Below are 56,335 nucleotides of genomic sequence, written 5' to 3'. Positions count from 1 at the left end.
ACCGACAGCGGCTGAGCAATTCCGATAGCGTAAGCGATCTGTATCGTGCAGCGGTCGGCAAGATTTGCGGCAACGACGTTTTTTGCCAGATAACGGGCAGCATAAGCTGCCGACCGGTCGACCTTGGTCGTGTCCTTGCCGGAGAAAGCGCCGCCGCCGTGTGGAGCTGCACCGCCGTAGGTATCGACGATGATCTTGCGGCCGGTGAGGCCCGCGTCACCATCAGGGCCACCGATGACGAACTTGCCGGTCGGATTGATGTACCAGTTGCAATCGTCAGCGATCTTGAGCTCACCAAGCGCTTCGCGGATGTAGGGTTCGACGACAGAACGAACCATTGCGCTATCCCAGCCTTCGTCGAGATGCTGGGTCGAAAGTACGATCGACGTTACCTCCGCCGGCTTGCCGTCGATGTAGCGGACAGTCACCTGGCTCTTTGCGTCAGGGCCGAGCTTGGCGACATCGCCCTCGCCCTTCTTTCGGGCGATTGCCAGCAGGTGAAGGATGCGGTGCGAATAATAGATCGGGGCTGGCATGAGATCAGGCGTTTCACGGCAAGCGTAACCAAACATGATGCCCTGGTCGCCGGCGCCCTCGTCACCCTGCTGGTCGGAGGCGCTGTCAACGCCCTGGGCAATATCGGCAGACTGCGAATGCAACAGCACGTCGATGCGCGCCTTCTTCCAATGAAAACCATCCTGCTCGTAGCCGATGTCACGAATGGCACGGCGGGCGGCGGCCTTGAACTTCGAGGGATTGATGACGTCCTTGCCGTCCTTGTCCTTTTTCATCAAGCTCGGCGGCAGGCGAACTTCACCGGCGATAACCACGCGGTTGGTCGTTGCAAGGGTCTCGCAGGCAATGCGCACGCCCCAAGGATTGACGCCGGTCTTTGCGGCTTCGCGGTAGACCAGGTCTACGATTTCGTCGGAGATGCGATCACAAACCTTGTCCGGGTGGCCTTCGGCAACAGACTCGCTTGTGAACAGATAATTCGCGCGCATGTGGGATTCCCCTCAAAGAATAAAACTTCCTATGTGTTATTCAGTTCAGGGGCGGAAAACAAGCCACACAAGGACATAAATATATCTTTATATCCCGCTGAAGGCAGTAAAATTTTGCAAAAACCATTCGAAAGGCGGCCGAATCGGCCGCCTTTCGTATTCTTATCTTCAAGAGGGTTATTCGGCGTCGGCTTCGGCAGCCAGTGCCTTGACCAGTTCGACGACCTTGCGACGAACCTTCGAATCCGAGATTTTCACGAAGGCGCGGTTGAGCTGCAAACCTTCGGAAGAAGACAAAAAGTCTACCACATAATTCGAGCTCGACGCTTCGGCCATGCCGTTGGGAGACGTCGCGTGCTCACCCGGAGCATCCTCGAAAAAGAAAGAGACCGGAACGTTCAGAATGGTGGAAATGTTCTGAAGACGGCTGGCGCCAACGCGGTTGGTGCCCTTTTCATATTTCTGAATCTGCTGGAAGGTGATGCCAAGGCTTTCCCCCAGCTTTTCCTGGCTCATCCCCAGCATCGTACGTCGCAGTCTGATTCGGCTGCCGACGTGTATGTCAATCGGGTTCGGTTTTTTCTTATTTTCAATCATCATATAGCCCTAACAAAAGGTTGAATTCTGGTCCTGTTGCCCGGTGCCGCGAACCATCCCCGTTTATAACGCCACGTTGCAGTAACGTTCAGCCAAGCCTCTATCTTACGTTAACGAGGTCGACTTGAACCACTATGCATTTTTAGGGGTTTTTGGTCAATTCATCCTCGAAATAAAACCCATGCGTGAAATCAGAGCGATCAATGCTACCCCCCCTATGATCAACCAGAAGTACATGTTTCGTGTTCTATCGTCGACCAAGGAACCGGTTGCACTACCCAACGTAGCATCGATGAATCCACGCACGTTTAGGTCGACACCTGAAATTACCCGTCCATGAGCGTCAGCAACTACAGATATGCCGGTATTGGCACTTCGAATCAGCGGAAGTCCGTATTCGACAGCCCTCACCCGGGCCTGCTGCAGGTGCTGGTAAGGGCCAGGCGTGTCGCCAAACCAGGCATCGTTCGTAACGTTCAGAATGGCGTCAGCTTTGTAGATGTCCGGCGTCATCTCGCTTGGAAAAATGATCTCGTAGCAGATCATCGGATAGAGTTTGATGCCGCTCGGCAGCGTCAGGAGCGCGCGAGTGGCTGATGCGGAGAAGCCTCCCGGCATCTCCACGACGTTCTGGATTCCGAGATTTTTGAGGATGCCTTCAAACGGAACATACTCGCCAAAGGGGACGAGATGCACCTTGTCGGACGCGCCGATGATCTGGCCGCGACCATCGATGACGTAGACAGAGTTGTAGTAGCGCGCCGGCGAGCCCGGGCCCATGTCTTCGGAGCGCACCGCGCCGGCGATCAGGATCTGGTCGTCGTCCAGCACATCGGCGATACGGGTCAGCGCGTCCTGGTTGTCGGTGAGGATGAAGGGGATCGAAGTTTCCGGCCAGACGATGATATCGGGCCGCTTGCCGCCGTCCGTCGGCGGCGCCGTCGAAAGCGCCAAGTGCTTTTCGAAAATCGCGGTGCGATCGGCGTCGGTGTCCATCTTCACGTCCTGGTCGATCGCGGGTTGGACGACGCGGACGACGGGAGCCTTTTTATCGGATGCATAGGCAGGTTCCGGCTGGCTCAGCGCGTAGTAGCCGTAACCGAGATGGGCGGCGAACAAAATGACTGCAAGCCCGATACCCGGGATCATTCCCTGGCGCGTGCCGAGCAGGGCAGGTGCCGAGAAGACGAAGACGGCAAGTACGGTTACGCCGAGCATGCCGATCAGATGCGCGGACTGCATCATCAGCGGAATGGGCATCATTGCGTAGCCGATCGCATTCCAGGGAAAGCCGGTAAAGATGAACGTCCGAAGCCACTCCAAAATGCCGAAACCGAGCGCCAATGCGGCGATGCGTCCCATTCCGTCAGACCAGACCAGGCGGGCGAGCACGGCGGCCAGGCCATAAAAGATCGCAAGGGCTGCCGGCAGACCGAAGATCGCCAGCGGCAAAGCCCAGGCAAACTGATCGGCATCGATCAGCAGCGCGTGGCCGAGCCACCAGAGCCCCGCAACGAAATAGCCGAAGCCGAAGAGCCAGCCGGTTGCAAAGGCCGGCCACAACCGCCCGAGCCACCCGCTTTCGGGCGCCGCGGAAGCTCCGTCGATCAGCCAGACGAGCAGGGTGAAGGAAATGAACATTGCGGCGAAGAAGCCGAAGGGAGGGAGGGCCAGAACGCCTATCGCCCCTGCAAGAATGGCCAGTATTGCGCGCTTGAAACCCCAGACCAGGATTACCCTGCCCGCAAGCCATTCCATCGGCATTCTCTCCCTCAAAAGACTTGCGAATCAACTGAGCGCAGTCTTTCAAAAAAGCGATGACTTGTCGTGCACCAGAGAGACCAAAGACGCGGCAATCAGCCGGCTGCGCTGAGATCGGCGCCGGGATCCCTCGGCGCGTTGTCGGGCGCCGGCAGATCACGATCCGGCGCGTTGCCTTCACCGTCAGCTTTCGTTGCGCGCCTGCGGACAGGGTGGCGCTTGCGAGTAATGCGAACGCGCTTTATGCGGCGCGGATCGGCGTCGAGAATGTGAAATTCGAAACCTGGAAGCGCTTGCACCAACTCGCCGCGCACCGGAATCCGACCGAGTGCCGCAAAGATCAAGCCGCCGAGCGTATCGACTTCATCAACCTGCTCGGCAATATCGAAATCGGGGCCGATCGCCTCGGCAATTTCCTCGAGTTCGACGCGCGCGTCGGCAACGAACATATCCTCGGAGACGCGCTTGAACATGACCTCCTCGTCGTCATGCTCGTCATCGATGTCGCCGACCACCATCTCGACGATGTCCTCGTGCGAGGCAAGGCCGTCGGTGCCGCCATATTCGTCGATAACCAGTGCCATCTGCGTGCGGTTGACCTGCATGCGGCGCAACAGGTCAGATGCAAGCATCGACGGCGGGACGAAGAGTATCTTGCGAATGATGCCGGCCTCGGCCACCGATTTTTGCAGATCGACGCGGCTGAGATCGAAATTGGGTTTTGCCGATCGCGGCGCCTTTTCCGCTTTCTCGAGAGCCGCTTCAGCTTGAGCGGAGGCTGGTGCCGCCTTCGCAGGGCCCCGGCGCTTGTTGCGCGCCTGCTTGGCGACATAGGACAGCAGGTCGCGAATGTGGACCATGCCGCGCGGGTCATCCAGCGTATCGCAATAAACCGGCATACGTGAACGGCCGGATTCCTCGAAGAGGATCATCAGCTCGCCGATGGTCAGGTTCTGATCGACTGCCTCGATATCGGCCCGCGGCACCATGACGTCGGCGACACGGACCTCGCGGAAGCGCAGAATATTGTGCAGCATTGCCCGCTCATCAGGCGAGAAGGCATCATCATCGGCTGAATTGGTCATTAGCGCATCGGCGAGATCCTCGCGAATGCGCGAGCCCTGGGCGGGGCGCAAGATGCGTGCGGCACGCGACCAGAAGGAAGACTGCGATCGTCCACCCTGCCTGCCGTTACTACTGCCCGCGTCGTCGGACGAGGAAGCGTCTGCTCCGTCTTTGGCCTCTGCGGCCGGCTTCGCTGTAAAGTCGCTCATGGTTCCTAATCAGACCGGGTCTTGACCCGCATAGGGATCAGATAGGCCAAAGCCCGCCAAAATGCGAGTCTCGAGCCCCTCCATAACTTCGGCTTCTGCAATATTCATATGGTCGTAGCCGAACAGATGCAAGAAACCATGGATCATAAGATGGGTGAGATGGTCGTCGAAGCTCTTGCCGAGATCGACGGCTTCGCGCTCGACCGTCTCCCGGGCGATGACGATATCGCCGAGCATCGGCCCCGGCATGCCGCCCGGCTTCAGCGGAAATGCAGGGAAAGACAGGACGTTTGTCGGCTTGTCCTGGTCCCGCCATTCCGCGTTGATCTCGCGGATCGAGGCATCGTCGGTGAAAACCAGCGACAGTTCCGTCGCAAGCTTTGGAAACGGCTGGCCCACCTCTGTGCACAGATATGCCGCAGCCTCGCCGAGAACGCGCTCGACCAGCGCCTGCAACGCCTCCTCTGAAGGCCAGTCACCCTCTTCGATGCCGATCTGAATGTCGAGTTCGGCGATATGATCCGGGTCGGGCATCAGTTCTGACGTTCAGCCTCTTCGCCATCGATCGGCGTCGCATAGGTCGCGTCATAAGCCCTGACGATACGGGCAACCAGCGGGTGGCGCACGATGTCGCTATCCTTGAAGCGAATGACCGAGATGCCCTCGACGCTGTTCAAAAGCTGCAGCGCCTCGACCAGTCCGGATTTGACGCCGCGCGGCAGGTCGATCTGGCTCGGGTCGCCGGTGATGATCATTCGCGAATTTTCGCCAAGACGCGTCAGGAACATCTTCATCTGCATCGACGTGGTGTTCTGCGCCTCGTCGAGAATGATGGCAGCATTGGCAAGCGTCCGACCGCGCATGAAGGCCAGAGGCGCGATTTCGATGACACCGGCGGTCATGGCCCGCTCGACCTTGTCACCCGGCATCATGTCGTAGAGTGCGTCATAAAGCGGCCGCAGGTACGGATCGACCTTTTCCTTCAGGTCGCCCGGCAGGAAGCCGAGGCGCTCGCCGGCTTCGACGGCCGGACGGGTGAGGATGATCTTGTCGACGGCGCCGCGCTCCAGCAACTGGGCTGCCTGGGCGACGGCTAGATAGGTTTTGCCGGTGCCGGCGGGGCCTACGCCGAAGACGAGCTCAGAACGCTCGAGCGCCCGGAGATAGGCGTCCTGCGTCGGCGTGCGGGCAACAATGGTCTTCTTGCGGGTGGAAACCTGCGCCATCGTCAATTTGGCTTTTTTCTCCATAGTCGGAAGTGTGAGCTGGTCGTCGGCGGCAACCGCCATGCGGATCGCGCCTTCCACGTCGGATTGTTCCACGCTACCGCCCTTCTGGAGCTTGTCATAGAGATAGTCGAGGGTGCGGCGAGCCTGATTGGTTGCCAAAACGTCGCCGGTAATCACCACGGAATTGCCCCTGGCGCGAGCGTCGATATGCAACCGCTCTTCGAGAAGCTTCAGGTTCTGATCGAACTGACCAAAAAGTTCGCTGGCGAACCTATTGTTCTCGAACGTCAGGACAAAGTGATTGGCGTCGCTTGCGATGCGGGGCTGGCGCGGTGAAGAGGAAACCAATTCTTGTCCGTTCAAGCGGTCGAGCTCCTTTGCAGATCTGAAACCTACACCACTTCGCCAAAAAGGCTGTTCGTGCTGGTTCCGATGATTCGTACGTTTATAATGTCACCGATTTGCGATGCTTTTGCATCAACATTCACAGACTGGAGCCAGGGAGAGCGTCCGATGATCTGTCCGGGCATGCGGCCGGGCTTTTCAAGCAACACATCGACGACTTTGCCGACGCATGTTTCGGCGAAGTCATGCTGCTGCTTCAGGAGCAGAGCCTGCAATCGTTCCAGCCGTTCCGCCTTGATTTCTTCCGGCACCTGGTCTTTCAGCTCCGCGCCGGGTGTTCCCGGACGCGTTGAATATTTAAACGAGAAGGCCTGTGCATAGCGCACATCTTCCACAAGCCCGAGTGTATCCTCAAAATCCTCGTCTGTCTCCCCCGGGAAGCCGACAATGAAGTCGCCCGAAAGAGCGATATCGGGACGGGCCGCGCGGATTCTCGCGATCAAAGCCAGATATTCGGCGGTCGTATGACGTCGGTTCATGGCCTTCAAAATGCGGTTTGAACCCGACTGGACCGGGAGATGCAGATAGGGCATCAGGGCTCTCAGGTCCGCGTGGGCGCCGATCAGCCTGTCGTCCATGTCGCGCGGATGGCTGGTGGTATAGCGCAACCTTGCAAGACCCGGGATTTCGGCCAATCGATAAAGAAGATCGCCAAGGCTCCATTCCTCGCCGCTCGGCCCCTTGCCGTGCCAGGCATTGACGTTTTGGCCAAGAAGCGTGATTTCGCGTACGCCGCCGTCCACCAGTCTCAGCGCTTCGTCGACAATCTGCCCGACGGACCGCGAGACCTCGGAGCCGCGAGTGTAGGGAACCACGCAAAAGGTGCAGAATTTATCGCACCCTTCCTGCACGGTCAGAAAGGCGGTGACCCCACGCGCCCTGGTTTTCGACTTTTCGGCGGCCGGCAAATGCTCGAACTTGTCCTCGATCGCATATTCCGTATCGACCACGCGCTCGCCTTGCTGGGCGCGGCGCAGCGCCTCGGGCAACCGATGATAGGTTTGCGGCCCTATGACGACGTCGACCGCGGGCGCTCTGCGAAGGATTTCCTCGCCTTCGGCCTGGGCAACGCATCCGGTGACGCCGATCATCATTTCGCGGCCGTCGGCAGCCTTGCGCTTCTTCATGTCGCGCAGGCGTCCGAGCGCCGAATAGACCTTTTCGGCCGCTTTCTCGCGGATGTGGCAGGTATTCAAGAGAACAAGGTCGGCCTGTTCCATATCTTCGGTCTGCTCATAGCCGTCGCTTGCTAACGCATCGCTCATGCGGATCGAGTCATAGACGTTCATCTGACAGCCATAGGTCTTGATGAAGACCTTGCGGCTGTTGGAGCCATCGAGGAGGTTTTCCTCCGGGGCATTGAGAATTGCGCTGTCCTGGGTCATGGCCGCTATTTAGTGTCTTTTCGCAGCGGAGAAAATCGAAATCTTCGGGCTAGGATAGAGGCCGGCCAAGGAGCCTGTCCGAAAGCATGGCTCGGATGCGGTCGGCAACATCGACGCTGACCTGTTTCCTGTTGGTATCGGCGCTGTATTCGACGGCCTCGCCAAAGCACACCTCGACCTCGATCGCGCCAACAGCCAGGATATCCTTCAGGTGCGGCAGCAGCTCGATGTCTCCCGGCCATGCAGCGAGCGGGCGATAATAGCGCCCCATCGGGACACCATAGACCCCGGTGTAGGCCACGGCGACCGGCTGAACATAGACGATGCCGTCAGGTGCTTGCGGCAGGGCGGCGGCAGCCGCGCCAAACAGCGACGACTTGACCTCTAAGAGCCGATTGCCGTCCGAGGTCGTTCCCTCCGGAAAAAGCACCATGATTTCGCCGCCGGCCATTCGGTCCGCGATTTCGTTCACCTGATGACCGGTCTTGCGCTTTTGCTGGCGCTCAATGAAGACGCTCTTCTGCAGTCGGGCGAACTGGCCGAAGACCGGCCAATCGCGGACTTCGGATTTGGCGATGAAGGCGACGTCCGCGACGGTCGACAGCACCAATATATCCATCCAGGAGGAATGGTTCGAGGCCAGCATCAACGGCCGCCGCTTCTCCAGGCCGCCGTGGACGCGGATGCGGATCCCCAGCCAGTAGCAGACGATGCGATGCCACAGCCGCGGGAGGTAGCGCCGCAGTCGCCAATCGAAATAAAGGCAAAGGCACTGGAGGGGCAGGAGAATGAGGCTGGCAAGAGCGATGACGACGGCGGCACAGCCGAGGCGCAGCCGGGTCATCAAGTCGATTGCTCCTGAAGCGCCGCCATGATCTCAGCGCTCGTCTTTCTTCAGCGGAACGCCATAAAGTTCAAGGCGATGATCCACCAGTCGGAAGCCGTGTTCGCGAGCGATGCGCTCCTGGAGCGCCTCGATTTCCGCGGAGCGGAACTCGATCACCGTGCCGGTTTTCAGATCGATCAGATGGTCGTGATGCTCTTCAGGCACGGTCTCGTAGCGCGAGCGGCCATCACGGAAATCATGGCGGGCAATGATGCCGGCATCCTCGAACAGCTTTACCGTCCGATAGACCGTCGAGATGGAAATCTTTGCATCGACGTGCACGGAGCGCCGGTGAAGTTCCTCGACATCGGGGTGATCCTCGGACTCCTCGATGATCTTGGCGATCACGCGACGCTGGTCTGTCATGCGCATGCCGCGTTGGGCACAAAGTTCCTCAAGCGATTTGGCGATATCTGTCATGGAATGCAGTCTTCAAGCTTCGTTCGCAATAGGGACTAACGAAGAACGCGGCGCATGACAAGCGCCGAAGACTGCTGGCCCTTTTCGTCGACATAATAGGCTTGGCGTTCGCCAACCTTCTCGAAACCGAGTTTGCGGTAAAGGCCGAGTGCGGCAAGGTTGCCACTGTCGACCTCAAGAAACATCGTCTCGCCACCAAGCGCGCGAGCTTCGCGCATCGCGGCCTGCATCAGCCGCCAGCCGAGACCCGTACGCCCAAGCTTCGGATGAACGGCAATCGACAGTATTTCCGCCTCCCCCGCCACCTGGCGCGCGAGCACGAAGCCGGGCAGCGGCTTCCTGAGGATGGCGTTGGTCTGGCGCGCGACGAAGCCGAATACCGGCTCTTGGGACAGCAGGCTGTGAAACTCGCCAGCGCCCCATGGCTTGGCGAACCGCAAGCCATGCAGGGCCGACACCTCGGCGCAATCCTGCGAGCCCATCGCTACAATCTCGTATTCAGGCTTCAGCGTAAGGTAGGATTCCAGTATCGTCATATCCGGGCAACCGCAAATCCCGCCTGCGGCCGGACATCCGGTCCGCGCAAATAAAGTGGCTTCGGCTTTTCGCCGACCGCTGCATCAGCGCCGAGCCTGGCGATAATGCCGATCGGGAACCGGTCGCCCACCTGTTGAGGCGAGCCATCCTTCAAAAAATATGCGCCGGAACCGATGATGTCGCCGTCGAACGCAGCCGCAATCGCTTTGGCATCCTCAACAATCGCTGCCTGCGGTTCGCCAAGGGCGCGTCGATCGCCGTCAAAGCGCTGCAGATAGACCTCGCCGCGCTTGGCATCCATCGCTGCAAGTACGGGTCGTCCCGGATTTGCTTGACGATGGCCAGCCGCGAGCACCTCGAGCGTCGTGACGCCGACGGCCGGAATGCCGAGGGAAAGGGAAAAGCCGCGCGCTGCGGCAACGCCGACACGAATGCCGGTGAAGGAGCCTGGGCCGATGGATACGGCGATACGATCGACGGATTGCAGAGCCACGCCAGCTTTCGCCAGCGCTCGGTCGATGATCGCCATCAGAAGTTCCGCATGCCCCCGCCCGATCGTTTCCGTGACCTCCCCAAGCACAGAACCAGTGCCGCTGTCATAGACAGCGGCAGCGCAATCCACACCAGCCGTGTCGAGCGCCAATACGATCATATCATAATTCCAAGCGGGCCGAAATCAGACGGCTTCGACTTCCTGCACTTCCGGAACGAAGTGGCGAAGCAGGTTCTGCACGCCATGCTTCAGTGTTGCTGTCGACGACGGGCAGCCGGCGCAGGAACCCTTCATGTTCAGGTAGACCTTGCCGTCCTTGAAGCCGCGGAAGGTGATGTCGCCGCCATCCTGGGCAACGGCCGGGCGAACGCGGGTCTCAAGCAGTTCCTTGATGGTCAGCACGATCGATTCGTCGCCGGCATCGAAGAATTCGTCGCCGAGGTCGTCTGCTTCCGTGGATGACGGGCTGCTCATGACCGGCTTGCCGGACATGAAATGCTCCATGATGGAGCCGAGAATGGCCGGCTTCAGGTGCTGCCACTCCTGGTCGTCCTTGGATACGGAAATGAAATCATAGCCGAAATAGACACCGCTGACGCCGGGGATATCGAAAATCCGAGATGCCAATGGAGAGACTTCCGCGTCTTCCGCACTACGGAACTCCGCCGTGCCGTTCTCCATGACCACCTTGCCGGGGAGGAATTTCAGCGTCGCCGGGTTCGGCGTGGCTTCGGTCTGTATGAACATCGTCATCTCCATGCGGCGGGCACAAAACGTCGCGGCACCGTCTTTAGAACTCTTCAAAAGAAAATAGGCCCATTTGAAACCGCATTCAAGAGCATGACACTCAGGAAAAGCAGCATGGGCGACAATGGCGGATCAGCTGAGCGCGTCGATTTCCTCGTTGGTCAACGAGTCCGGCAACACCGTCACCGGGATCGGAAAGGCCGCACCGCGACCGGCAACCGAGGAGACGAGCGGTCCCGGGCCTTCCTTGGCCGACCCCGCCGCGAGCACGAGAAGCGCCACGTCGCGATCCTCCTCGATGACGGCGTTGATCTGCTCGGCGACCGCACCCTCGCGAATGACGATCTCCGGATCGATGCCGATCGTCTCGCGGACGATCTGGGCGGATTTGGCAACAACGGCCTGCGCTTCTTCCATCGCCTCGGCCCGCATGATCTCCTCGACGCCGAGCCATTGCTGGAAATCGCCGTCGGGGATGACGTAGAGAAGGACGAGACCGCCATTGGAATTCTTGGCCCGCCGGCCGGCATAGTGCACGGCGCGCTGGCATTCGGGTGTTCCGTCAATCACCGCCATGAATTTGCGGCGATGGCCCTCGAGCCGTGAAAGTCGCTTTGATACCATGCGCGGACTCTGACACCCGAAAAAGAGATTTTGCAAGCCCTCAACTTTTCCTTCGCCCCAGCGGGGAGAAGGTGGCCGGAAGGGCCGCATGAGGGGGTGACTCGACATATTCTGCCCAACGTCAATCGCCGGGGTGTCGCCTCGCTCCTCCCCTCAACTGTCCTGTCGGACATCTTCTCCCCGTGGGGAGAAGAGAAGTGCATATGCCTTAGTAAACGAAGCCGATGATGTCGCGAACCTGCTTCATCGTGACCTCGGCGCGGGCTCGCGCCCGCTCGCCGCCATCGCGCAGGATGGCGTCGATATGGCTGGTATCGTCCATCAGCCTGCGCATTTCGCCGGTAATGGGCGCCAGCTTGCTGACAGCCAGATCGACGAGCGCCGGCTTGAAGACCGAGAACTGCTGGCCGCCGAACTCGGTCAGGACTTCCGCCTTGGTCTTTTCGGCGAGAGCCGAATAGATACCGACGAGATTGTCGGCCTCTGCGCGTCCGGCAAGGCCGGCGATCTCGCTCGGCAGACCGTCCGGATCGGTTTTCGCCTTGCGGATCTTCTTCGAAATCGCCTCTTCGTCGTCCATCAGGTTGATGCGCGAGAGATCAGACGGATCGGACTTCGACATCTTCTTGGTGCCGTCCTTCAAGGACATCACGCGCGGAGCCGGCCCATCGATCAGCGCCTCGACGAGCGGGAAGAACGCATGGATCGGCTCTTCACCGACCACCGTGTCGATGCCATAGCCGGTTTGGCGGATATGCTCCATATAGTCGATGTTGAACTTCTGGGCGATGTCGCGCGCAAGTTCCAGATGCTGCTTCTGATCATCGCCGACCGGCACATGGGTGCCACGGTAGACGAGGATATCCGCTGCCATCAGGCTCGGATAGGCGAGCAGGCCGAGAGACGCGTTTTCACGATCCTTGCCGGCCTTGTCCTTGAACTGGGTCATGCGCTGCATCCAGCCAATGCGGGCGACGCAGTTGAAGATCCAGGCAAGCTCGGCATGCTGCGGCACGGCGGACTGATTGAAGACGATATGTTTTTTGGGATCGATACCCGAGGCGATGAAGGCCGCGGCAATCGAGCGGATCTGGCCCGGCAGGTCGTCATGAACCAACTGGGCGGTCAGCGAATGCAGGTCGACGACGCAATAGATGCAATCATTGTTTTCCTGCAGCGCCACGAATTTCTTGATCGCGCCGAGATAATTGCCGAGGTGCAGATTGCCGGTCGGCTGCACGCCGGAGAATACGAGTTTCTTGAATTCGGTCATGTCGTCCTCAAAAGGCTGGTGGAGGGCCTTGGCTCGGGCTTGCGCCCTTCCTTGGTCGTTCGGCGGGCTTATGCACGGCGCGCGCCATGCAATCAAGTGGCTAGCACCGATGTCATTGCTCAAGCGTGTTGGATGAGGTCCCAGGTGTTGCCGTAGGGATCGGCAAAGACGGCCACGGTGCCATAGTCCTCGCGCCGCGGCTCCTCGACAAAGCGAACGCCCTTTGCCAACATTGCGGCGTGATCGCGGGCGAAGTCCTCAGTCTTCAAGAAGAAGCCGACTCGTCCGCCTGCTTGGTTGCCGATCGCCACCTTCTGCTTTTCGCCGGCAGCCTCGGCCAGCAACAAGGCGGCGCCCTCCCCGCCCGCGGGCCTTACCACCACCCAGCGCTTGCCTTCCGGCAACACCTCGTCCTGCACGCACTCGAAGCCGAGCGCGTCACAGTAGAAAGCCTTGGCGCGATCGTAGGTATCGACGACGAGGGTGACCAGAAAGATGGATTGTCGGGTCATTGCGCTTGTCGCTCCCTAAAGGTCAGGGCTGCTTGTCGTCTGCTGCGGTCGCGCCGGCCGGTTTCGCGGCCGGTGGCTTGCGGTTCAGATTACGGCGGATCATGCTCACATCGACGCCGCCGATCAGGAAGGCGACGAAGAAATACACGACCATCGAGATCAGTATGAGCAAGGTCAAGATGCCGGTCTTTGTCACCAATGACGAACCCGTGGCGAGCAGCGGCTCCCAGCGATGAAGCAGATAGACGATCACCCCACCCATAACGCCTGAGGACACCAGCAACAAGCCGGTGCGACGGGCAAGCGCCCATTCCCATGTCAGATGGCCGCGGCGCAGAAGCGTGACCAGGAGCAGCACCGTGTTGATCCATCCCGCGACCGCCTCTGCCAACGCGATACCGCGCTCGGCAAGCAGGGGAAAAAGCAGAATTGAAAGGGCCGAATTGACAAAGACTGCGATGCCGGTGAAACGCATCGGCGACTTCGTGTCCTCCCGAGCATAAAAGCCGGGCTGGAGCGCCTTGATCAAAACAAAGCCCGGCAAGCCCAGGCCGAAAATGGCAAGGATAGAACCGACGAGCGCCGTATTGTTCTCGGAAAACGCGCCGCGCTCGTAGAGCACGCGGATGATGTCATCGGACAGCAGCCACAGGGCGACGGCGGCCGGAAGGGTCAGGAACAGCACAAATTCGATCGACCTGTTCTGGATATTGGCAGCTTCCCGCTCGTGACCGGACTTCAGCGCGCGGGCAAGCTCCGGCAGGAGCACGACCCCGACCGCAACGCCGACGACGCCCAGCGGCAATTGATAGATGCGATCGGCATATTGCAAGGCGGCGATTGCGCCCTCCTTGCTGGAGGCTATGGCTTGGCCGATCACAAGATTGATCTGGGTGACCCCGCCTGTTATGGCGGCGGGCACTGCAAGGACCAGAAGGCGTCGGACATTCGGCGTGAAACGCGGAAAGCGCAAGCCGATGTTGATGCCGGCATGACGCACGCCGATATAGACAACGGCGAGTTGGAGCACGCCAGCGACCAGGACCGACCAGGACAGATACCAGGCTGTGGCCAGAGGATCGGAACCATAGTAGATCGCGTAGAACAGGGCGGCGATCATCACGATATTGAGGAAAATCGGTGCGACGGCAGCGGCAAAGAAATGATGGAGCGAATTCAGCATACCGCTCATCATCGCCGTCAGCGACATCGACATCAGATAGGGGAACATGACTGCTGCCAGCCGAACCGTCAGGTCGAACTTGCCGGCATCGTCGGCAAAGCCCGGGGCGATGATCCAGCGCACGAGCAGCGGCATCGCCAGTTCCATGACGACCGTGATCAGGAAGAGCACCGAGAACAGGACACCGAAGACTTCCTCGGAGAAACGCTTTGCCCCTTCGATGCCGTTTGCCTCGATCTCCTTGGCAAAGAGTGGCACGAAGGCAGCGTTGAAAGCACCCTCGGCAAAAAGGCGGCGGAAGAGGTTGGGAAAGCGGAAGGCGGCATAGAAGACGTCGGCCATCGGACCCGTCCCGAGCGCCGCAGCCATCAGCGTTTCGCGGGCGAACCCGAAAATGCGGCTGCCAAGCGTGGCTCCGCCGACCGTTGCGAATTTCCTGACAAGACTCATGCTGCGGAACCGGCTTTCTTATCAGCGTTCAGCAAACGGGTGTTGGAAGGCGCGATAATTCCGGACGGCATACGCTGACGCAACTCGTCCTCCTCCCCTGCCATGACAGCCTTCAGCCGCGCGATAATATTGCCCCGCTTGTTGTCGTTGGTGATTTTCTGCCCGACGAGATCGGTGACGTAGAACGTGTCGATGACCTTTTCGCCAAAGGTAGTGATGCGAGCCGACTGGATATCCAGCGACAGATCCGACAACACCGCGGTGATTTCGGAAAGAAGGCCGGTTCGGTCAAGGCACTCGACCTCGATGACCGTGAACTTGTTCGACAGCGTGTTCGACATCGTCACCGATGGCGGTATGACGAATGCCTTGTTCTTGCGACGGTTCTTGGTCCGCGTGGCGATGACTTCAGGCAGGCGCTTGCGGCCGGAGAGCACGTCCTCGATCATCTTGCCGATGGTGGCGGCGCGGCGCAGTTCGTCGGCGTCGTCGGAAAACTCGCGGTTGATATGGATGGTGTCGAGCGCCCGGCCGTCCGATGTGGTGAAGATCTGCGCGTCAGCGATATTGGCGCCTGCCGCAGCACATGCGCCGGCGATGACCGTCAAGAGACGCGGATGGTCGGGCGAGAGCACCGTGATCTCGGTGATGGCGTGGAAACTGTCGGTGCGCACCATGGTCGCCAGTGCCTGCCCGGCCTTGTCGGTCTGGCGGATGAACTGCGTGTGGCGTACCTGGTCTTCCAGCGGCACGGAGAGTAGGTATGGCTGATAATGGAGCTTGCTATAGGTCTTGCGGTCCTTCTGGCTCCAGTCGGAGAGCACATTGAACAACGCATCGGCAGCGGATTTCGCCCGCTCCTTGCGCGAGACTTCGGAAAAGCCGCCTGCGAGCAGCAGCTCGGTCTCATAATAAAGCGTGCGCAGAAGTTGGCCTTTCCAGCCATTCCAGACGCCAGGGCCGACGGCGCGCGTATCACAGACCGTCAGGATCAACAGCATCTTCAAGCGTTCGAGGGACTGCACGCGATCGGCAAAATCGGTGATGGTCTTGCGGTCGGTCAGGTCGCGCGTCTGGGCGACCATCGACATCGTCAGGTGCTCTTCGACCAGCCAGACGACGAGCTCGGTCTGCTTCGGGGAAAGCCCGAAGCGCGGCCCGAGCTTGCGTGCGACCTTGGCGCCGGCGATGGAATGGTCTTCCTGGCGGCCCTTGGCTATATCGTGCAGCAGGACGGCGACATAGAGCGCATCCCGATCCTCGATACCCGGCATCAGCTGATTGACGAGGGGGTGGATGTCGTTGGCCTTGCCCTTGTCGATTTCCGAAAGCACGTCAACTGCCCGGATCAGGTGTTCGTCGACCGTGTAATGATGATACATGCTGAACTGCATCATCGAGACGATCTTGCCAAACTCCGGAATGAAGCGGCCAAGCACACCCGCCTCGTTCATCCGGCGCAGGATGAGCGCCGGATCGCGCCTGGAGGTCAGGATCGCAAGAAACAGCCTGTTGGCCTCTTCGTTGTCGCGTAGCTCATTGTCGATCAGCGAAAGCGAGCGCGTCACGCGCTTTAGAGCGTCTGGATGAAATTCAAGGCCGTTGATGTCGGCGACGTGAAACAGGCGGATGAGGCTTACAGGATCGCGCTTGAAGACATCGGGATTGGCAAGCGCGATACGGCCGCGATCCTCCACGAATTCGATGGAGCCCGGGATCTTCCGCGAACGATGGGCAAAGCGGCTGAGGACGCCGGTAAGGCCGGGCGTCGCTTTCGCCTGTTGATCCTCGAGCGCTGCGCAAAGAATCCGCGTCAGGTCGCCCACGTCCTTGGCAACAAGGAAGTAGTGCTTCATGAAACGCTCGACGGCCGACAGGCCGGGCCGGGGATTGTAGCCTAGCGCTGCGGCGATCTCGCGCTGGATATCGAAGGAAAGCCTCTCCTCAGCCTTGTTGGTGAGGAAATGCATGTGGCACCTGACCGCCCAGAGGAAGTCCTCCGCCTTCATGAACAGGTGATATTCCTGGCGCGACAATACGCCGAGCTTTACGAGCTCGGCCGGGTCACGCACGTGGTAATAATATTTCGAGATCCAGAACAGCGTGTGCATGTCGCGCAGGCCGCCCTTGCCCTCCTTGACGTTGGGCTCGACAAGATAGCGCGTATCGCCGGCCTTGCGATGGCGCTCGTCGCGCTCGGCAAGCTTCGCGGCGATGAATTCCGGGCCGGTATTGGTGACGACTTCCTTGTCGAAGCGCGTTTCCAGCTCGCGGGCGAGCTGCTCCAGGCCGCAGATGTAGCGCATTTCGAGAATCGCGGTGCGGATGGTCATGTCCGACTTCGACAGCCGGATGCATTCATCGACGGTGCGCGTCGCATGGCCGACCTTGAAGCCCATGTCCCAGAGGACGTAGAGAATGAATTCGACGGCCTTGTGGGTGTCGTCCTCCGGCTTTGGCAGAAAGAGGAACAAAAGATCGATGTCGGAGCCGGGCGCCAGCGTATCGCGGCCATAGCCGCCAACCGCTGTGATCGCAAACCTGTCCTTCTGCTTGGCAAAGATATGCCCGACGACGAAATCGTAGAGCACGGTGATCAGCTGATCCTGCAGCCAGGAAATCCTGTAGGCGCATCTGAGCCCGCTGCCATCTTCGAAAAGCAAGGTCTTTGCCTTTTCGCGACCATCCTGGCTCGCCTTCTTCAGGACGGCCAGCAACGCGCCTCGAAGCTCGTCCTTCTTCGCACCGTAGTGCTCGACAAGCGCCTTGCATTCCGCCCTTAAGGCGGCGACATCGAGGATGTCGGAAAAATCGGTATCATTCGTCGCCATACGGGGCCGACTTAGGTCCTGATCGTTGCCTGAGGCCACTTCCTGGCGCACCTGTCTTTTCGTCTGCATGCGCTATAGCCCTTTTGCCCGGCAATTGACACAGGCATAATATAAACCCGACCCTTTAGATTTGACGAAGGTAATCAATTGATCTTCAAGGTCAACGACCGCGGTCTGGCGATTGCCAGCGCGATAGCACCGCCCTCAACGCTGGGCGTTCAAATCGGAAAGTTTCATGTCATTTATGTGATATAGAATCTGCCGCGACTGGGCGCCAATCTTCATCAAGAGATCGCGGTCGCACTCCCAATAGCCCGCCTTCGATATCTTCGTGCTGATGTCGGAAATCCTGCCGCAGGCGATCACGATGTCCAGCAGCCCACGTGCGCTGTTCCATTCGACGGGCTCGCTGCCTTCGCTGGTCTTGTGCAGGGCTTCGATTGGAGAGAACCGATCGGAGAGGTTACGAACCTCGCTCAGAAGATTTTCGATGTGCATGCTTGACGTCCTGCGGTGCCGAAATTAACCGGCCTGATTTAGCTTTTTCTTCAGATCGTACAGCGCATCGAGTGCGCCGCGTGGCGTCATATCGTCGAGGTCGAGCGCTTTCAATGTCTCTTCCACTTTTGAGGCTCCGCGTGGCCCGCGCGCCTCCTCGCGCCTGACCGCGACCTGGAAGAGCGGCAGGTCGTCGATCAACTGGCTCGCGGGGTTTTTCCTGTCGGCATCTTCCAGCCGCGTCAGTACATCCCGGGCGCGCGAAACGACAGATGCCGGCAGACCGGCGAGCCGCGCGACCTGAATGCCGTAGGACCTGTCGGCGGCCCCCGGACCGACCTCATGCAGGAAGATCACCTCGCCGTCCCATTCCTTGACCCTCATCGTGGCATTGCAAAGGCGCCCGAGTTTTTCGGACAGCACCGTCAACTCATGGAAGTGGGTGGCGAAAAGCCCACGGCAGCGATTGACCTCGTGGAGGTGTTCCACGGACGCCCAGGCGATGGACAATCCGTCGAAGGTGGCGGTGCCCCGGCCGATCTCATCGAGGATGACCAGCGAGCGGTCCGTCGCCTGATTGAGGATCGCTGCGGTCTCGACCATTTCGACCATGAAGGTCGACCGGCCTCGCGCCAGATCGTCCGAGGCGCCGACCCGGGAAAACAAGCGGTCGACAATACCGATATGGGCAGAGGATGCAGGCACGAACGAGCCCATCTGCGCCATGATGGCGATCAAAGCGTTCTGCCGCAGGAAGGTCGACTTGCCGCCCATGTTGGGGCCGGTCAGAAGCCAGATAGCGCCATCCTTGCCCGCCTCATGCGGTGACAGGTCGCAATTATTGGCAACGAAGGGCCCGCCTGCCTGTCGCCGCAGGGCCTGCTCGACCACCGGATGCCGGCCCGCGGTGATCGAAAACATCTTGCTGTCGTCCACCGCAGGCCGGCAATACGCCTGTTCCTCCGCCAGCAATGCCAAGGAGGACGCGACATCGACAATCGCGAGCGCCCGTGCTCCGGCCTTTATCGCCTCGGCCTCGCCGACGACAGCTCCCACCATCCGATCGAAGGCCTCGAGTTCGATCGTCAGCGCCTTGTCGGCGGCGTTGGCGATCCGGCTTTCGAGATCGGCAAGTTCGGTCGTGGTGAAACGCATGGCGTTGGCCATGGTCTGGCGATGGATGAAGCGGGCCTTGGCTTCCGCGGTATCGATCATCGAACCGGCATTTCCAGCCGTCACTTCGATGAAATATCCAAGCACGTTGTTATGCTTGATCTTTAGCGATTTGATGCCGGTCTCCTCGGCATATTGAAGCTGCAACCCGGCGATCACCCGGCGCGACTGGTCGCGCAACGCGCGGACCTCGTCAAGTTCGCCATTTGCGCCTTGCCGCAGAAAGCCTCCTTCGCGCTTCAACAGCGGCAGTTCGTCGGCAAGCATGGCGCCGAGCATGGCTTCGAGCTCGGCGGGCAGCGCTCTCAACCCGAAAAGTGCATCGTCGAGTTCCACCGGCAACAGGGCGCCGCCAAGCAATTTTGCAACCGATGCCGCCGCGCCGAGCCCCTGGCGGATTGCGGAGAGATCGCGCGGGCCGCCACGATCGAGCGCCAGTCTCGACAAGGCGCGCGGCATATCGGGAACCTGCTTCAGCGCATCGCGTAGCTCGCCACAGAGGGAGGGCTCCTCCAGGAGGAAGCCGATCGAATCCAGTCGCTGATTGATCCGTGCGGGGTCGGTCAAGGGCGACATCAGCCGCTCGGCAAGGAGACGGGCGCCACCGCCGGTCACGGTGCGGTCGATCGCCTTCAGCAGCGAGCCGTTGCGATCGCCGGAAAGCGTGCGGGCAAGCTCGAGATTGCCGCGGGTCGCCGGATCGATGAACAGGGTGGAGGCAGCGCTCTCGCGCTCGGGCAAGCCTAGCGGCGGGCGCTCAGAAATCTGCGTCTTCTCAACATAGGCAACGGCAGCAGCGGCGGCGGCAAGCTCGGCACGCGAGAAGGTCCCGAAGCCATCGAGCGTCGCGACGCCGAAATAGCGGGTGATGCGGCCCTCGGCGCTGGCGCTGTCGAAAAGAACCGCCGGCTGCGGAACGGCCGTTCGGCCCAGCGTATCGAATACGTGTTTCAGCTCCGGATCGTAGAACATCGTGTCCGGGACGATCAGTTCGCGGGGATCGATCCTCAGAATATCGGCCAAAAGCCGCGATGTGTCCGTCTCCGCCAGCCGGAAAACGCCTGTCGAGATATCGATCCAGGCAAGCGCCAACTGGGCCTCCGCGGCGCCGCGAATACGCGTCAGCGCCATGAGATAGTTGGATTCCGATGGCGAAAGCAGCTTTTCCTCGGTGATCGTGCCGGGGGTGACAAGACGGACCACGTTGCGCTTCACCACGGACTTCGATCCGCGCTTCTTCGCTTCGGCCGGGTCCTCGATCTGCTCGCAGACGGCGACGCGGAAGCCAAGCGAGATCAATCTCTGGAGATAGTCGTCAGCCGCATGGACCGGCACGCCGCACATGCGGATGTCCTGGCCCATGTGCTGGCCGCGTTTGGTGAGGGTGATGCCGAGTGCGCGGGATGCGTCGATGGCATCCTCGAAGAACAGCTCGTAGAAATCACCCATGCGGTAGAACAGCAGCGACCCGGGATTGTTCGCCTTGATCTCGATATACTGCTCCATCATCGGCGTCGCCGACGCACGGCTTTCGTCCGAGGCTAGCTCGGCGGCCGAGAAAGCGTCGATGCTGGTGGCAAAGTGTTCGTTCACGGAGGCGCTGTCTTCCCAAAATGAGATGCCACCCTATCCGTGTGCCGTCACTGAAGACAACAGCAATCCGAAGGGAAGGGCCTGTCGCCCACAAGAGCTTTGGGAAGCGATGCCTGTGGCACGCGCGATCACGCGAAGCGGTGGTTCAAACCGCTTCGCGCTTTTCCAGGAGTTGCCCTAGCTCGCGAAACGTCCGGCGTCGGCGCCGTAATAGTTTACGTAGCGATCGGAGATGCTGGCGATCGGCAGGACAATCAGCACGTCGGTCGTGTTGAAGGCCTGATCCACCACGGCACTGCCGCTCACCATCGCGCCGAGGCGAAGATAGCCCTTGATCAGCGGCGGCAGTGTGGTCAGCGCCTTGCGCGCATTGATGGCTTCAACCGGCATCAGATCCATGGTGCGGGACAGGGATGGCAGAGCCTCGACGGCCCATTCATCCTTGGCGCGGACATTGTGGTAAAGGAACGACAGCGCCAGCGCGTGCTGCTCTGGAAGGACGCCGGAAAAGGAGGCGCAGCCGAACATCGCACCCATACCGTGCTTCAGCGCATAGGCCCAGTTTCCCTGCCAGAGCAATTCAACGGTGCGCTTGGTACGATAGGCCGGCAGCACGCAGGAGCGGCCGAGTTCCATGAATTGCTTGTCTCCATGGCGGGCAAGAAGACCGTCGATCGCAAACTCCGAGGCGGAATAAAATCCGCCATTGGCCATTGCGACTTCCTGGCGCAGCAGACGATAGGTCCCGACGATCTGGTCCTCGGTGTCGCCCTCTATCGAGCGGTCAAGCACCAGCAGATGGTCGCAGATCGCATCCCAGCTATCGACATCACGCTGGCGGTGCATGGCGTCCGGCGGCAATTTGGCCTTCATTTCCTCGACGAATACACGATAGCGCACAGCCTGTGCGGCATCGATCTCGCGCTCTGTCCTAGCAAGGCGAGTTTCAAGATTGCCAATGCGACCAAACACGTCGCCGGTCACCGGCGCGCTCGATTTATTAGATGTCTGAACGGTCTCGCCCTGAGCTTCGCGATTTAACACTTCGATGGACATGGCGACTCCCCTCTACGGGTTAAACTAATCGCCATTAAGCAAATCTATACGACAAGAAAGTGACATGCTGCACTGCCAAAAGCAAGAACTGTGCCTGCTTTATAGGTCGGTGAAAGCATGGATTCGGTCAATAGGTAGCGATTTCAATAGTGCCCTATACGCTTGAATGTCAAGGCTGTCAGGGCGTAGACCTCGGCAACCAGGCGTTCCGGATCGGCCGGTTTTGCCATCACCGAATTGGCGCCGTTCAGCACTGCGTTACGACGGATTTCTTCGCGGCTGTCCGCCGTCAAGACGATGACGGGAATGGGAGGCGAACCGGTGGCACGCTCATGCGAGCGCAAGCTGACAAGCATATCCAGGCCATCGCCCCCCGGCATGGAAAGGTCGGTCACGATGATGTCGGGCCGGTTTTCGCCTGTTGCCCAGGCGCGGTCGAGCACGCTGTCGAAATCCGCAACCGTGTGAACGTCATGACCGGCCTTTGCCAGCACGGCGCGCACCAGCATGGCATTGACGGGATCGTCTTCCGCAAGCAGTACATGAAGCCCGCTCGGCGCCTTGACGGCTGAAAGTGCTGCAAAGTCGAGCGCACCGTCGTTGGCCACATCGCGCTTTTCCATACCGCGCATCCGACCGCGCAAAACATCGATCAAGGACTGCTCGCGCAGCGGACGGATAAGCCAGGCATCGAAAAGCTCGAGCGGGCGGGCACTGCGCTCTTCCGGATTGACGAGGAAGATCTTGCGCAGGCCAGGAGCTGCCTTTTCGAGGCGATCTGCGAATTCGCGAATATATTGCGGCGCCATACGATGATCGACGATGACGTCGGTCGGCCTGTCTCCGCTTCGTTCCAGTGCATCCAATGCGAAACGGCCCGTGTCACCCGGTTCGAGCAGGCTGCAGGTGCCGCCAAGCGTCCGGATCGTATCCGCTACGGCGCTGCTGGCAGCCCCTTCAGGGGCAAGCAGCAGAACGCGCGCACCAGCCAACGTGCTTTTGCGCGCGGCGCGCTCGCCGTTCTCTTCGGAAATAGCGACAGGAAAACGGATGGTGAATTCGCTACCGCTGCCAAGCTCGCTGGCGACGCTCATGGACCCGCCGAACTGCTGCATGATGCGGGCCGAGATCGCCAAGCCAAGCCCTGTGCCTTCGCTCTTTTCAACGACGCTGCCGGCCTGTTCGAACTCGCCGAAGATGCGCGCCTGCTCGTCCTCGGTCATGCCGGGGCCGCTGTCCCTCACCACGATGACGAGGTCGCCCGCCTCTATCCCGGCGCGAACAAAGACGCCGCCGGTCTGGGTAAACTTGACAGCGTTTCCGATGATGTTGAAAAGCACCTGGCGCAATCGCGCGGGGTCGAAATCCATCGGCTCGGGGACGTCGGCGGAGACGGTTGCGCCAATCTCTATGCCTTTTTCGTGCGCCCGATGCGCAAGCATCTCAACGACGCTCTCAAGAAGCCTCCGTAAGGATTCGGCACGCGGACGAAGCTCGAAACGGCCGATCTCCATGGTGGAGAAATCCAGCAGATCCTCGACGAGCTGAACCAGCGCATGGCCGGACTGGCGTATGCCGGTCAGGTAGTTGGCCTGTTCGAGGGTCATGCGTGTCTGTGTCAGAAGGTGGCTCATGCCGAGGATACCCGACAGAGGCGTTCGGATTTCATGGCTAACGGTCGCAAGCAGGCGCGACTTGGCAGCGCTGCTGTATTCGGCCTTCATCCGCGCCTCCTCACGGTTGCGGGCGGCAATCCGCTCGTCGGTAACCTCGCGGGCTATGCTCTCGATCAACAGCTTGCCCGAAATGGGGTCCCGGCTGGTCACATCGTGCCAAACAAAGATCCGCTGGCCCCCTGATGTCGGCAGCTCGACGTCGAAACGATGAGGCTCCGAGCCCGGGCGGAAGGCGAGGCCGATCTCTTCGCAGGTCATGCCTTCCGGCCGCGCCTGGCCCGTCAACCTCCGGAAGGTGGCATTGGCGCGGATGACGCGTCGATCAAGGCCGCGCGTCACGGCAATATCGCCAAGTGCATCGTGGATCGTTGCGAGCAGGCTTGCGTTCTCGTCGTGCTCCCATTTCCTGTCGTGATGGTGCTCGTTACCGCCAGCGGCCTCAGGGGTTCGGAGGCGGGCAAATACTGGGCGCCATTTGCGAGCGAGCTCTACCAGAACGATGGCAAGGGCAACGGCTCCAAGCAAGGCTGCAAGCGCCAGCGGCCCGCCACTATAGCCGACAGAAAACATCACCACGCCGGCAATGAAGCCGCCGCCGCCGAGCCAGTTGCGATACAGACGTTCGAAGAGCGGCGCCCGCCGGGGCGACACGACCGGAGCCTGCCGGCTTTCCAGAGGCTCGTCGTCCATGGATTTCTTTGGCGGTCTATTGCCCGGAGCACGCGCGCGCAGCGCCCCATTCGTGAGGGCGGATGAAAGCCGTTCCTGCAAATGCGACAGAGTGCTCATGCGCAGTTGCTAACACGAGCACCCTTCCAAATGCCTTCCGGAGATCCTTAAGATTTTACGTTTTCGCCTTTTTTCGGCAACAGAAGCTCGTCGAGAATGACGGCGGCGGCGCCAACGCTGATGAAACTATCGGCCAGGTTGAAGACGGCAAAGGACCATGTATCGGTATGAAACAGGATGTAGTCGATCACATGCCCATAGAGAAAGCGGTCGACCAGATTGCCCAGCGCGCCGGCGATGATCAGGGCAAAGCCGAGATGGGCCAGCCAGCGGTCCTTTGCAGACCGGCGCCACAACCAGATCACGAAAGCGACGATGACAAGCCGCATACCGACGATCAACCAGCCATCCATGCCGGAGAGCATGGAAAAGGCGACGCCGAGATTGTAGGTCCGATAAAGGGCGAGCATCGGGACGACCGGTACCGCCTCCTGCAGGGGCAGAAAGCGATCGACCGCGGTCTTGACGATCTGGTCGAGAATGACCGCAAGCACGATGAAGATCGAGATCGGCAGCGGCCTGGAAAAGAGTGCCGGCTTTGAGGAGGTAAATGCAGTCATCGGGTCTCGCTAAGCGTCAGGACGTGGCGGCGGGCTTCGAAAAGCATGACGGCAGTTGCGACCGCCAGATTGAGGCTGTCGGCACGGCCTGCCTGCGGTATACGTGCAAGCGCATCTGCCTGGTTTGCGAGTGCATCCGGCAAGCCGGACTGCTCGTTGCCCATCAGGAGGACGACCGGCTTCTTCTTGTAGTCGATGGTACGGTAGTCGACGGCGCCGGCAAGATGGGTGGCGACGACCGAGACGCCGGCGGTTTTTTTCCACGCCAGGAATTCCTCCTGGGTAGCCTTTGCGACCGGCACGGCGAAGACGGAGCCCATCGTCGCGCGCACGGTCTCAAGCGAAAACGGATCCGTGGCGTCGCCGACAAGGATCACGCCCGAGGCACCGGCGGCGTCGCAGGTGCGGATGATGGTCCCGAGATTTCCCGGATCGCGGACACGGTCCAGCGCGACCCAGGTCTCGCCGCTTGCAGGGCGGATATCCTTCAACGGTTTCCAGCGCTGATCGAAAATGCCGACGACCATCTGCGGATTGTCCCGACGGGTGATCGAGACCAGCACCTTCTCGTTGACTTCGAGAACGAGACCACCTGACGCCACCGTCTTTGCCGCCATCTGCTCGACCAGCGGCTTGCTCTTTGCCGTCTTGGCATAGACCAGGGTGCGAATGGTCCAGCCGAGCTCGAGTGCGTCGATGACCAGCTTCAAGCCCTCGGCCATGAAGGTGCCGGTTTCCTCGCGCGACTTCTTCTGCGTCAGCGCCTTGATATCCTTGATGATCGGATTGGCAAGCGAGGTCACCTCCTTCACCTGTCCGACCCTGCGCGGCCCGGCCTCGCGGTATTCATTGCTCATTTGGGTACCCAGCGGCTGAAGAGAGATGTCGACAGGGCCCTGCCCGGCGTCTTGCCGTCAAGCCCCGCCTCGCGAATGACGAGTTCGCCGGATTCGACGGCGCCGGCGCTGCCGCGCATCGTCTCGCGCATCAGCTCGTGGATCGAATAGAAGCTGGCTCGGATCGAATAGGCGGTCAGCACCAGGCCGAGTGCGCTCGGCGACAGCAACGAACGGCAGATGTCGAGCATCATCGGCAAATGCTCGAACAGATGCCAGACCTCGCCGTTGGGCCCGCGGCCAAACTTCGGCGGATCGGTCAGGATGATGTCATAGGTGTTTCCGCGCCGCTCCTCGCGCAGGATGAATTTCATGGCGTCCTCGCAGATCCAGCGGATCGGCAGATCTTCCATGCGTCCGAGCGCCTGGTTCTCGCGGCCCCAGCCGATGGCTTTCTTCGACGCATCGACATGGGTGACCTCGGCGCCGGCCCTCGCCGCAACCAGCGACGCGACGCCGGTATAACCGAACAGGTTGAGCACCTTCAGCGGCCGTTTCGCCGCTTCTATCTGTTGTTTCATCCAGTCCCAGTGGACGATCTGCTCTGGAAAGACGCCGACATGGCGGAACGAGGTGAAGCGGCCGAGAAAGTCGACGCCGAGCAGCTGCAAGGGCCATGTCTCGCCGAGAACTTGGCGAGGGAAGCGCCAGCGGCCCATGCCATCCTCCTCGGTATCGCCGGTGAATATCGCGTCGGCATTGTCCCAGAGATGTGCCGGTACCGTCGGCTGCCAAAGAGCCTGCGCTTCTGGTCGGACGATGCGATAGGGACCATATTGCTCGAGCTTGAGGCCGTTGCCGGTGTCGATCAGGTGAAAATCACCGGCGCCGAGGGATTCCAATATGACGGGCACGCGCTCTGATGGGCGGTCGCCGCTGCGAGCGATCAGCGGGCGTTCGGGCAGATTTGCGGCCGCAACAGTTTCGCGCGGCTCGGCTGCCCGCTCTCCGCGCCTGCCGGCATGCTTTTCGTCGCGTGACGGCTTTGCCTGCAGCTTTCCAGGATTGAAGCCGGCGTCGATACGCCTGTCATTCGCTTTCCCCGGCGTTTTCCCCGGCGCTCTTCCCGGCGCGGCCGAAGACCGTGGCCGGCTTTCCCTGTGTTTCACCATGCTTGTCTCTATATTGACGTAAGCGAGCAAATAGCATCTGGGCGGCGCTTGGCAAAGCGCTTTCCAATCTGCGATTATCCGCCGTGAACGGACCCTGACGAGAGGATTGCCTGTGGACATGACCGGGGAGGAGCGGATCGCCGCACCGAGGGACGTGGTTTGGGTGGCCCTCAACGATCCCGAGATCATCAAGCAATGCATCCCCAGGTGCGAGAGCTTCGAGCGGATTTCGCCAACGCAGTTCGTCGCCGTCTTCAAGGTGAGAGTTGGGCCGCTTTCTGCCTCGTTCAATGGCGAGGTGACGCTGTCTAACGTCAACGGACCCGAGAGCTATACCATATCAGCCGAAGGCAAGGGCGGCATTGCCGGTTTCGCAAAGGGCGGCGCAGACGTGGTCCTCACGCCCGACGACAGCGAGACCGTCCTGCAATATGAAGCCAGGGGCGAGATTGGCGGGCGCATTGCTCAGCTCGGGTCGCGCCTGATCGCTTCCAGCGCCAAAAAGCTTGCGCAACAGTTTTTTTCCGACTTCAACGCGGTTGTGAGCATCAAAACAGAGGCCTGAATTGAAATCGCATGCGTAATCGCTAAATCTCGATCCATGAGCCTATCGATAGGACTGTGGACGATCAGACCCGCGCGGGCGGAAGACACGCCGGCGCTTGCCGACATCTATCTGACCGTGCGTCGGACAACCTTCACTTGGGTGGACCCCGGCCGCTTCCATCGCGAGGATTTTTCGACCCATGCCAAGGATGAAACGGTACTCGTTTGCGACAACGGGGACATGGGGATCGCCGGATTTCTGGCTCTTTGGGAGCCGGAGGACTTTATCCATATGCTGTACGTCAGGCCGGAATTCCAGGGACTGGGGGTAGGCACGGCGCTTCTCACCGCCTTGCCGAACTGGCCGCAGCGGCGCTACCGGCTGAAATGCCTTGTGAAAAACAAACGCGCCTTGACCTATTACGAAGCGATGGGCTTCGAAGTGTGCGGCTTTGGCGCTTCGCCGGAGGGCGATTATAAGGACATGGAACTCACGGCGGCGCCGGAACGCTTCATGTAGCCGTTTTTATTTCGAAGGAAGATGGTTCGAGGGAAGGTGCGAGGCGATCTGTTCGGCGCGGCTGCGGTGACGATCAGCTTCGGCCTGCCAGCGAACGGCCTCACGGGCTTCGGTGCGGGCGCGTTTGCGATGCCGGCCCTGGGTAAACCATGTGGCCGCTGAGCCGACCACCATGCCAATGATCACAGCCAGAAACAGGAAAACGAACAGAGGCGCATTGACTGAAAGTACCTGATCCTCGGGCCGAAACGGATTGAAGGCGAGCGACACGACCTGACGATTGGCGACGCAGAAGATGATCAGGACGATGCCAAGGGGGAGCAGAACCAGCAAATTCATGATTTTCTTGGCCATTCGTCATACTCCTAGTTTGCCGCTTCGCCGTGACCAAGACAACTTCCAGCGAACCAAGGCATTTCGACGGCGAGCATGCAGGCTGCTGAGAATAAGCGAGACGGACCGCAGTTCAAGTGTCGTCGGGCAATTGAAGACGGACGTCTGCGGATGCGGTGTCTAGTTGTCGTCTTCGTCAGCACCGTCCGGGTTCAGGCGCTCGCGCAGTTCCTTGCCGGTCTTGAAAAAGGGAACCCACTTCTCCTCGACGAAGACGGTATCGCCTGTGCGGGGGTTGCGACCGGAGCGCGAGGGACGGTTTTTTACGGAGAAAGCACCGAACCCGCGCAGCTCGACCCGGTTGCCGGCGGCCAGTGCATCGGTGATCTCGTCGAGGACCGCGTTGACAATATTTTCGACGTCGCGGTGGTAAAGATGCGGATTTCGCGCCGCAACAATCTGTACCAATTCCGATTTGATCACCGTGGCCCCCTAAATCATTGATTTATCAACGCCCGACACCCTGCCAAAGAGAAAGCAGGCCGTCAAGAAACAACTTCTCGGTCAGCAGTTTCTGGAGATCTGTTCCCTTTGCAAAATCACCATAACCGAAGAGATTTATCAACTGGGAGGCGGCCCCAGAAAAGAAGAATGAGGAGGCCTTGCTCGATGCGTCCCAATCGACGATCGGCAGGTCCTTTTTAACCTTGCGCGTTTCAAGATAGGCGCGGATGTCATCCTCGCCGCCGAGACTGTCTACCAGCTTGTTCTGAAGCGCCTGGCGGCCGGTAAAGATGCTGCCATCGGCAAGTTTCAAGACCTGCTCACGCGGAAGCTTGCGACGGTCGGCAACAAGATCGACGAACCAGGCATAGCTGTCCATGACCATGTTGCGGATCATGGTCTTCGCTTCCTCCGGCGGCGGATGGAAAGGCGAAGGCTCCGCCTTCATTGGGGCAGACTTGATCTCGTCCAGGGAGACGCCGATCTTGTCGAGCAGGTCTTTGGCCTGGGGGTATTGGAAGATAACGCCGATCGAGCCGGTTATCGAGGTTTCGCCGGCGACGATATCGTCGCCGGCCGTGGCGATCATGTAGCCAGCCGAGGCGGCAACTGTGCGTATGTCGGAAACGACAGGCTTCTTCGTCGCAACGTCGCGGATCGCCCGGAAGATGCGCTCTCCGCCGTAAGTCGTGCCGCCGGTCGACGAGATCGACACAACCAGCGCCTTGACCTCGTTATTGTCCTTGATCTTCTTGAGCCGATCGAGCAGTTCCTGATCATCCTGGATGAGACCCGAGATGCGGACCCGCGCAATCTGCGGGCCGCTTGTGCCGGAAAAGTCCCCGCCCACAAAACGATAAAGCGCGAAACCAAGCGCAATCAAAAGGATAACGGCAACGACCCGCCAAAAGCCAAGCCTGCGGCGCAATTGCCGGCGATCCGCGATTGCAGAACTGTCCATGAGACCCTATTTCCTTCCATGTCAGTAATATAATATCCACGCTTCCAATCGGACGCCCTATCGGGTAGGGCCATCGCCGGTCGGTTATAATCGCCATGATTTGGACTTTATGCCTATATTGTTTGTTGCAGAAAAAAATCCATATTGGCAAGCCAATGCAATAATGCGAAATGGTCAGGTAAGCTTGCTCGTTTATTGTGCAGAGCGTCTTTCAGGACCGACACAGACGGACCCATTGCATGCTCAACACTCTTGAAACATCGGAGCAGGCGAGAAGCACTGCGCGTGAGATGAGTGCGTATAAAGACGCTCTCTTTCATTCTGCGCGCGTGAAGAAGCTGAAATTCCTGCTACCCGTCGCCGCGATCCTCATTTCCATGATCTTTATCGCCGTGTCGGTCGTGCGCGCCTATCTGCCTGAGAACATCAAGATTGAAGGCGCAAGGATAGAGGATGGCAAGGTCGTCATGGAAAAGCCGGCGATCGCTGGCCGCAATGCTGACGGCATCAACTATTCCATGCTCGCCGAAAAGGCGCTGCAGGATCTCAAGGATCCGAATATGATCACGCTCAAGAACATCAAGGCGGCGATGCCCGTCAACGATGGCGTGATTGCCCACGTCGTCGCACTGAGCGCCGATTTCAATCGCGCCGCCGACACGCTCAAGATGACCGAGCCATTTACGGTCACCATGGACAACGGCGTGCGCGCCGAATTCCAGGGAGCTTACCTCGACGTGAAGGCAGGCAAGCTAATCACCGACCAGCCCGTTGCCATCTACAAGGGTAGCGCCTCCGTTGTTGCGCAGTCGCTCAAGATGACGGATAAGGGGACCGTAATCGAATTCGACGGGCAGGTTCGCATGCATATCGACCCTGCCACCATCCACAATTCAGGCACCTAACAGCCGGACGGTCCATGACAAACAATCGTCGTATCTCATTTTCTAGCCCTGCCGTTCGCAAAGCCGCTCTGGCTGGTGCGGTGGCCGTCTTTTCGCTGGTTGTTGCCGTAGGCGCGAACGCGCAAACGACGACGACCAAGCAGATGCCTGGCCTTCAACTCTCCAAGGACCAGCCGATCCAGATCGAAAGCGACAAGCTCGAGATCCACGATCAGGACAGCACTGCTGTCTTCACCGGCAAGGTCAACGTGGTTCAAGGTACGACCACGATGCAGGCCGGCAAGATGACCGTGTTTTACAAGAAGAAGCCGCCGGCCGACGCAACCGCAACGGCGAAGCCGGCTGCGACCGCCCCGGCTGATGCCAAGAAGACCGATGCCAAGAAGCCGGCCACCAGCGATTCGGTCGTCTCTGGAGACGCCGACATCGACCACATCCTGGTCAGCGACAAAGTCTATATCGTATCGGGCACGCAGACCGCGACTGCCGACAATGGTTCGTTCGACATGGCGGCACAGCTTGCGATCCTCAAGGGCGACAAGGTGGTGCTGACCGACGGGCCGAACGTTTTCACCGGCTGCATGCTGACCGTGCACATGAATACCGGCGAGGCGCAGCTGGACAGCTGTGGCGGTCGAGTTCAGATCCAGCTGGACCCGAAGTCGAAGCAGACCCCGCAAAAAACGAACTGATCGCCGGATAACTCGTGAAAATGACATCGCTATCCAGCCTGTTCGGCAAGTCCGAGCCATCAGCGGCGGCGCCCGAAGCGCCGACCACGGACAAGGCCCGCTACCAGGGAACCCTAATCGCACGCGGATTGACCAAGACCTATCGCACGCGCCGCGTCGTCAACGGCGTGTCACTGGTCGTCAGGCGTGGCGAGGCCGTCGGCCTTCTCGGGCCGAATGGCGCCGGCAAGACCACCTGTTTCTACATGATCACCGGGCTGGTTCCGGTCGATGAGGGAACGATCGAGATCGACGGCAACGACGTGACGACGATGCCTATGTATCGCCGCTCGCGTCTGGGGGTTGGTTATCTGCCGCAGGAAGCGTCGATCTTTCGCGGTCTAACGGTTGAGCAGAACATTCGTGCCGTGCTCGAAGTCCACGTCGGGGACAAGGTCCAGCGCGAGAAGAAGCTCGATGAGTTGCTCGAGGAGTTTCATATTCGCAATTTGCGCACGGTTCCGGCCGTAGCGCTTTCAGGCGGCGAGCGACGACGCTTGGAAATCGCCCGCGCGCTTGCGACCGACCCGACCTTCATGCTGCTCGACGAGCCTTTTGCCGGCGTCGACCCGATTTCGGTCGCCGACATCCAGAACCTGGTCCACCACTTGACGGCGCGAGGCATCGGCGTGCTGATCACCGATCACAATGTGCGCGAGACGCTCGGCCTCATCGATCGGGCCTATATTATTCATGCGGGTGAAGTTCTGACGCATGGACGGGCGAACGACATCGTCAACAACCCCGAAGTCCGTAGACTCTATCTTGGCGACAATTTCAGCCTCTGATAGGATGCTGCAGGCCGGAAATTCACCCTACCTTCACAGTTCCACTTGACCAAACCCGATAAAAAAGCAATTTTCGGGCCAGTTTGAAATTTGCCACTTTTCCCCAGGGCTAAGCAGGCGGTTTCAGGAGGAATTGTAGGGGAGTTTCGCGTCCACCATGGCACTGTCGGCCAATCTTTTCCTGCGCCAAAGCCAATCTCTCGTCATGACTCCGCAGCTGATGCAGTCCATCCAGTTGCTGCAGATGACGCATTTCGAGCTCAATCAGTTCATCGCTCAGGAAGTTGAAAAGAACCCGCTGCTCGAATTTACGCCAAATGACGGCGAAATGGGCAGCGGAAACGGCCGCGAACAGGACGGTGAGTCCTATGGCGGCGAGGATGGCGGCCACGGAGAGGACGGATCGGACAGGAGCAATAGCGAGCTCAACAGTGACTGGTATGAAAGCGAGAATACCGGTCATGCCGATCGTCTGAATGCCGAGCTCGATGCAAATTTCAGCAACGTCTACCCCGATGACAGCCCGCCTCAGCGTCTCGACGCACCGGAACTCGTCAGCCAATGGAAATCGATGCCCGGGAGCGCGGAAGCGCCCGAGAGCTACGATCTCGATGATTTCGTCGCCGGTCAGATTTCGCTGCGCGATCATCTCAACCAGCAAATTCCATTTGCGTTGCGTTCGCAGCCGGACAGGCTGATTGCTCAGCTCCTCGTCGATCAGCTCGATGATGCGGGATACCTCCAGGCCGACATCGGTGAGACAGCCGCGCGGCTCGGTACTGCACCCGCCGATGTGGAACGCGTGCTTGCCACATTGCAGACACTCGATCCGCCGGGTGTCTTTGCCCGTTCGCTGGCCGAATGCCTCGCAATCCAGCTCAAGCAGAAGAACCGGTTCGATCCCGCCATGGAGCGGCTGATCCAGCATCTCGAATTGCTCGCGCGGCGCGATTTCGCGACACTCAAGCGGGTCTGCGGCGTCGATGAAGAAGACCTCCTCGACATGATGACGGAAATCCGCCAGCTGAACCCCAAGCCCGGCAGCGATTTCGAGACAGGCATTTCCGAGGCAATCACCCCCGATATCGTCGTCAGGGCCTCCTCCGATGGCAGCTGGCTAGTGGAGCTCAATCCCGACACGCTGCCGCGAGTGCTGGTAAACCAGTCCTATTTCTCATCGGTCTCGAAGACCGGCAGCGACCACGCCTTCCTGTCGGAATGTCTGCAGAACGCAAACTGGCTGACGCGCAGCCTCGACCAGCGCGCCAAGACGATGATGAAGGTGGCAACCGAGATCGTCCGGCAGCAGGACGCATTCCTTGTAGGCGGCGTCGATCACCTGCGGCCGCTCAACCTGAAGACCGTCGCAGACGCCATCAAGATGCATGAATCGACCGTCAGTCGCGTCACCTCGAATAAATACATGCTGACGCCGCGCGGATTGTTCGAGCTCAAATACTTCTTCACGGTTTCGATCAGCGCGGTCGAAGGTGGAGACAGCCACTCCGCAGAGGCGGTGCGACATAGAATCCGCCTGCTGATCGCGCGGGAAAGCCCCGATGCCGTGCTTTCGGACGACGATATCGTCGATACGCTGAAGACCAGCGGCGTCGAACTTGCTCGCCGTACAGTTGCGAAATACCGCGAAGCGATGAACATCCCCTCTTCCGTCCAGCGGCGGCGGGAGAAGCGAGCCATGGCAAAAGTCGCGGGGTTCTAGACCGGCCACCCTCAATCTCGCGTTGCGGTGCCGCTCGTTATTTGCCAAGGGATCGGTTGACTTTGCCCTTGGGTGCGGCTAGAAGCCCGCCGCAATCGGCGTCCGACGCCATTGCCGGGACTTATCCCCGCCATCCTCAAGGCGTTTGAAAATCGCAATTTGTCTAAGAGCGTGCGAAGTGCTTGGATGAGCAGGTGGCTTGGCGTAAAGTGCCACGCGCAAACCACTAAAAAAAGGGAAACTCCATGAGTGTGCGTGTATCCGGTAAACATATGGAAATTGGTGATTCATTCCGGCAGCGGATCGAAGACCACATCGGTATGGCCGTCACGAAATACTTCGACGGGGGGTATTCGGGCCATGTAACGGTGCAGAAATCGAGTTCGCGGTTCGAAGCGGATTGCAAATTGCACCTCGACAGCGGCGTGGTACTGCATGCGGCCGGCGAAGCGATGGACCCGCAATTGGCGTTCGATGCCGCTTCGGCTCGCATCGAGAAACGGTTGCGCCGATACAAACGCAAACTGAAGGATCACCAGAGCGCCAGCCACTCGAACGGCTTTGCCGAGGTTTCTTATACGGTCATGGACAGCGTTCCCGATGAGGACGACGAAATCGCCGACGATTTCTCCCCGGCGATCGTGGCCGAGACGACGAAGCAGCTAAAAACCATGTCGGTTGCGACGGCAGTGATGGCGCTCGATATGACCGACGAGCCGTTGCTGATGTTTCGAAGCCCGGGCAAGAACCACTTGAACATCGTTTATCGCCGTCAGGACGGCAACATTGGCTGGATCGACGCCGCCAATATCAAAGGCTGAGAAAAGAAGACGAGCGGCGGTTCGCCGCCGCTCCTCCGCCGTCGGATCTCAGCATATGAAGGAATAACAGAATGGCATTGGCAGATTTGCTGCACCAAGATGCGATAATCCCAGGTTTGAAGGCAAATTCTAAAAAGCAATTGCTCCAGGAGCTGGCAGCCAAGGCCTCCAAATTGACCGGACTGCCCGAACGAGAAATCTTCGACGTCATTCTGCAGCGCGAGCGCCTCGGCTCCACCGGGGTCGGAAACGGGATCGCCATTCCACACGGAAAGCTCGCCGACATCAAAACCATCATCGGTATTTTTGCGCGATTGGACTCCGCGGTCGATTTCGAGGCGCTGGATGATCAGCCGGTCGACCTGGTGTTCCTGCTGCTGGCGCCGGAAGGCGCCGGTGCGGATCATTTGAAGGCGCTATCGCGGATCGCCCGGGTGTTGCGCGACCAGGATCTCGTTGCAAAATTGCGTGCGACGGAATCCGCCTCGGCGATCTACTCTTTCCTTAACGAAGAACAGGCGTCAAACGCCGCCTGACCTTCGTCATAGTAGCTAGGTCGTGGAATTGACGAGACGCCTGAGAGATCAGGCGTCTTTTTCGTCAAAAGGACTATTGGCGCCGAGTTCGCTTTCGGTCAGCTTCGGGCCGCCCTTCGCCACGCCGACCATTGCCGGGCGCAGGACGCGTTCGCCGATGCTGAAACCGTCCTGGACAACCTGAACGACCGTGTTGTTCGGCACATCGGCGTTTGGCACTTCAAACATTGCCTGATGGAAATTCGGATCGAACTTCTGGCCGATCGGATCCAGCTTGCGAACACCGTGTCGCTCAAGTGCCGAAAGCATCGCTCGCTCGGTCATCTCGACGCCTTCGATCAGCGTCGAAAGGCCGGCGTCCGCATTCTCCCGGACTTCTGCCGGAATGGCGTCGAGTGCGCGGCGCAGATTGTCGGAAACGGCCAGCATGTCGCGGGCAAAGCCGGCGACAGCGTAGGATTTGGCGTCCTTGACTTCGCGCTCGGTGCGGCGACGCAGATTGTCCATGTCGGCGGCGAGCCTCAGATAGCGATCGCGCAGTTCGGCGTTTTCAGCCCGCAATTGCTCCGTCTGGTCGGGTTCCTGTGAGACGGCTGCATCCACGGAATCCTGCTCCATATCCGCAAGGTTGTCGGTCTCCCTGGCCTCAGGTCCATTGTGGGTTGTTTCGTCGGTCATGACGGTCTCCGAATTGGTCTGTCGAAAGGATGTGCCCGATATCGAGGTTTGGTCGGAAAAAATCAAGTCTGCATGGCAAAGAAGGCAGCATTCCTACCGCTGAACCTCATTTAATCAGCCAGGGTTGTGCCGCCTTCACTTCCCCGCGCGCGACAGGCGGGAGATGAGCTGCGCGGTGTAGTCCACCATGGGCACGATACGGGCGTAATTCAGCCGCGTCGGACCGATGACACCGACCGCGCCGACGATCCGATCATCGTCGTCACGATAAGGAGCCACGATCAGCGAGGAACCCGACAGCGAAAACAACTTGTTTTCCGAGCCGATGAAGATGCGAACGCCAGGCCCGCTTTCGGCCAGATTGAGGATTTCAATCAGGCTGTCCTTCTTTTCCAGATCATCGAACAGCATCCTCAGGCGATCGAGGTCGCCGGCATCGGCAAGGCCCTCGAGCAGGTTTGCGCGACCGCGGACGATCAGCTGCGTCGGCTTTGCCTCATCGCCATCTCCGGACCAGACGGCGATGCCACGCTCGACGAGATCGCGCGACAGCACGTCGAGCTCCTGGCGGACATCGTGCTTTAGCGTTTGCAGTTGCTTGCGCAAATCAGGGAGCGTCTGGCCGGTCATATGGGCGTTGAGGAAATTGGCAGCCTCGGTCAGCTGCGACGACGTCACTCCCGCCGGCAGCTCGATGATGCGGTTTTCGACCTGGTCGTGATCGCCGACGAGGACGGCGAGCGCCTTGGTCGGCTCAAGACGGATGAACTCGACATGTTTGAGAATAGGATCGCTCTTGGAGGTTATCACCAACCCTGCCCCGCGGGACATGCCGGACAGCATGCCGCTTGCCTTGGTCATGACCGTTTCCATCGGCTGGTCGCGATTGCTGCCGCGGACCTGCCGGTCAATGGTGGCCCGATCTTCGGCCGAGAGATCGCCGACCTGCATGAAGGCATCGACGAAGAAGCGCAATCCCACCTGCGTCGGCAGACGCCCGGCACTGATATGCGGAGAATAGATCAGCCCAAGCTCTTCTAGATCGCTCATGACATTGCGCACGGAAGCGGGCGACAGAGACATCGGCAGCAGGCGCGACAGGCTGCGTGAGCCCAAGGGTTCGCCGTGCTCCAGATAGCTTTCGACAATGCTGCGAAAGATTTCCTTGGAGCGTTCGTCAAGCGCCGAAACGGCATCCGAAATCGACGACGTCGTAAAACCCATTCGCCTTAAAGTCCGTCCGGTTGATCCTCAGCAAGGATATAGCCGTTCGATCGGCAATGGCAAAAGGGAAATGTCGCCTGCAGTCTCGCAGCCGACCATTCCGCCTGCTTTTCCTTTGCAAATGGTCCTCGGCAATCGTAGAAGCGGTCAACAACATCAGGAGAACAGGATGCGGCCTTCAGGCAGAAAAACCGATCAGATGCGCAAAGTGTCCTTCGAACGCAATTTTTCCAAGCACGCGGAGGGTTCGTGCCTGGTGAAATTCGGCGACACGCATGTGCTCTGCACCGCCAGCCTTGAGGAAAAGACCCCGCCGTGGCTGCGCAACAGCGGCAAGGGATGGGTCACCGCCGAATACGGAATGCTGCCGCGGGCAACTGGAGATCGCATGAAGCGGGAGGCCGCAGCCGGCAAGCAGGGCGGCCGTACCCAGGAGATCCAGCGGCTGATCGGCCGTTCGCTCCGGGCCGTTGTCGACCTACAGGCGCTCGGCGAACGCCAGATCACGCTCGACTGCGACGTGATCCAGGCGGACGGCGGCACGCGGACAGCCTCGATCACCGGGGCATGGATTGCGCTCTACGACTGCCTGAAGTGGATGGAGAGCCGCAACATGATCAAGACCGAGCGCGTGCTCAAGGATCATATCGCTGCCGTTTCTTGCGGAATATTCGCAAGCCAGCCGGTGATCGACCTCGACTACCTCGAGGATTCCTCTGCCGAGACGGACGCCAACTTCGTCATGACCGGCGCCGGCGGCATTGTCGAGATTCAAGGCACTGCTGAGGGCACGCCCTTCAGCGAAGAGGAATTTGCTATCTTGATGCAGCTTGCCAAGGCCGGCATCGCCGATCTTGTTTCTTTGCAGAAGCAGGCGATCGCCTGAAGCGGAAAGACTATCGGCCAATGAACCCGTTGGAAGGAATTCTGGAAACCGCGCTTTATGCGGAGGACCTCGACAAGGCGGAAGCCTTCTATGCCGGGGTCCTCGGTCTTCAGAAAATCTCGCGGGGCGGCAACCGACATGTGTTTTTCCGCTGCGGACCGGGTGTTCTGTTGATCTTCAATCCGCTGGAAACCATGCGGCCGCCGGAGCCAGGCAGCCTGCCGGTGCCGCCGCACGGCACAAAGGGAGCCAGCCACGCCTGCTTCCGTATCTCGGGTGAGAACATCGATGCTACGGCTGACAAGCTCAGGGCTGCCGGCGTCGCCATCGAGTCTGATTTTCATTGGCCGAACGGCGGCCGTTCGATCTATTTTCGCGACCCGGCCGGCAACAGCCTGGAATGCGCCGAAGCCATCATCTGGGGCCTCGATTAAGGAAAACGCATGCGCAAACTCGAAACAAAGACGATCGTCGTTGCCAGCCACAATGCTGGAAAGATCCGCGAGATCCGGGACCTGATCGGCCCTCTGGGCTTCACCGCGAAGTCGGCCGCCGAACTCGACTTCGTCGAGCCGGACGAGACCGGAACGACGTTTGAGGAAAATGCCACCATCAAGGCGCTTGCTTCCGCCAACGTATCCGGCCTACCCGCCCTGTCGGATGACAGCGGCCTGGTGATCGACGCGCTCGGCGGTGCACCCGGGGTCTATACCGCCAACTGGGCGGAGACCGCCGACGGAGTACGGGATTTCCAGATGGCGATGTGGAAGGTGGAGGCGGCCCTCAAGGATGCGGGCGCGACCGAGACGCAAGCGCGGACCGCCCGCTTCGTCAGCGTCCTCTGCCTTGCGTGGCCGGATGGACACACGGAGGTTTTCCGCGGCGAGGTCGAGGGCACGGTCGCCTGGCCGCCGCGTGGCACGCAGGGCTTCGGATACGATCCGATATTTCAGCCGCAGGGTTACGACACCACGTTTGGCGAGATGAGTGCCGAGGAAAAGCATGGCTGGAAGCTCGGCGACCCCCAGGCTCTTTCTCATCGCGCGAGGGCGTTCAAGCTCTTTGTCGAAACCTGTCTGGAAGCGTAGGATCGTTTGGTGGACACACTGGATCAGCAAAGCCCGAGCCTGCGCGATGCGCATATGCTGCCCGACACCGGCGAGCCCGGTTTCGGCGTCTATGTGCATTGGCCTTTTTGCGCGGCCAAATGTCCCTATTGCGACTTCAATAGCCATGTCCGTCACCAGCCTGTCGATCAGCCGCGCTTCACTGCGGCTTTCTTGCGCGAAATGGCAGCGATGCGGGCGCTCAGCGGACCAAAGACGGTCACGAGCATCTTTCTCGGCGGCGGCACACCGTCGTTGATGGATCCGGCCACCGTCGCCGCCATCCTCGATGGCATCGGCCAGAACTGGTATGTGCCTGACGGTATCGAGATCACCATGGAGGCCAACCCCTCCAGCGTCGAGGCAGAACGCTTTCGCGGCTATCGTGCCGCCGGCGTCAACCGGGTTTCGCTCGGCGTCCAGGCCCTGAACGACCGGGATCTTAAATTTCTCGGCCGACTGCATAATGTCGAGGATGCGCTGAAGGCGATCCGGCTGGCGCGCGATATTTTTCCGCGCATGTCGTTCGACCTCATCTATGCCCGGCCGAACCAGACGGTGGAGGAATGGGAGCAGGAGCTTAAGGAGGCAATCTCCTATGCCGTCGACCATCTTTCGCTCTATCAGCTGACGATCGAGGAAGGCACGCCGTTCTTCGGGCTGCACAAGGCCGGCAAGCTGATCGTGCCGGATGGCGAGCAATCCGCCGTGCTTTACGAGGCAACGCAGGAGATCACCGAGCGCGAAGGAATGCCTGCCTACGAGGTCTCCAACCATGCCCGTCTCGGCGCCGAAAGCCGCCACAACCTTACCTATTGGCGCTATGGCGACTATGCCGGCATTGGCCCCGGCGCCCACGGCCGCCTCACCCGAGGGCGGGATAAGCTGGCAACGGCGACCGAACGCAAACCAGAAGGCTGGCTGGAGATGGTCGAGCGCGATGGCCACGGTGTCCTCGACCAGGAATTGCTCGGTTATGAGGAACAAGCGGACGAATTGCTGCTGATGGGCCTGCGCCTGAAGGAAGGCATCGACTTGGTCCGCTGGCAGCAGCTCTCCGGCCGCGAGCCGGACCCGAAGCGCGAAGAGTTCCTGCTGGAACACGGCTTCATCGAGAGGCTCGGCAATTCCCGCCTGCGCTGCACACCATCCGGCATGCTGATCCTCGATTCCGTCGTCGCCGACCTCGCCTGCTGAAGGGCGGTTGACCTGCCACCGATATCACGCTCAACCGACTGGCTTCTTCTGATCGAAAAGGCTGCCGGTGCGCGTCTTTAGAAACATGTCGAGAGGGATATGTTCCTGATGGAGGAAGCCCGTCGAGGGTAGGTGCCCATCGCGTACCATCTCGATGACGGCGACGACCGAGGCTGATGTCGTCCAGGAGATTGCCGTGCGGCGTTCGCCTGAAATTTCGATTGGGTAATAGGCCCGAACGAATTCGCGGCGGCGAAGGCTACCGTGTTCGATCCCCTCGGCAGAAACGTGAACATAGACGACATCGTCATCGACCGGCGGCTTGGCTTCCGTCAGAATCTCGCCGGCGGCTGCCCGGTGGTCGCGCATCAGCAGCTCGTGGAAGAAGAAGTTCATCAGCTCCATATGACCAGGATATCGCATGGTCTTGTAATCGAGGTTGTCGACGCGGCCGAGCATGGTGGTGCACATGGTGCCAAGGCCGCCCGATGTGGTGAAGGCTTCAAGCTTGACACCGTTGACGTAGAGCGTCTCCAGCCATTCCATCGGCGAAACCAGCTTGCGCACGCCACCTTCGATGACCTCGCAATCGTTGAGATACTCGTTGACGACACCTTCCGGCGACCAGTTGAAGGCATAGCCAAGCAGGCCCGTTGGGTGTTGCGGCAGCGCGCCGACGCGCATGCGGATCGAACGGCAGCGCTCGAAGGCATCAGCCAAGCTGGTGCCGACAATGCCGACGAAACCGGGCGCCAAGCCGCATTGCGGCGCCATCAGCCCACGAGATGTCCGCGACAGTTCGATGATGCCGTTGGTGGTTTCGACATCTTCGGTCAGGTCGAAATAATGGATGCCGGCCAGATGCGCCAATCGCGCCAGTTCCGAGTTGAGATGGAATGGCAGGCAGGAAAGAACCGCCTCCACCCGCGAAAACAATTGGCCGATGATAGCCGCGTCGGAAACATTGCCCGCCTCGCATGCAAAGGGTGTGATTTCCTTCGGCAGCTGCATGTCCACGCCCGTGACCGTGAAACCGCTCTCATGCAGCAATGTTGCAGCCAGCCGCCCGACCTTGCCGAGGCCGAGAACAGCTATTCTTTCAAAACTCATATGGCTTCCCCCCAAAGACGCTGCGATTTCCCTCCCCGCAGCGCACTCTACGACTCTATCGCCATCGTTCTACGATGAACCGCGAGATTATTCGATAGGGTCTCCGTCACCGCCCGCATCAAATCCGACGCTGTGCGATCGACGCCATAGACGAAGCCCGGAAAGTCGAGCGGCTGCTGAAGCGCCCAAATTTCCTCGTGCCGGTCAGCTGAGAATAGCTGCGCCGGGTTTCCGACTGCAACCCATCCGATGGGCACCGTTGCGCCGGGCTCAAGCTCCGTGCGCAAATGAACGACAGCATTGATGCGGACCTCGCAACCCGCACCGACGACGGCGCCGTGAAAGATGCTTGCACCGGTCGCAATGAAGACCTCATCGCCGATGGTCGCGCCGACGATGTGACTGTTCGACCCAACCAGGCAATGGTTGCCGATGGATGTCGCATGGCGTGCAGTCGCCCGAATGACCGCGTTCTCAAGGACAATGCAATAGGCGCCGATCCCGATAGTGCCACCGGCTTCCGCGACGATGCGAGCGCCGGGCATGACGCGACAGCCCGGCCCAAGCGTCACGTCGCCGCAAACGGTGGCGTCGTCGGCGACCCAGGCCTCCGGATCGATCATCGGCTTCCTGTCATCATAGGCCGTCAGCATTCGGACTTTTCCCTTCCCTGATCTGCAATGGTTTCGAGTTCGGCCGCCCGGCAGCCGATCGGACAGACCTCCGCGCTGCAAAGATCGTGCTCGCAAAGACGGCAGCTTGTGCGCGCGAAGGCGCGCGACGTGGTGGCACCGGCGAGGATCTTGTCTACCAAGGCTTCGAGCAGAGTGCGCTCGCTGGCGGAAAGGCCATCCAGCAGATCGGACAGGACGGCCAGCCTTGCCACTTGCAATGCGCGTGCATGGGCCACGCCAGTACCCGTCAACCTCAAAGGGGTCGCCCGTCCCTGCTGAGCCAGCCGCTCGACGAAGCCTTGGCGGACCAGGCCTTCCAATACCCGCACTGCCGTTGGCTGGGAGACACCCGCTATCACCGCCAGTTCCGAGCCGGTCAGACGCGGCTTGAAATAAAGCATGGAGAGCAGGGCCGCAGCGCTCGGCGAGAGATCGCCGAGGACATGCTCTATCCTGTCGGTCACCATCAGGCCCAGGGCGCCGAGTTTGTTCGCATCCAGCATCATATGCATAGGCTATGCATATGATGCTGGATGTCAAGATATAGCGCAAAACGACATAGGGCCGGCAACCAGTGCCGGCCCTATGTCGTTCGAGCAAATCGCCAAAATGCTATTCGTTGATCAGGCGCTTCAGCAATTCGATTTCGTGCGAGAGCTTGGTGTCTCCCGAAATCAGTTCCTCGATCTTGCGGACGGCATGGAGAACCGTTGTGTGATCGCGTCCGCCGAAGCGGCGACCGATCTCCGGGAAGGAGCGCGGTGTCAGCGTCTTTGCCAGATACATGGCGATCTGGCGCGGTTTGACGATGACGCGGGTCCGCCGGTTGGAGACCAGCTCCTGACGCGATACATTGTAGTGGCGGGCAACGACCCGCTGGATGTCTTCGATGCGCACACGACGCGGCTCGCCGGAGCCGACGAGATGAGCCAGCAGCTCATCGACGCGTTCCACCGTCAGGTTCGGTTCAAACGACCGACGGAAGACAAGCTGATTGAAGGCGCCTTCCAACTCGCGCCCGCTTGCAGTAACGCTTCGCGCGACATGCTGGAGCAGATCCTGCGGGATATCAAGCGACGGATCGTCGATACGCGCAACGTCCAAGCGGCGCTTGAGGATTTCAAGGCGCATCTCGTAGTCAGGTGCCTCGACCTCGATGGCAACACCGCCCTGCAGGCGCGAACGCACCCGCGGATCGAGCGATTCCAGTTCCCATGGGGCGCGATCGGCCGCAACGACAACCTGCTTGGCGCTGTCGAGCAGCATGTTCAGCAAGTGGCAGAATTCATGCTGGATCATCTTGCCCTGCAGGAACTGCATGTCGTCGATGATCAGAAGGTCGATGTTTCGAAGCGAGTCCTTCAGCGTCAGCGCATCATTGTCGCGGATCGCGGTGGCAAAGCGCCACATGAAGTACTCCGCCGTCAGATAGACGACGCGCAGTCCGCGCGGGTTCTGCACCGCGGCATTGGCGATCGCCTGGAGGAGGTGGGTCTTGCCGAGGCCGACCGACGAATGGACGAAGAGCGGATTAAACCGCACGGCACCAGGGCCTGCTTCCGCGATGGTCTTTGCCGCAGCCAGGCTGATCCGATTGGAGCTGCCCTCGACATAGGTATCAAACGTGTATCGCGTATCGAGCGGCGACCCGAAGAGCGGCGACCCGAACGAAGGCCTGGACGCTGCAACCGCGCTTACCGCATGTGCCACGACCTGACCGGCGGATTGCGCCGCCGGACGACGGATCTGCGCGACCGAAGCCGGTTCCACGGAGGACGTCTGCTCATCCATACCCGGAGCCTTAGTGCCATTCCGGGTGGCCGTACGCACAAGAATTTCGACTTTCAGGATTTCCGCATCTTCCGCCTGAAACAGGCTGGTAATCAGATCGAGATAGCGATTGTTGATCCACGATTTCAGAAAGGTCGTCGGAACAGTAAGACGTACGACGCTCTTCGAATGCGAATGCAACTTGAGCCGCGCAAACCAGCTCGCATAAACATCCGGGCCGACCTGTGCCTTCAAGCGTGCGCTGACACGCTCGAAAAGTACACTCTGCTTCATGTCTCCTTTGTCTCCCGCCGCATCAAGGCAAACTGTGCCGAACGCCTTTTGTGCATTGTCCCCTTTTGCCAACGCACTGGTCGTCATCGTATTGATCTGCATGTTGCCGCCTTCCAGAGTTCTAGTCCTGTCGGGCGAAGGAACGCCGCCCGAAAATATCTCGTACATGACATGCCGGGGGACCCCTCATGAGCCCGTCAGCATAGCCGTTCGTCAGCCGCGGTCCTGCCAAAGGACCACAAAGAAATCTGCGGCGAAAACTGTCTCCAGCAGTCGTCGTCTTCATTCTTCGTCAAGAGCGATCGTCCGGCCCTCGTTCCGTTCGACTGCGCCTGAGTGGCTGTTTATTTTGCAACCCGATCTCCTGCAGCCTTACTTGGGACTGGGGCTGCTTAAGACAGGCACGCTTCATCGTCCGGAGACATCGCTGTCTTCCGGTTTGAATGTGTCAACTGTTTGAAAAAACGGAATTGAACTATTCCGTCACAAGGAACAAAAACCACCTACGCCGCCTGGATGGCAGTGTTCGCCGAAGCCGTTTAAGGTGATGTCCGCGACCCTTGTTGAAAGCCATTTAGGCAGGATCGATGGACAAGATCAACGATGAATTTTACGCAAAATTAGGGACTGGCCATTGACTCAGGGGGTCAATTTTGACTGTCACACCCCCGTCAAAAAAGAATCGCTTTTGAATCAAGGGGATTCCCTAGTGATGCGATTTCGACACGCCTTTATAGAAATAAAATAATAAATGCCTTGACTAGCGCAGAGGGCCGGAGCGGGCACAAGTTGTCATGCACGGAAAGAGTAACCTATTACAACCGATTGTTATTTATGGATTTTTTCTGTCATTCCAGTGACACGAACGACTGTATGTAAATTAGTCACAGAGCTTAAATTTTCTCCGAATCCAAAAAGCCCGGCTAAGGGCCGGGCTCATTGTAATGATGCAATTATTAGTAACTACTAAGCAGTCGGAGCAGCCGACAGTGCCTTCACGCGCTTTGCAAGACGCGAGACCTTGCGGGATGCCGTGTTGACATGAAGGACGCCCTTGCCGGCTGCACGAGCCAGTTCCGGCTGCACTACCCGCAACGCTTCCTTGGCGCGATCCGCGTCACCAGAGGCGATTGCTTCCTCGACCTGGCGAACGAAAGTACGAACGCGCGAACGGCGAGCCTTGTTGACTTCGGTGCGGCGGGCGATCTTGCGGGTCGCTTTTTTCGCCGAGCTTGTATTGGCCATGTATGCCTCTCTTAGAATTCCAACATAACTCACTCATTACTGCGCCAGGCCCTTCGGCCTTTTCTTCCAGCAATGCGGGAGCAATCGCGGAAAACCGGATCGGCTTTCCAAACTGTGGCGGGCATATAGCCTTAAAGCGCCGTGTCGTCAACGCGCATTTCAGCAAAAACGCCGCGGCCGGACGGTCTTTTCCACCGGGCCGCGCCTCTGCCGATCTGCGTCACCGGTTCTTGAACTGCGGTTTACGCTTCTCGATGAATGCAGCCATGCCCTCTTTCTGGTCGTCGGTGGCAAACAGGCTGTGAAACAGCCGACGCTCAAAGCGCAGCCCCTCCTCCAACGTCGACTCCAGAGCCCGGTTCACCGCTTCCTTCGCCATCAGGACCGAGGGGCGCGACAGAGAGGCAATCCTTGCCGCCGCCCCCAAGGCCTCGTCGAGAAGCTTGTCCGCCGGCACGATACGCGACACCAGGCCCGCACGCTCGGCCTCGACGGCGTCCATCATGCGGCCCGTCAACACCATGTCCATGGCCTTGGCCTTGCCGACGGCGCGCGTTAGCCGCTGCGATCCTCCCATGCCGGGAATGACGCCGAGGGTAATTTCCGGCTGGCCGAACTTCGCGGTGTCGGAGGCGATGATGAAATCGCACATCATCGCCAGCTCGCAGCCGCCGCCGAGCGCAAATCCACTGACGGCCGCAATCACCGGCTTGCGAGCCTTGGCAATCTCGTCCCAACCGCTGATGAAATCGCCCTGATAGACTTCGGCAAAGGTAAGCGGTTGCATTTCCTTGATGTCGGCACCCGCGGCAAAGGCTTTGTCTGACCCAGTAAGCACGATCGCACCGATCGCATCATCCTCGTGAAATGCCGCATAGGCGCGCTTCAATTCCAGGAGCATGGCGGAATTCAGCGCGTTGAGCGCCTGCGGCCGATTGAGCCGGACGAGGCCAACGGCGCCATGTGTTTCCAGAATCAGGGTTTGATAGTCCACGGCATGTCCTCCTATGCTGACTGGAAGCTATTTAAATCTGGCATGTGCGGCAATAGAAGGTCGAACGCCCAGCCTGCACGGTGCGCTCGACGGTACCGCCGCAGCCAAGCGTGCGGCAAGGGTCGTCCTCGCGGTCATAGACAGAAAAGGAATGCTGGAAATAACCGAGTGAGCCGTCCGTCTGAATATGATCGCGCAATGATGAGCCGCCGGCAGCAATCGCATCGGCAATGACGTCGCGGATCGATTGAACGAGAAAATCGAGCTGTTCGCCCGGCCCGCCGTCCTCCTCCACGAGAGACCCGGCGGAGCGCAGCGGCGACAGATGAGACCGCCACATCGCCTCGCAGACATATATATTGCCAAGACCGGCAATGTTCTTCTGGTCGAGAAGCGCGCTCTTCAACGGCTGCGCCTTGCGGTCGAAGCGCGTGGCCAGATAAATGCTGCTCAGCGCATTGCCGGTCGGCTCCGGTCCCAGCTCGCGAAAATAGGGATGGAGCGGCAGGTCGGCGCGCTCGACGATGTCCATGAATCCGAAGCGGCGGGGATCATTGTAGATCACTCTCCTGCGGCCTGCTTCGTCTTCCAGATGAAAAATGACGTGATCGTGCTTCTCGTCCTTCGATCGAGGGTGGTGGAAATCGCCCGGGATATCCGCCGCCTCTTCGGTCTCGACGCGAAACGAACCGGACATGCCGAGATGAGCGATCATTGTCATGCCGTCGTCGAGATCGATCAGTAGGTATTTGGCGCGACGCGACAGCGCAATGATCCGCCGCCCGGCGACGAGACTGGAAAATTCTGGCGGAAAGGGAAAACGAAGGTCACCGCGGCGCAGCTCAAGTGCGGTTAGACGCGCACCCTCCATCGATGGTGCAAGCCCGCGCCTGACGGTTTCGACCTCTGGTAATTCCGGCATGGTAATCCATCTCAGTGTTTCGACGCCTGCGGCGATGCCGGTGATCAAGATGCGCTTTAATTTAACGCCGTCATGATCTAAACCAACGCCAAGGTGCCGCGGTCCGGCACTTGAGATAGCGTGACGCGGGCGATTTCGCTATGGCCTGCCGCGATTTAAGTCATGGAGTAGACGCGATGGCCAAAAGCCGCACCTCCGCCGATGGCGGCATGGAGACATCCTATGGGTTCCGCGAAGTGGCGGATGGCGAGAAGCAGGGTCTCGTCAACGATGTCTTCCACAAGGTCGCAAAGCGCTACGACGTGATGAATGACGTTATGTCCATGGGGCTGCACCGCGTCTGGAAAGATGCGATGATCTCCACCCTCAATCCGCGCAAGGATCCGGCCTACAAGGTTCTGGATGTTGCCGGCGGTACGGGCGACATCGCGTTCCGCATCGTCGAGGCGTCGAACCGGCTGGCACATGCGACGGTGCTCGACATCAACGGTTCGATGCTTGCCGTCGGCAGCGAGCGGGCGGCAAAAAAGAAACTTTCCGACAACCTCACCTTCGTCGAGGCTAATGCCGAAGAGCTGCCTTTCGAGGCCAATTCTTTCGACGCCTACACGATCGCCTTCGGCATTCGCAACGTTCCGCGCATCGACGTCGCACTGAAAGAGGCTCACCGGGTCCTGAAGCGCGGCGGACGATTGCTGGTTCTCGAATTTTCCGAGGTCGACCTGCCGTTGCTCGACCGGGTCTACGATGCCTGGTCGTTCAATGCGATCCCGCGCTTCGGCAAGGCGATCACCGGCGAAAGCGAGCCCTACCAATATCTGGTGGAATCGATCCGCAAATTCCCCAACCAACATGACTTTGCGGAGATGATCCGTCAGGCGGGTTTTTCGCGCGTGGCCTACACCAACTACACCGGCGGCATCGCAGCGCTCCATTCCGGCTGGAAGCTCTGACGGATGATGCCAAGAAGTGTGAAGCAGCTTTCCGATAGGCTCATGCGAAACGTTAGAAGATCATGAGCGCTTTCGGAGCATATTTCGGCTTGATCAGGGTCGGCTGGGTTTTGGTGCGCGAGGGCGTCGTCCTTGCGCTTCCGTCGGAAGGTCTGCCACCTTCCGTCAGCCTTGCGAAGTCCGTGGTCAGCATCTTTGCGCGCAGGAAAGCCAAGGGACACACGCGCAGCTATCGCCTGTCGAAGGCGGTCGAGAGGCTCGGGCCATCCTACGTCAAGATCGGCCAGTTCCTTGCAACCCGACCCGATGTCGTCGGCGTCGATTTCGCCAACGACCTGTCCCAGCTTCAGGACAGCATGGCCTTTTTCCCAACCGCAGCCGCGAAGGCGAACATTCAAAGCTCGCTCGGACGCCCGACCGAAGAGCTGTATTCAAGCTTCGGCGATCCGATCGCCGCTGCGTCCATCGCCCAGGTGCATCCAGCCGAGGTCGACACCCTGCAAGGTCGCAAGAAAGTTGCTGTAAAGGTTGTGAGACCAGGCGTTCGCCAGCGCTTTGCCAATGATATCGAAGCGATGTACCTCGTCGCCCGACTGCAGGAACGCTTCATGCCGTCCAGCCGACGGCTGCGCCCCGTCGAAGTGACCCGGTCGCTTGAGCAAACGACCAAGGTCGAGATGGACCTCAGGCTCGAAGCAGCGGCGCTATCCGAAATCGCCGAGAATACCGAGAAGGATGCCGGCTTCCGGGTACCCAAGGTCGACTGGGAGCGTACGGGCCGTGACGTCATCACCATGGAGTGGATCGACGGCGTCAAGATGTCGGATGTCGATGCGCTCAGAGCCGCGGGTCACGACCTCAACAAGCTTGCTGATCTGCTGATCCAGTCTTTCCTCAGACACACGCTGCGCGACGGCTTCTTTCACGCCGACATGCATCCCGGTAATCTTTTCGTTGCTGCCGATGGCATGATCGTCGCCGTCGACATGGGCATCGTCGGCAGGCTCGGCAAAAAGGAACGGCGCTTCCTTGCTGAAATCCTCTACGGCTTCATCACCCGTGATTATCTTCACGTCGCCGAAGTGCACTTCGAGGCAGGCTATGTGCCGGCGCACCACAACACTGAGAGCTTTGCGCAGGCGATCCGCGCCATCGGTGAACCGATCCACGGGCAGCCGGCGGAAACCATCTCGATGGGCAAGCTGCTGACACTCCTGTTCGAGGTGACCGAACTGTTCGACATGGAGACGCGGCCCGAGCTCGTGATGCTTCAGAAAACCATGGTCGTCGTCGAGGGCGTGGCGCGCATGCTCAACCCCCGCTTCAACATGTGGAAGGCTTCGGAGCCGGTCGTCGGGGAGTGGATACGCAACAATCTCGGGCCGAAGCGCATCGTCACCGACCTCAGGGACGCGGTGAAGGCGGCGGTGAAGCTGGCAGAGGCAGTTCCCGAGATTGCCGCGAAGACCGAGAAATTCCACCACGAATTGCTGCAAATGAGCGAGAACGGTCTGCGCTTCGATCCGCAGACGGCGGAGGCCATCGGCAAATCCGAGGCACGCCACAGCCGCTCGGGTCGTATCGCCTTGTGGCTCATAGCCCTCACGCTCCTCTATATTGCCTGGCGGCTTACCTGAACCGACTGCGCGTCGCCTCGCAAACCGCTGGCGGCGCTGCAAAAACATCCTGTGTTCGACATTTGGGATATCCCTCTATCTCTCGACGTCGCATAGTCTCGTACCAAAGGAGATTTTGCATATGGATCGTCATTCGGCCGGTATCGAACTCACCGGCCAGCCTCTAACTTTTGCAGATCTGGTTCGCATCGGCTCGGGCATCGCGCCGACGGCATCGGAAAGCGGCATGGCACGCATCGTGACTGCCCGCGCCGTTGTCGAGGACGCCATCGCATCCGGCACCCCGGTCTACGGAGCGACCACGGGCGTTGGCGCGATGAAGGACGTCGAATGGTCGCCGGAAGATCTCGATACCTTCAATCTGGGTCTAGTGCGCGCCCACCATTTCGGCACGGGATCGCCTTTTTCCATGTCGATCGTGCGCAATGCGATCGGCATCCGCGTCAACACGGCCCTCACCGGCCAGGTCGGCTGCACGCCGGAACTCATCGACGCCTATCTGAAGCTGCTTGAAGCCGATGTCATTCCCGTCGTTCGCCGCACTGGCTCGATCGGCTGCGCCGACATCGGCCTCATGGGACAGATCGGCGCGGTCTTGACCGGCGTCGGAGAGGCCGTTCACAAGGGCCGGCGGATGCAGGCGGCGGATGCCTTTGCCGCCGCGGGCATCCAGCCGACCAAGATGGCACCCCGCGACAGCCTTGCCTCGCTCAGCGTCAATGCCGTGAGCTTTGCCGCGGCGGCCGACGCGACCCGCAACGCTGCCGCTTCCATTCGCGTTCTGCTTGCCACCGGCATGATGGCCTGCGGGGCGCTCGGCGCATCGCGCGATCCCTGGCGATCCGTCCGCCACGTGGGTACGGCACGCGAGGCGCTGATCGGCGCCTGGCTCTGCAACGCCTCAGACGAATGGCAGTGGCCGGTCGCGACGCATGTCCAGGACCCGCTGAGCTTGCGCATGGTTGCGCAGGTGTTCGGCGCGGTGATCGAGAACCTTCTGTCGACGGGCCACAAGATTCTCGCCGCCACCGGTCGCTCCGACGACAATCCCGTCGTGGTCGAGGGCCGGGTGATGACATCGGGCGGTTCATTGCCGCTCGACGTGACGATCCTTCTGGAATCGGCGGCGATCTGCATGGCCCATGCGGCGCGCAATGCCTTCAATCGCTGCGTCATCCTTGGTAATGGCCAGCGACGCGGCCTGCCGGTCAATCTCGTGCCGGAGGGCCGGATTGCCACTGGCTTCGGTCCGGTCATCAAGCTTGCCGGCGAGATTTTCTCGCGCGTTCTTTCGATGTCCAATCCCGTATCAGCGCAGTCGATGGTGGTTGCAGCTGGCATGGAAGACGAGGCAGCGTTTCTGCCACTGGTCATCGAACGCTTCGAAAGGCAGATGCGGGCGCTAAAGCGGCTTGCCGCACTCGAGGCGCTTTTGGCAGCGCAGGCGATCGACATCAACGGCGATCAGCCGGGCGGCGTCGCGCGGATGGTCTATGACGTCGTGCGCAAACATGCCGCCTTCTACACGGTGGATCGCCCGCTTTCGGCCGAAGTCGAGGCGATCGAGGAGGAGATGGCCTCCGACGCTTTCATCACGTCGATGATTTCGGAGGTTCCGATCGCCTCTTTCGATGATTTCTTCGCGCTCGGAACACTGGAGCGGATCGAGGAACGCGTCAGCCACGAGCCGATGCGGGCCTGACGCTGAGGAAAATTCAAAGAGGAAGGGTTGGGACATGGCTGATTTCGATCTCGTTCTGCAGGGCACGGTCGTGCTGCCAGACCGCATTGTGGAAGCGGGCTATGTTGCCGTTCTGGGCGGGAAGATCGCCGAGATCGGTATCGGCGTTCCGCCGGCGGCGCGTGAGCGGCACCTGCTCGGTAAGGCGCTGATCCTGCCGGGCGCGATCGACGCGCAGGTGCATTCCCTGTCGCAGAAGGACCAGGAAGATTTCATCTGGTCGACGCGGTCGGCGGCGGCCGGCGGCGTCACAACCATCGTCGACATGCCCTATGATGAGGGCAATCTCGTCTGTTCTGCCGAAGCCGTCAGGCGCAAGGTCGATCATGCCAGCCGGCAGGCCCGGGTCGATTTCGCGCTCTATGGCACCGTAAACCCCGAGGAAGGGTCCAAGCGCATCCGCGAAATGGTGGATGCCGGGGTTGCCGCGTTCAAATTCTCCACCTTCGGAACCGATCCCAAGCGTTTTCCGCGTATTCCTCCCGCCTTGCTCGATGCCTGTTTTGAGGCAATCGCGCCGACGGGGCTGACCGCCGGCGTCCACAACGAGGATGACGAGGCAGTCCGTAGCTATATTGAGGCCACGAAAGCGAGCGGCATTACCGACTGGCGCGCGCATGGCCTTTCACGGCCGCCGATCACCGAACTGCTCGCCATGCACACGATTTTTGAGACCGGGGCCGAAACCGGTTGTCCGGCGCATGTGGTGCATTGCTCGCTCGGTCGCGGCTACGACATCGCCCGCGCCTACCGCCGCGACGGGTTCGAGGCGACGGTGGAATGCTGTATTCACTATCTCACGCTCGATGAGGAAAACGACGTGAGGAGGCTCGGAGGCAAGGCGAAGATCAATCCTCCGATCCGTCCCCGCGCCGAGGTCGAAACCCTCTGGCGCAAGGTCGCCGAGGGCAATGTCTGGCTCGTCTCGACCGACCATGTCAGCTGGTCCGAAAACCGTAAGACCAACCCCGACATGCTGGCCAATGCATCAGGCGTTCCGGGTCTTGAAGTCATGGTGCCGCTTTTCGTCAAGGGCGCGATCGAGCGGGGCATACCGCTGACCTGGGCTGCAAAGCTGATGGCGCAGAACCCGGCTAAGCATTTCCGGCTCGACCATTGCAAAGGCGCGCTCGAGATCGCCAAGGATGCCGACATTGTCGTGTTGACGCCGGAAGAGACCGTCTACGACGCCGCAGCCAGCGGCAACAACGTCGTCGGCTGGAGCCCGTATCAGGGGATACGCCTACCCTACAAGGTTTCCGCCACCTATCTGCGCGGCGCCCGCGCCTTCGACGGCACGAAGGTCCTTTCCGAACCGGGCACCGGAAAGTTCGTGCGGCCGCTTTCGAGAAGGATCATTGCCGGAGAGGTCGCATGAGCCGCAATCTTCCCGTCAACACCGACCGCATCGCCTGGGATATCGACGCGCTTGCCGGCACTACCGAGCCCGGTCACCCCTGGACACGGCGGGCCTTTTCGCCGCTGTTCCTTGAGGGACGCGCTTACATCGAAGCCCGCATGCGGGACGCGGGTCTTGGGACACGCATCGATGCCGGCGGCAACCTCATCGGCAAGCGAGCAGGCATCAGGCCGGGCCTCGGAACGATCATGGTCGGCTCGCATTCCGATACCGTTCCAGAGGGCGGCCGCTTCGACGGCATCGCCGGTGTCGTGGCGGCGCTCGAGGTCGCCCGGGCGCTTTCGGACCACAATATTCAACTCGATCATGATCTCGAGATCGTCGATTTCCTTGCCGAGGAAGTCAGCATATTCGGCGTCTCCTGCATCGGCTCCCGGGGCATGACCGGTCAGCTGCCGCAGGCGTGGCTTTCACGGGTGACCGATGGCCGCGACCTTGCCAAGGGCATTCTGGACGTCGGTGGCGATCCGTCGATATTGATGTCGCAACGGCGGCCCGATATCGCCGGCTTCCTCGAACTTCATATCGAGCAGGGTCCGGTGCTCGAAGCCGAAAGCAAGGACATCGGCATCGTGACGGCGATCGCCGGCATCACCCGCATCGAAACCACCGTCGAAGGCCGCGCCGACCATGCGGGCACCACGCCGATGGACAGGCGCGCCGATGCGCTGGTGGCAGCGTCGCAGCTTGTGCTCGATATCCGCAACGCGGCGGCGGAGCGCGCCAAGGCGTCAGGCCATTTCGCCGCGACCGTCGGCGAATTCCGGATCGAGCCGAACGCGGCCAATGTCGTACCGTCGAAGGCGGTGCTGCTTATCGACGGGCGCGCTGAAAATCGTCGCGACATGGAGGAATTCTGCGTCTGGCTGGATGCCCATGTCATCAAACTGGCTGCAACCCATGGCGTCTCGATCAAGCCGCCGCTCCGTGTCTCCGACAACCTTCCGACGCCCGGCGATGCTGGCCTGCTCGAAACGCTAGAACGCGCCTGCGACACCGTCGGTGCCCGCCATCGGCGCATGGCGTCAGGCGCCGGCCACGACACGGCGTGGATCGCCAAGGTGGCACCGGCGGCAATGATCTTCGTGCCCTGCAAGGAAGGCCGCAGCCACTCCGCCGACGAATGGGCTGAGAACGACGATATCGCGCTCGGGGCAGCCGTGCTCTTTGCGGCGGTCTGCGACATGGATAAGTCACTTCAGACGATAAGCCAGGAGAAGCCGAATGGGACGAATACTCGTTGAGAAAGACGTCGAGGCAGCCGTCAAGGGCGGCTCGGTCTATGCTGCAGGCGGCGGCGGATGGGCAGACCATGGCCGCATGCTCGGCTATGCCGCAGTCAATGTCGGCAAGCCGGAGCTCGTCTCAATCGAAGAGCTCGACGGCCGGGACTGGATCGCGACCGCGGCAGCCATCGGCGCGCCTGCCTCGACGACGCCCTGGGAGATGCAAGGCATCGACTACGTCAAGGCCGTTCAGCTGTTGCAGGAAGAGCTTGGCGAGAAGCTTGCCGGGCTAATCATCGGCCAGAACGGCCGTTCCTCGACGCTCAACGGCTGGCTTCCGTCTGCGATCCTCGGCACCAAGGTGGTCGATGCGGTCGGCGATATCCGCGCGCATCCGACCGGCGACATGGGCTCGATCGGCATGGCCGGCTCACCGGAGCAAATGATCCAGACCGCCGTCGGCGGCAACCGGGCGGAAAACCGCTACATCGAACTCGTTGTGAAAGGCGCCACGGCAAAGATCTCGCCGATCCTGCGGGCGGCATCCGATCAGTCAGGCGGCTTCATCGCCAGCTGCCGCAATCCGCTTCGGGCCTCCTATGTGCGCACGCATGCAGCCCTCGGCGGCATCTCAATGGCGCTTGCGCTCGGCGAGGCGATCATTGCCGCGGAGAAGAAGGGCAGCGCTGCGATCATCGACGCGATCTGCAAGACGACCGGCGGCCATATTCTCGCCGAAGGCGTCATCACCAAGAAGGCCGTGGTCTACACCAAGGAAGCCTTCGACATCGGCACGATCTCAGTCGGCAGCGGCGAGAAGGCCGTGACCATGCATGTGATGAACGAATACATGGCGGTGGACGACGCCTCCGGCAAGCGCGTTGCGACGTTCCCTTCCGTCATAACCACGCTATCGCCTGAAGGCGAGCCGCTCAGCGTCGGGCAACTGCATGAGGGCATGAACGTGCTGATCCTGCACGTGCCGAAGGAGATCATCCCGCTGTCCGCCAGCGTGCTCGACCCGAGTGTCTATCCCTCGGTCGAAAAGGCCATGGGCATCGAGATCGCGAAGTATGTTTTCTAGTTCACGCTCCCCTTGATTGGGAGGGTCGGCACCAAGTGCCGGGGCGGGGCGATCCCTTGAGACATCCAACAGTCACCCCCCACCCGCAGCTTCCCTGCGACCGCCCCCATCAATGGGGTGGCGACCCGCATACGCCTCGCAGCCGACACGCACTCCTATGGACATTGAACGAACAAGGATCACGACCATGCCGAAAGCCAATCCACGTCATCCGAATTTTCCGATTCCGGGCGGGCCGGTGCTCAGGGCCAAGGGCTGGCGACAGGAAGCGCTGCTGCGGCTGCTCGAAAACGTGCTGGCGGTCGGTGAGGATCCGGACAATCTCATCGTCTACGCCGCTCTTGGCAAGGCGGCACGCAACTGGGCAGCGCATAAGGGGATCGTCAAAGCGCTGACCGAGATGGACGAGGACCAGACCCTGCTGATCCAGTCCGGCAAGCCGATCGGGCTGGTGAAGACACATTCGAAAGCGCCGCTGGTGATCATGGCGAACTGCAACATCGTCGGGCAATGGGCAAAGGCCGAGGTGTTCTACGAGCTGCAACGCAAGGGCCTGATCTGCTGGGGCGGGCTGACGGCCGGCGCCTGGCAATATATCGGCAGCCAGGGCGTCATCCAGGGCACCTATGAAATCTTCATGCGCATCGCCGAACGTCGCTTCGCCGGCGATCTGCATGGCCGTTTCGTGCTGACCGCCGGACTTGGCGGCATGGGCGGCGCGCAGCCGCTGGCAGGTCGGATGGCAGGAGCCGCGATCCTTTGTATCGACATCGACGCCGAGCGCGCGCGAAAGCGCCAGGAGATCGGCTATCTCCAGGAAATCGCGCCGGATCTCGACGCGGCGT

General features: G+C 60.2%; 55 protein-coding genes (2 of these 55 running past the window's edge). 19 read left to right on the top strand and 36 right to left on the bottom strand.

What is annotated here, in order from left to right; all coding sequences use genetic code 11:
- The 24 genes from metK to AB4Z52_RS09580 all read right to left on the bottom strand — a co-directional run.
- A protein-coding gene (metK, locus tag AB4Z52_RS09695) for a methionine adenosyltransferase (protein ID WP_442217696.1) crosses the window boundary here: on the bottom strand, positions 1–1,004 show its 5' portion. The gene continues 235 nt to the left of window position 1, outside the view; 1,004 of the gene's 1,239 nt are visible here — the first part of the coding sequence; its start codon is at positions 1,002–1,004; its stop codon lies off the left edge, out of view.
- A gap of 177 nt (positions 1,005–1,181) precedes the next feature.
- Positions 1,182–1,601, bottom strand: coding sequence for a helix-turn-helix domain-containing protein (locus tag AB4Z52_RS09690; RefSeq protein ID WP_442217695.1), 420 nt, complete (start codon positions 1,599–1,601; stop codon positions 1,182–1,184).
- Between the two features lie 156 nt (positions 1,602–1,757).
- The gene (lnt, locus tag AB4Z52_RS09685; protein WP_442217694.1) at positions 1,758–3,359 is read right to left on the bottom strand and encodes an apolipoprotein N-acyltransferase; all 1,602 of its coding nucleotides are present in this window, start codon (positions 3,357–3,359) and stop codon (positions 1,758–1,760) included.
- A 98-nt stretch (positions 3,360–3,457) separates the two neighbouring features.
- Positions 3,458–4,636: a hemolysin family protein gene (locus AB4Z52_RS09680; protein WP_442217693.1), complete on the bottom strand. Its 1,179-nt coding sequence runs from the start codon at positions 4,634–4,636 to the stop codon at positions 3,458–3,460.
- A gap of 9 nt (positions 4,637–4,645) precedes the next feature.
- Positions 4,646–5,152: an rRNA maturation RNase YbeY gene (gene ybeY, locus AB4Z52_RS09675; RefSeq protein ID WP_442217861.1), complete on the bottom strand. Its 507-nt coding sequence runs from the start codon at positions 5,150–5,152 to the stop codon at positions 4,646–4,648.
- 17 nt (positions 5,153–5,169) lie between these two features.
- Positions 5,170–6,228 (bottom strand): PhoH family protein, encoded by a 1,059-nt coding sequence (locus AB4Z52_RS09670; protein WP_442217692.1) that lies wholly within the window; start codon positions 6,226–6,228, stop codon positions 5,170–5,172.
- 29 nt (positions 6,229–6,257) lie between these two features.
- The gene (gene miaB / locus AB4Z52_RS09665; RefSeq protein ID WP_442217691.1) at positions 6,258–7,655 is read right to left on the bottom strand and encodes a tRNA (N6-isopentenyl adenosine(37)-C2)-methylthiotransferase MiaB; all 1,398 of its coding nucleotides are present in this window, start codon (positions 7,653–7,655) and stop codon (positions 6,258–6,260) included.
- A gap of 49 nt (positions 7,656–7,704) precedes the next feature.
- On the bottom strand, positions 7,705–8,499 hold the full coding sequence (locus AB4Z52_RS09660; RefSeq protein WP_442217690.1) for a lysophospholipid acyltransferase family protein: 795 nt from the start codon (positions 8,497–8,499) through the stop codon (positions 7,705–7,707).
- 33 nt (positions 8,500–8,532) lie between these two features.
- On the bottom strand, positions 8,533–8,961 hold the full coding sequence (locus tag AB4Z52_RS09655; RefSeq protein WP_442217689.1) for a Fur family transcriptional regulator: 429 nt from the start codon (positions 8,959–8,961) through the stop codon (positions 8,533–8,535).
- Positions 8,962–8,996: 35 nt separating this feature from the next.
- On the bottom strand, positions 8,997–9,497 hold the full coding sequence (locus AB4Z52_RS09650) for a GNAT family N-acetyltransferase (protein ID WP_442217688.1): 501 nt from the start codon (positions 9,495–9,497) through the stop codon (positions 8,997–8,999).
- Positions 9,494–10,150: a tRNA (adenosine(37)-N6)-threonylcarbamoyltransferase complex dimerization subunit type 1 TsaB gene (tsaB, locus tag AB4Z52_RS09645; protein WP_442217687.1), complete on the bottom strand. Its 657-nt coding sequence runs from the start codon at positions 10,148–10,150 to the stop codon at positions 9,494–9,496. The genes AB4Z52_RS09650 and tsaB overlap by 4 nt, the downstream gene beginning before the upstream one ends.
- 24 nt (positions 10,151–10,174) lie before the next feature.
- Positions 10,175–10,738 carry a NifU family protein gene (locus AB4Z52_RS09640; protein WP_442217686.1) on the bottom strand — a complete coding sequence of 188 codons (564 nt, stop codon included), beginning with the start codon at positions 10,736–10,738 and terminating at the stop codon, positions 10,175–10,177.
- A gap of 132 nt (positions 10,739–10,870) precedes the next feature.
- A complete protein-coding gene (locus AB4Z52_RS09635) occupies positions 10,871–11,362 on the bottom strand; it encodes a universal stress protein (protein WP_442217685.1) in 492 nt (163 codons plus the stop codon).
- Positions 11,363–11,570: 208 nt separating this feature from the next.
- Entirely contained in the window at positions 11,571–12,635 is a 1,065-nt protein-coding gene (gene trpS, locus AB4Z52_RS09630; protein WP_442217684.1) for a tryptophan--tRNA ligase, read from the bottom strand.
- A 119-nt stretch (positions 12,636–12,754) separates the two neighbouring features.
- The gene (locus AB4Z52_RS09625) at positions 12,755–13,147 is read right to left on the bottom strand and encodes a VOC family protein (protein WP_442217683.1); all 393 of its coding nucleotides are present in this window, start codon (positions 13,145–13,147) and stop codon (positions 12,755–12,757) included.
- Positions 13,148–13,169: 22 nt separating this feature from the next.
- On the bottom strand, positions 13,170–14,780 hold the full coding sequence (murJ, locus tag AB4Z52_RS09620; protein WP_442217682.1) for a murein biosynthesis integral membrane protein MurJ: 1,611 nt from the start codon (positions 14,778–14,780) through the stop codon (positions 13,170–13,172).
- A complete protein-coding gene (locus AB4Z52_RS09615; protein WP_442217681.1) occupies positions 14,777–17,680 on the bottom strand; it encodes a [protein-PII] uridylyltransferase in 2,904 nt (967 codons plus the stop codon). Before AB4Z52_RS09615 ends, murJ begins: the two co-directional genes overlap by 4 nt.
- Positions 17,681–17,815: 135 nt before the next feature.
- Complete coding sequence (locus AB4Z52_RS09610) at positions 17,816–18,109, bottom strand: hypothetical protein (RefSeq protein WP_442217680.1); 294 nt, start codon at positions 18,107–18,109, stop codon at positions 17,816–17,818.
- A gap of 24 nt (positions 18,110–18,133) precedes the next feature.
- Positions 18,134–20,791, bottom strand: a complete 2,658-nt coding sequence (gene mutS, locus AB4Z52_RS09605; RefSeq protein ID WP_442217860.1) for a DNA mismatch repair protein MutS — start codon at positions 20,789–20,791, stop codon at positions 18,134–18,136.
- Between the two features lie 261 nt (positions 20,792–21,052).
- Positions 21,053–21,931 (bottom strand): GNAT family N-acetyltransferase, encoded by an 879-nt coding sequence (locus AB4Z52_RS09600; protein WP_442217679.1) that lies wholly within the window; start codon positions 21,929–21,931, stop codon positions 21,053–21,055.
- A 143-nt stretch (positions 21,932–22,074) separates the two neighbouring features.
- A complete protein-coding gene (locus tag AB4Z52_RS09595; RefSeq protein WP_442217678.1) occupies positions 22,075–24,396 on the bottom strand; it encodes an ATP-binding response regulator in 2,322 nt (773 codons plus the stop codon).
- A gap of 47 nt (positions 24,397–24,443) precedes the next feature.
- The gene (gene lspA / locus AB4Z52_RS09590; RefSeq protein WP_442217677.1) at positions 24,444–24,956 is read right to left on the bottom strand and encodes a signal peptidase II; all 513 of its coding nucleotides are present in this window, start codon (positions 24,954–24,956) and stop codon (positions 24,444–24,446) included.
- Positions 24,953–25,813 (bottom strand): TrmH family RNA methyltransferase, encoded by an 861-nt coding sequence (locus tag AB4Z52_RS09585; RefSeq protein WP_442217676.1) that lies wholly within the window; start codon positions 25,811–25,813, stop codon positions 24,953–24,955. The genes lspA and AB4Z52_RS09585 overlap by 4 nt, the downstream gene beginning before the upstream one ends.
- Positions 25,810–26,961: a class I SAM-dependent methyltransferase gene (locus tag AB4Z52_RS09580; protein WP_442217859.1), complete on the bottom strand. Its 1,152-nt coding sequence runs from the start codon at positions 26,959–26,961 to the stop codon at positions 25,810–25,812. Before AB4Z52_RS09580 ends, AB4Z52_RS09585 begins: the two co-directional genes overlap by 4 nt.
- Before the next feature lie 115 nt (positions 26,962–27,076).
- Here AB4Z52_RS09580 and AB4Z52_RS09575 point away from each other — a divergent pair, with 115 nt between their 5' ends.
- Together AB4Z52_RS09575 and AB4Z52_RS09570 are read left to right on the top strand one after the other, a co-directional pair.
- A complete protein-coding gene (locus AB4Z52_RS09575; RefSeq protein ID WP_442217675.1) occupies positions 27,077–27,529 on the top strand; it encodes an SRPBCC family protein in 453 nt (150 codons plus the stop codon).
- Positions 27,530–27,565: 36 nt separating this feature from the next.
- Positions 27,566–28,030, top strand: a complete 465-nt coding sequence (locus AB4Z52_RS09570; protein ID WP_442217674.1) for a GNAT family N-acetyltransferase — start codon at positions 27,566–27,568, stop codon at positions 28,028–28,030.
- Positions 28,031–28,036: 6 nt separating this feature from the next.
- Here AB4Z52_RS09570 and AB4Z52_RS09565 read toward each other — a convergent pair whose 3' ends face one another.
- The 3 genes from AB4Z52_RS09565 to sppA form a co-directional block, all read right to left on the bottom strand.
- Complete coding sequence (locus AB4Z52_RS09565; RefSeq protein WP_442217673.1) at positions 28,037–28,384, bottom strand: lipopolysaccharide assembly protein LapA domain-containing protein; 348 nt, start codon at positions 28,382–28,384, stop codon at positions 28,037–28,039.
- 159 nt (positions 28,385–28,543) lie between these two features.
- On the bottom strand, positions 28,544–28,846 hold the full coding sequence (locus tag AB4Z52_RS09560) for an integration host factor subunit beta (RefSeq protein WP_442217672.1): 303 nt from the start codon (positions 28,844–28,846) through the stop codon (positions 28,544–28,546).
- A 25-nt stretch (positions 28,847–28,871) separates the two neighbouring features.
- On the bottom strand, positions 28,872–29,828 hold the full coding sequence (gene sppA / locus AB4Z52_RS09555) for a signal peptide peptidase SppA (protein ID WP_442217671.1): 957 nt from the start codon (positions 29,826–29,828) through the stop codon (positions 28,872–28,874).
- A 239-nt stretch (positions 29,829–30,067) separates the two neighbouring features.
- Between sppA and lptC the strand changes: the two genes are divergently transcribed.
- The 6 genes from lptC to ptsN all read left to right on the top strand — a co-directional run bounded on the left by lptC (position 30,068) and on the right by ptsN (position 35,329).
- Positions 30,068–30,733 carry an LPS export ABC transporter periplasmic protein LptC gene (gene lptC, locus AB4Z52_RS09550; RefSeq protein WP_442217670.1) on the top strand — a complete coding sequence of 222 codons (666 nt, stop codon included), beginning with the start codon at positions 30,068–30,070 and terminating at the stop codon, positions 30,731–30,733.
- A gap of 14 nt (positions 30,734–30,747) precedes the next feature.
- Positions 30,748–31,425, top strand: a complete 678-nt coding sequence (locus AB4Z52_RS09545; protein ID WP_442217669.1) for an LptA/OstA family protein — start codon at positions 30,748–30,750, stop codon at positions 31,423–31,425.
- Positions 31,426–31,445: 20 nt separating this feature from the next.
- Positions 31,446–32,252, top strand: a complete 807-nt coding sequence (gene lptB, locus AB4Z52_RS09540) for an LPS export ABC transporter ATP-binding protein (RefSeq protein WP_442217668.1) — start codon at positions 31,446–31,448, stop codon at positions 32,250–32,252.
- 157 nt (positions 32,253–32,409) lie between these two features.
- Positions 32,410–33,972, top strand: coding sequence for an RNA polymerase factor sigma-54 (gene rpoN, locus AB4Z52_RS09535; protein WP_442217667.1), 1,563 nt, complete (start codon positions 32,410–32,412; stop codon positions 33,970–33,972).
- Between the two features lie 245 nt (positions 33,973–34,217).
- A complete protein-coding gene (gene hpf, locus AB4Z52_RS09530) occupies positions 34,218–34,793 on the top strand; it encodes a ribosome hibernation-promoting factor, HPF/YfiA family (RefSeq protein ID WP_442217666.1) in 576 nt (191 codons plus the stop codon).
- 71 nt (positions 34,794–34,864) lie between these two features.
- Positions 34,865–35,329 (top strand): PTS IIA-like nitrogen regulatory protein PtsN, encoded by a 465-nt coding sequence (ptsN, locus tag AB4Z52_RS09525; RefSeq protein WP_442217665.1) that lies wholly within the window; start codon positions 34,865–34,867, stop codon positions 35,327–35,329.
- A gap of 48 nt (positions 35,330–35,377) precedes the next feature.
- Here the strand turns inward: ptsN and grpE are convergent, their stop codons facing one another.
- Together grpE and hrcA are read right to left on the bottom strand one after the other, a co-directional pair.
- Positions 35,378–36,049: a nucleotide exchange factor GrpE gene (gene grpE, locus AB4Z52_RS09520; RefSeq protein ID WP_442217858.1), complete on the bottom strand. Its 672-nt coding sequence runs from the start codon at positions 36,047–36,049 to the stop codon at positions 35,378–35,380.
- A gap of 93 nt (positions 36,050–36,142) precedes the next feature.
- Positions 36,143–37,231: a heat-inducible transcriptional repressor HrcA gene (gene hrcA, locus AB4Z52_RS09515; protein ID WP_442217664.1), complete on the bottom strand. Its 1,089-nt coding sequence runs from the start codon at positions 37,229–37,231 to the stop codon at positions 36,143–36,145.
- Positions 37,232–37,400: 169 nt separating this feature from the next.
- Here hrcA and rph point away from each other — a divergent pair, with 169 nt between their 5' ends.
- From rph to hemW, 4 genes are read left to right on the top strand one after another with little or no spacing between them, the layout of a single operon-like run.
- Complete coding sequence (rph, locus tag AB4Z52_RS09510) at positions 37,401–38,117, top strand: ribonuclease PH (protein WP_442217663.1); 717 nt, start codon at positions 37,401–37,403, stop codon at positions 38,115–38,117.
- Between the two features lie 20 nt (positions 38,118–38,137).
- Positions 38,138–38,551 (top strand): VOC family protein, encoded by a 414-nt coding sequence (locus tag AB4Z52_RS09505; RefSeq protein WP_442217662.1) that lies wholly within the window; start codon positions 38,138–38,140, stop codon positions 38,549–38,551.
- Positions 38,552–38,560: 9 nt separating this feature from the next.
- Positions 38,561–39,205: an RdgB/HAM1 family non-canonical purine NTP pyrophosphatase gene (rdgB, locus tag AB4Z52_RS09500; RefSeq protein ID WP_442217661.1), complete on the top strand. Its 645-nt coding sequence runs from the start codon at positions 38,561–38,563 to the stop codon at positions 39,203–39,205.
- A gap of 54 nt (positions 39,206–39,259) precedes the next feature.
- Positions 39,260–40,420, top strand: coding sequence for a radical SAM family heme chaperone HemW (hemW, locus tag AB4Z52_RS09495; protein ID WP_442217857.1), 1,161 nt, complete (start codon positions 39,260–39,262; stop codon positions 40,418–40,420).
- A 30-nt stretch (positions 40,421–40,450) separates the two neighbouring features.
- Here hemW and AB4Z52_RS09490 read toward each other — a convergent pair whose 3' ends face one another.
- The 7 genes from AB4Z52_RS09490 to mutM all read right to left on the bottom strand — a co-directional run bounded on the left by AB4Z52_RS09490 (position 40,451) and on the right by mutM (position 47,429).
- Positions 40,451–41,530, bottom strand: coding sequence for a saccharopine dehydrogenase C-terminal domain-containing protein (locus AB4Z52_RS09490; RefSeq protein ID WP_442217660.1), 1,080 nt, complete (start codon positions 41,528–41,530; stop codon positions 40,451–40,453).
- A 47-nt stretch (positions 41,531–41,577) separates the two neighbouring features.
- Complete coding sequence (locus AB4Z52_RS09485) at positions 41,578–42,183, bottom strand: gamma carbonic anhydrase family protein (RefSeq protein WP_442217659.1); 606 nt, start codon at positions 42,181–42,183, stop codon at positions 41,578–41,580.
- Positions 42,177–42,710 (bottom strand): MarR family winged helix-turn-helix transcriptional regulator, encoded by a 534-nt coding sequence (locus AB4Z52_RS09480; RefSeq protein ID WP_442217658.1) that lies wholly within the window; start codon positions 42,708–42,710, stop codon positions 42,177–42,179. Before AB4Z52_RS09480 ends, AB4Z52_RS09485 begins: the two co-directional genes overlap by 7 nt.
- A gap of 106 nt (positions 42,711–42,816) precedes the next feature.
- The gene (gene dnaA / locus AB4Z52_RS09475; RefSeq protein ID WP_442217856.1) at positions 42,817–44,370 is read right to left on the bottom strand and encodes a chromosomal replication initiator protein DnaA; all 1,554 of its coding nucleotides are present in this window, start codon (positions 44,368–44,370) and stop codon (positions 42,817–42,819) included.
- Positions 44,371–45,234: 864 nt separating this feature from the next.
- Positions 45,235–45,513 carry a 30S ribosomal protein S20 gene (rpsT, locus tag AB4Z52_RS09470; RefSeq protein WP_442217657.1) on the bottom strand — a complete coding sequence of 93 codons (279 nt, stop codon included), beginning with the start codon at positions 45,511–45,513 and terminating at the stop codon, positions 45,235–45,237.
- 220 nt (positions 45,514–45,733) lie between these two features.
- Complete coding sequence (locus tag AB4Z52_RS09465; protein ID WP_442217656.1) at positions 45,734–46,507, bottom strand: enoyl-CoA hydratase; 774 nt, start codon at positions 46,505–46,507, stop codon at positions 45,734–45,736.
- Between the two features lie 31 nt (positions 46,508–46,538).
- Positions 46,539–47,429: a bifunctional DNA-formamidopyrimidine glycosylase/DNA-(apurinic or apyrimidinic site) lyase gene (gene mutM / locus AB4Z52_RS09460; protein WP_442217655.1), complete on the bottom strand. Its 891-nt coding sequence runs from the start codon at positions 47,427–47,429 to the stop codon at positions 46,539–46,541.
- A 176-nt stretch (positions 47,430–47,605) separates the two neighbouring features.
- On the opposite strand from mutM, the gene ubiE reads away from it, so the two are divergent.
- The 7 genes from ubiE to AB4Z52_RS09425 all read left to right on the top strand — a co-directional run.
- Positions 47,606–48,382, top strand: coding sequence for a bifunctional demethylmenaquinone methyltransferase/2-methoxy-6-polyprenyl-1,4-benzoquinol methylase UbiE (ubiE, locus tag AB4Z52_RS09455; protein ID WP_442217654.1), 777 nt, complete (start codon positions 47,606–47,608; stop codon positions 48,380–48,382).
- A gap of 62 nt (positions 48,383–48,444) precedes the next feature.
- Positions 48,445–50,019, top strand: a complete 1,575-nt coding sequence (gene ubiB / locus AB4Z52_RS09450; RefSeq protein ID WP_442217653.1) for a 2-polyprenylphenol 6-hydroxylase — start codon at positions 48,445–48,447, stop codon at positions 50,017–50,019.
- Between the two features lie 121 nt (positions 50,020–50,140).
- Positions 50,141–51,721 carry an aromatic amino acid lyase gene (locus AB4Z52_RS09445; RefSeq protein ID WP_442217652.1) on the top strand — a complete coding sequence of 527 codons (1,581 nt, stop codon included), beginning with the start codon at positions 50,141–50,143 and terminating at the stop codon, positions 51,719–51,721.
- Positions 51,722–51,755: 34 nt separating this feature from the next.
- Positions 51,756–53,138: a dihydroorotase gene (locus AB4Z52_RS09440; RefSeq protein WP_442217651.1), complete on the top strand. Its 1,383-nt coding sequence runs from the start codon at positions 51,756–51,758 to the stop codon at positions 53,136–53,138.
- Positions 53,135–54,424 (top strand): Zn-dependent hydrolase, encoded by a 1,290-nt coding sequence (locus AB4Z52_RS09435; protein ID WP_442217650.1) that lies wholly within the window; start codon positions 53,135–53,137, stop codon positions 54,422–54,424. The genes AB4Z52_RS09440 and AB4Z52_RS09435 overlap by 4 nt, the downstream gene beginning before the upstream one ends.
- Complete coding sequence (locus AB4Z52_RS09430; RefSeq protein ID WP_442217649.1) at positions 54,405–55,490, top strand: DUF917 domain-containing protein; 1,086 nt, start codon at positions 54,405–54,407, stop codon at positions 55,488–55,490. Before AB4Z52_RS09435 ends, AB4Z52_RS09430 begins: the two co-directional genes overlap by 20 nt.
- A 187-nt stretch (positions 55,491–55,677) precedes the next feature.
- A protein-coding gene (locus tag AB4Z52_RS09425; protein WP_442217648.1) for a urocanate hydratase crosses the window boundary here: on the top strand, positions 55,678–56,335 show its 5' portion. Its footprint extends 1,004 nt past the window's final position; only the first 658 of its 1,662 coding nucleotides appear in the window; it begins with the start codon at positions 55,678–55,680; the stop codon falls past the right edge of the window.

Source organism: Rhizobium sp. 2YAF20, assembly GCF_052114685.1.
GTDB lineage: Bacteria > Pseudomonadota > Alphaproteobacteria > Rhizobiales > Rhizobiaceae > Rhizobium.
The sequence above is the reverse complement of the archived record's forward strand: the minus strand, read 5'-3'. Positions and strand labels throughout refer to the sequence as shown.

Excerpts from the sequence above, each read along its gene's own strand:
- AB4Z52_RS09435 (WP_442217650.1), top strand. The coding sequence starts at position 53,135 with ATGAGCCGCAATCTTCCCGTCAACACCGACCGCATCGCCTGGGATATC.
- AB4Z52_RS09545 (WP_442217669.1), top strand. The coding sequence starts at position 30,748 with ATGACAAACAATCGTCGTATCTCATTTTCTAGCCCTGCCGTTCGCAAA.
- AB4Z52_RS09610 (WP_442217680.1), bottom strand. The coding sequence starts at position 18,109 with ATGCACATCGAAAATCTTCTGAGCGAGGTTCGTAACCTCTCCGATCGG.
- lnt (WP_442217694.1), bottom strand. The coding sequence starts at position 3,359 with ATGGAATGGCTTGCGGGCAGGGTAATCCTGGTCTGGGGTTTCAAGCGC.
- AB4Z52_RS09430 (WP_442217649.1), top strand. The coding sequence starts at position 54,405 with ATGGGACGAATACTCGTTGAGAAAGACGTCGAGGCAGCCGTCAAGGGC.
- AB4Z52_RS09565 (WP_442217673.1), bottom strand. The coding sequence starts at position 28,384 with ATGGCCAAGAAAATCATGAATTTGCTGGTTCTGCTCCCCCTTGGCATC.
- AB4Z52_RS09650 (WP_442217688.1), bottom strand. The coding sequence starts at position 9,497 with ATGACGATACTGGAATCCTACCTTACGCTGAAGCCTGAATACGAGATT.
- rph (WP_442217663.1), top strand. The coding sequence starts at position 37,401 with ATGCGGCCTTCAGGCAGAAAAACCGATCAGATGCGCAAAGTGTCCTTC.
- lptB (WP_442217668.1), top strand. The coding sequence starts at position 31,446 with ATGACATCGCTATCCAGCCTGTTCGGCAAGTCCGAGCCATCAGCGGCG.
- AB4Z52_RS09485 (WP_442217659.1), bottom strand. The coding sequence starts at position 42,183 with ATGCTGACGGCCTATGATGACAGGAAGCCGATGATCGATCCGGAGGCC.
- AB4Z52_RS09480 (WP_442217658.1), bottom strand. The coding sequence starts at position 42,710 with ATGATGCTGGATGCGAACAAACTCGGCGCCCTGGGCCTGATGGTGACC.
- hemW (WP_442217857.1), top strand. The coding sequence starts at position 39,260 with ATGCTGCCCGACACCGGCGAGCCCGGTTTCGGCGTCTATGTGCATTGG.
- sppA (WP_442217671.1), bottom strand. The coding sequence starts at position 29,828 with ATGGACAGTTCTGCAATCGCGGATCGCCGGCAATTGCGCCGCAGGCTT.
- hpf (WP_442217666.1), top strand. The coding sequence starts at position 34,218 with ATGAGTGTGCGTGTATCCGGTAAACATATGGAAATTGGTGATTCATTC.
- AB4Z52_RS09660 (WP_442217690.1), bottom strand. The coding sequence starts at position 8,499 with ATGACCCGGCTGCGCCTCGGCTGTGCCGCCGTCGTCATCGCTCTTGCC.
- AB4Z52_RS09635 (WP_442217685.1), bottom strand. The coding sequence starts at position 11,362 with ATGGTATCAAAGCGACTTTCACGGCTCGAGGGCCATCGCCGCAAATTC.
- AB4Z52_RS09600 (WP_442217679.1), bottom strand. The coding sequence starts at position 21,931 with ATGTCCATCGAAGTGTTAAATCGCGAAGCTCAGGGCGAGACCGTTCAG.
- trpS (WP_442217684.1), bottom strand. The coding sequence starts at position 12,635 with ATGACCGAATTCAAGAAACTCGTATTCTCCGGCGTGCAGCCGACCGGC.
- lspA (WP_442217677.1), bottom strand. The coding sequence starts at position 24,956 with ATGACTGCATTTACCTCCTCAAAGCCGGCACTCTTTTCCAGGCCGCTG.
- AB4Z52_RS09640 (WP_442217686.1), bottom strand. The coding sequence starts at position 10,738 with ATGTTCATACAGACCGAAGCCACGCCGAACCCGGCGACGCTGAAATTC.
- dnaA (WP_442217856.1), bottom strand. The coding sequence starts at position 44,370 with ATGCAGATCAATACGATGACGACCAGTGCGTTGGCAAAAGGGGACAAT.
- ptsN (WP_442217665.1), top strand. The coding sequence starts at position 34,865 with ATGGCATTGGCAGATTTGCTGCACCAAGATGCGATAATCCCAGGTTTG.
- AB4Z52_RS09505 (WP_442217662.1), top strand. The coding sequence starts at position 38,138 with ATGAACCCGTTGGAAGGAATTCTGGAAACCGCGCTTTATGCGGAGGAC.
- rpsT (WP_442217657.1), bottom strand. The coding sequence starts at position 45,513 with ATGGCCAATACAAGCTCGGCGAAAAAAGCGACCCGCAAGATCGCCCGC.
- murJ (WP_442217682.1), bottom strand. The coding sequence starts at position 14,780 with ATGAGTCTTGTCAGGAAATTCGCAACGGTCGGCGGAGCCACGCTTGGC.
- mutM (WP_442217655.1), bottom strand. The coding sequence starts at position 47,429 with ATGCCGGAATTACCAGAGGTCGAAACCGTCAGGCGCGGGCTTGCACCA.
- miaB (WP_442217691.1), bottom strand. The coding sequence starts at position 7,655 with ATGACCCAGGACAGCGCAATTCTCAATGCCCCGGAGGAAAACCTCCTC.
- hrcA (WP_442217664.1), bottom strand. The coding sequence starts at position 37,231 with ATGGGTTTTACGACGTCGTCGATTTCGGATGCCGTTTCGGCGCTTGAC.
- ubiB (WP_442217653.1), top strand. The coding sequence starts at position 48,445 with ATGAGCGCTTTCGGAGCATATTTCGGCTTGATCAGGGTCGGCTGGGTT.
- rdgB (WP_442217661.1), top strand. The coding sequence starts at position 38,561 with ATGCGCAAACTCGAAACAAAGACGATCGTCGTTGCCAGCCACAATGCT.
- AB4Z52_RS09625 (WP_442217683.1), bottom strand. The coding sequence starts at position 13,147 with ATGACCCGACAATCCATCTTTCTGGTCACCCTCGTCGTCGATACCTAC.
- lptC (WP_442217670.1), top strand. The coding sequence starts at position 30,068 with ATGCTCAACACTCTTGAAACATCGGAGCAGGCGAGAAGCACTGCGCGT.
- AB4Z52_RS09585 (WP_442217676.1), bottom strand. The coding sequence starts at position 25,813 with ATGAGCAATGAATACCGCGAGGCCGGGCCGCGCAGGGTCGGACAGGTG.
- AB4Z52_RS09445 (WP_442217652.1), top strand. The coding sequence starts at position 50,141 with ATGGATCGTCATTCGGCCGGTATCGAACTCACCGGCCAGCCTCTAACT.
- rpoN (WP_442217667.1), top strand. The coding sequence starts at position 32,410 with ATGGCACTGTCGGCCAATCTTTTCCTGCGCCAAAGCCAATCTCTCGTC.
- AB4Z52_RS09655 (WP_442217689.1), bottom strand. The coding sequence starts at position 8,961 with ATGACAGATATCGCCAAATCGCTTGAGGAACTTTGTGCCCAACGCGGC.
- AB4Z52_RS09690 (WP_442217695.1), bottom strand. The coding sequence starts at position 1,601 with ATGATTGAAAATAAGAAAAAACCGAACCCGATTGACATACACGTCGGC.
- tsaB (WP_442217687.1), bottom strand. The coding sequence starts at position 10,150 with ATGATCGTATTGGCGCTCGACACGGCTGGTGTGGATTGCGCTGCCGCT.
- AB4Z52_RS09490 (WP_442217660.1), bottom strand. The coding sequence starts at position 41,530 with ATGAGTTTTGAAAGAATAGCTGTTCTCGGCCTCGGCAAGGTCGGGCGG.
- mutS (WP_442217860.1), bottom strand. The coding sequence starts at position 20,791 with ATGATGGAGCAGTATATCGAGATCAAGGCGAACAATCCCGGGTCGCTG.
- AB4Z52_RS09615 (WP_442217681.1), bottom strand. The coding sequence starts at position 17,680 with ATGCAGACGAAAAGACAGGTGCGCCAGGAAGTGGCCTCAGGCAACGAT.
- ubiE (WP_442217654.1), top strand. The coding sequence starts at position 47,606 with ATGGCCAAAAGCCGCACCTCCGCCGATGGCGGCATGGAGACATCCTAT.
- AB4Z52_RS09680 (WP_442217693.1), bottom strand. The coding sequence starts at position 4,636 with ATGAGCGACTTTACAGCGAAGCCGGCCGCAGAGGCCAAAGACGGAGCA.
- AB4Z52_RS09595 (WP_442217678.1), bottom strand. The coding sequence starts at position 24,396 with ATGAGCACTCTGTCGCATTTGCAGGAACGGCTTTCATCCGCCCTCACG.
- AB4Z52_RS09440 (WP_442217651.1), top strand. The coding sequence starts at position 51,756 with ATGGCTGATTTCGATCTCGTTCTGCAGGGCACGGTCGTGCTGCCAGAC.
- AB4Z52_RS09570 (WP_442217674.1), top strand. The coding sequence starts at position 27,566 with ATGAGCCTATCGATAGGACTGTGGACGATCAGACCCGCGCGGGCGGAA.